Raw genomic sequence first — 49,941 nt, 5'->3', positions numbered from 1 at the left:
ACAGGCATCTCCCACCCAGCAAAATCAACCAACTTACCCCCCAACTCAACGTGCAAAGAATGCAATGGGGTGCGTTTGGGTGCGTCAGACATGGAAGAGACCTTTCCTAAGACCTTGGCAACATTGCCGCATGGATTGCAACGTTATCTCTGTATTGTCGCCAATTGACACCAAGGTTCCTAGGACTGTGCAGCGAGTCAACAGGCTTCGACTGCTGGCGGTCTTTTGGTCCCCCGAGGGCGGCGTTGCAGAGGCATGTATACGGCCGCATGCAGCGGCTTTGTATCCTATAGGAAACTTTTTTCCGTTAGGCAACATCGCATGCGACGTGCCATGGGCAAATTTCTGCGGCGAACAAAAGACAGCCGAGCCATCAAACTGGTTTTTAGCCGCTTTCTGCCAAAGGGCTCTGGCACCGCCCCTGATCCTGCCCTAAGACTTCGCGCAAGAGGGGACGCAATGGCACATATCACACTGGTGCGTCACGGGCAGGCCAACACCACCGCACGTGACGAAGTAAATTATGACAAGCTCAGCGAGCTGGGCCATCAGCAGGCACGTTGGCTGGGCGCGCATTTGCAGAACACACAAGCGTTCTACCCGCGCGTCTATTGCGGAACCCTGTCGCGACACGTGGAAACCGCTTCCAGCATGGGGCTGCCAGAACCCACCCGCGATCCGCGCCTAAATGAGATCGAATACTTCAACATTGCGAAACTGTATGAAGAGCAGCATGGCGTTTCGATTCCAACCGACCGTGAGGGGTTCGTCGAACATTTGCCGCGAACTTTTACCGCGTGGGCCAAGGGTGAGATCGAAGAGACCCCGGAAACCTTTGAGGAATTCGAAACACGTGTCTCGGACGCTTTGCGCGATATCGGAACCGAGGGTGGGCCCGCGATTGTTGTGACCTCAGGTGGGTTGATCTCGATGGTTGTGCGACAGGCCATGGGACTGGACATACCTGCGATGGCGCGGGTGGCTCTTGCCATCATGAACACCTCAATGCATCGTCTGCACCCGATAGGCGCGCAGCTGAGCCCGGTTCTGTTCAACGCAGTCCCGCATCTGGAAGCGCCCGACCGGCAGTTTGCCCAAACGCATCTGTAATCCAAGCCCGGAGGCACTCTGATGCAGCTTTATTATGCTCCCCGCACCATTTCGATCGCCGTTGCCATCGCCTTGGAGGAGGCCGGTCTGGACTATGAAGCGGTCCGTCTGGACTTCGCCGAAGGCGACCAGACCAAACCCGCTTACAAACAGATCAATCCAAAAGGCCGTGTGCCTGCATTGGCGGTTGATGGCGGCATCCTGACTGAAACCGGGGCGTTGCTGGAATATGTCGCTACGGTTGCGCCTGACGCAAATCTTATCCCCGCCGATCCTGTCATGGCGGCCCGTATGCGCGAAGTGATGTATTATCTGTCCTCGACCATGCATGTGAACCACGCACACAAGCTGCGCGGGGCCCGTTGGGCCGACAAGAAAGCCAGCTGGAAAGACATGACCGGCAAGGTCGCCCAGACCATGACGGCGTCCTGTGAGTACATCGTGTCGAATGGTCTGCGCGGGCCATTTGTGCTGGGCGATACGGTTTCACTGGCGGATGCGTATCTGTACGTGGTGTGCAGCTGGCTGGAAGGCGACGGTGTGGACGTGTCGGCCTTTCCCAAAATCCTCGCTTTCCGCGAGGCGATGGAGGCGCGCGCCTCGGTTCGGGCGGTGCGCGCCGCCGGGATGATTTGAGTAAAGGACGACGCATGACACATCTTTGGGTCCGGGCAGAGCAACGCCCGAATGAAGAACGGGTTGGATTGACCCCAGAAGGCGCGGCGACCCTGGTTGCGGCAGGCATCCGGGTGACCGTCGAGGAAAGCCATGCCCGCGCTATCCCGATAGATGGCTACAAAAACGCAGGCTGCGAGATTGCGCCCGAGAATTCCTGGCCCGATGCCCCCCTTGATGCCATCGTCTTTGGTTTGAAGGAATTGCCAGAGGACGGCACCCCCCTGCCCCATCGCCACATCATGTTCGGCCACGCCTATAAGGGTCAGCATTCTGGCCGCGCCCTACTGCAGCGGTTCAAGGCCGGGGGCGGAACGCTTTATGATCTGGAATACCTTGTGGACGAGAACGGCCGTCGCGTCGCGGCCTTCGGGTATTGGGCTGGTTATGCTGGCGCAGCTGTCACCCTGAAAGCATGGGCGGCGCAGCAACGGAATGAGGAATGCCCGCCCGTTGGTGTGTATTCGGGCAAGGACGCGCTGAATGCTGAATTACTGGCCGAGTTGAACGCCACAGGCGCCAATCGTCCCTGCGCCATCGTGATCGGCGCGCTGGGTCGCGTGGGTGCAGGCGCCGCCGACCTGTGCGAGGCCATGGGCGTCAGTGTCACCAAATGGGACATGGCTGAAACCGCCAGCGGCGGGCCTTTCCCCGAAATTCTGGAACATGACCTGTTTCTGAACTGCATTTTTGCCCGCCCGGGCACCCCGATCTTTGTTCCGCGAGAGTCGCTGACCAACCCGCGCAACCTGACCGCCATTGGTGATGTCGCCTGCGACCCGGACAGCGATTACAACCCGGTACCCGTTTACGACCGCGCCACCACGTGGGACGCCCCCGCCTTGCGCGTCGCGTCGGATCCGGTGATGGATGTCATGGCAATCGACAATCTGCCCTCGATGCTGCCAGTCGAAAGCTCGGAAGACTATGCCGCGCAATTGCTGACAACTCTGCTGACGTTGAAAGAGATCGAAAGCGGTGTTTGGGGTCGGGCACAGGACGAGTTTCGCAAACATGTCTGAGCCGGTGCACGCATGGAACACTTGATCGGCGGTGCAGCAGCGGTTCTTGGCACGATTTGCTGGCTACCCCAGACCCTGAAAACGTGGCGCAGTCGCGAAACCAAGGACCTGTCTCTGCCTGCAAACCTGCTGATCCTGACAACACTGACATTGTGGTTGGCCTACGGATTGATGATCGCTGCATGGCCTCTGATCCTGGGCAATGTGATATCGATCCTTCTTGTCGGTGCGATCGTGATCGCGAAACTGAAATTCGGCTGAACAGCCATATAGGAGCTTAAGCATGACCATCCATTGGTGTGGCACCGGCCTGTCGGCCATCCCCGGCCTGCGTCGCCTGATTGAAGGCGGGCACAAGGTCACCGTCTGGAACAGGACCATTGAAAAGGCCAAGGCCGAAATCGGAGACCTGACCGACGACATTCGTGCCTTTGACATCGACGCACTGGGCGCAGTGCTGGAAAAAGGTGACGTGATCGTCTCAATGCTGCCGGGCGATTGGCACGTGCCGCTGGCGGAATTGGCCATCTCGAAGGAGGCCAATTTTGTCTCATCCTCTTACATTGCGCCCGAAATGCGGGCGTTGGATGACAAGGCCCGCGAGGCCGGTGTGGCGCTGGTGAACGAGGTCGGGCTTGATCCGGGCATTGACCACCTGATGGCACACGCTCTGATCGCCGATTATCGCGCCTCGGACGCGTTTGATGCGAACAACCACCTGAGCTTTATCTCGTATTGCGGCGGCATTCCGAAGAACCCCAACCCGTTCCGCTACAAGTTCAGCTGGTCGCCTTTGGGTGTGCTCAAGGCCCTGCGTTCGCCGTCGAAATCGATCCGCGATTATGCGCCGCTGGACGTAGCCCGCCCGTGGGACGCGATCAGCAGCTATATCGCTCCGCTGCCCACACCTGAAAGCTTCGAGGTCTATCCGAACCGCGACTCTCTGCCTTTCATGGAAGAATATCAGTTCGAGGATCACTGGACCGTCAAGGAATTCGTCCGCGGCACCTTGCGCCTGAATGGCTGGGCCGATGCGTGGTCGGATGTGTTCAGCGAGATTGAAACCCTGTCCGGACCCGAAGGCGACGCGCGTCTGAAGGAAATGTCGGACCAGTTCTGGGACGAAAACGCCTATGACGAGGGCGAACCGGACCGCGTGGTTCTGTGCGTAGGACTGAACGCCGAGAAAGACGGAACATCCGTCTGGCACAAAACCTATGTCATGGACGCCTGGGGCGACGCGCGCGGCACGGCAATGGCGCGACTGGTGTCTATCCCGGTCTCGCTGGCGGTCGAAGCGATCCTGAATCGTGCGATCGCCGTCGGTGTACATGCGGCGCCCAGCGACCCAAAACTGGTGCAGGGTTGGATGGCCGAGATCGACAAGCTGGCGCAGCATTTGCAGGTCGTCGATCACACCGCCTAAATCCACATTCAAAAAGCCACTCCGACATACAGGAGTGGCTTTTATCTTCGTCTCTGTCGCCGGTATCAAACCTGGCTATCGCCACAGCTTCAGATGAACCGTTGGATCGTATCGTCAAGATCGCTGCGGTTTATGCCCAGCTCTGACAATTCCTGATCGGAAAAGCTGTTCAAGTACTGTGCGGCCCGCACGATATCGGCGCTGACCGCACGTAGTTGCATGGCGCGGTCGAACAATTGCAGGGCACTGGTCGTGGGCGGCAATTGCTTGCTTGGCGGGATGACATCAAACATTGGTACTACCTCATAACTGGTTACGCGGGTGCTATCTCCGGCACTTGATTACTGCCGATAAGGCGCGCCGTGATAAACGCTTTGATAGGCGCGTTGCTTGATTTCAGCCCGAGGGACGCCGATGTCGCTCAATTGGCGATCGTTCAACGCCTCTAGGTCGTGGACTGTGTTGGCGAAAATCCTGCGGCGGAAATGCTCGGTTCGGGCCTCAGCATAATCCGCGAACAGCGCAGAAAAAACGTTGCGGTTCGAGGTTATAGTCTGTGTCGCTTCCATGGTCTTCTCCTCCTGAATTTGGATTGCGGTTTTGGTCACAACTCAAATTAAGGAACCGGTTCTTAAGGAGAGAACACCGTTTCATTAAGCTCTGTTAACGAAGCTTTCTGGGTATGATTTGAGGCGGAGGTTTTTAGTTTGGAAAGCTTTGGCCCGTGATGAACGTAGGGCCGTTGGATGCGGAACAGGCGGTGTTCGGGCATCACCAAATTGGTTAGCGGTACAGCGCAAAGCATGGGCCGCTACGAACGCAGCGGCCCAGGGAAATTCTTAGACTTCGTCCGGGTTCGGAACGATCAGTGTCGGGATTTTCGACCGACGCAAGACACGTTTCGCCACCGTTCCGAGGAAGGTGTGCGAAAAGCCGTGGTCATGTGCGCCAAGCACGATCAGATCGCACCCCATCTCGACCGAGCGCCGCAGGATCACCTCGGCCGGGTGCCCGTCGGTGACCTCGATCGAGGACACCTGTTCACGGATCTTGGCGTCATCGCCTTCGAACTGTGCCCAGAACTTGGCTTGCCGTTCGGCCAGCACCTTGCGCACCATTTCATGGCGACGCTGGGCTGCGGTTTTACGCGTCTCTTCGTTCAGGATGAACATGTCCATCGTGATCTTCGCGTCGTCGGACAGGGGTTCGTTCACATGCAGGACGTGAATTTCTGCCCCTGTTGCCATTGCAATGCTGGCCGCATTGCGCATGGCGTGACCCGAGTTCTCCGACAAGTCGGTCGCGAACAGGATATTTGTCACCATTTGTTTCATAACATCATCCTTTCAGGTCAGTAGCCCAACAGCCTTGGCAGCCATAGCGACAGCTCAGGGAAGAACGCAATGATAAAGATCGCGATGGTATTAGCCGCCGCAAAGGGCAATGCGCGCAACGAGATCTGCTCGATCGTTATGTTCGAAATACCCGATGCGATGAACAGGTTTTCACCCAGCGGCGGCGTCTGGAAGCCGATACCCAGCGTACAGACCATAACCACACCAAAGTGGATCGGGTCGATACCCACCGAATAGGCCACCGGCAGCATCACCGGAACCAGGATCAGGATGGTGGCCAGTGTCTCCATAAACATGCCGACGAACAGCAGGAAGAAGATGATCAGCGCCCAGATCACATAAAGGTTGTCGGTAAAGCTGAGCATCGAGTCCGCGATGATCGCCGGGATCTGGTTTTCCACCAGAAGGCGGCCAAACACGGTCGCAGTGAACAGGATCAGCAGAACACGGCCCGTCAGCCACGTGGTGGCTTCAAGCGACTGGAACAGCGACTGCCATGTCAGTTCACGATAGATGACCACGCCAACGAACAGAGTGTAGAAGATCGCGACGATTGCAGCCTCGGTCGGGGTGAAGAAGCCGGTATAGATACCACCCAGGATCACCAGCGGCGCCATCAGCGACCAGAACCCGCGATACATCTCGCAGGCCACATGACGCAGCGACCAACCTTCGGCCACACCTTTGTACCCACGCTTTTTAGACATGAAGTAGTTAAGGATCAGCAAGCTGGTGGCGATCAGGAACGCCGGGACAAAGCCCGCGATGAACAGTTTCGAGATCGAAACCGACTGGAAGGTGCCGAACTTTTCAACTGCTTCCAGCGGAGGCGCCATACCGAGCGCGGCAATGCCGAAGATCACCATCGGGATGGAGGGAGGAATAATAATCCCGAGGCCGCCAGAAGAAGCGGTAATAGCAGAGGCATAGCCGCGCTCATAGCCACGGTCGATCATTGCTGGGATCATCAGCATCCCCACGGCCGCGGTTGTTGCCGGGCCCGAGCCCGAAATGGCGCCAAAGAACAGACAGGCCATAACCGTTGCAGCCGAAATACCGCCGGTGAATGGACCAGCCAGACTTTCAGCAACATTGATTAGGCGCTTTGAGATACCGGCGGCCTCCATAAGAGCCCCCGCCAGAATAAATGCAGGCAGAGCCATCAGTGGGAACGCACCCACCGAGGTAAATGCAATCTGCACGAATTTGATTGGGTTTTCGCCCAGGTAAAGGAACGAGAACAGCGATGCCACACCCAGCGCAACCGTGATCGGTGCGCCGATGAGCAGCAGTAGAAGAAACGATCCAAATAGGATTGTGACGATTTCGGATTCCATGGTTTTTCCTCCCTGCCTCAGTCGCGCTTGGCTGCTTCGGTGGCAGCTTTGATTTCATCAAGGTCGATCTGGTCAGGATCATGGATGTCTTCACCTTTGATCAGGCGGCGATAGTTCACCTGAATGATGCGCACGGTCATCAGCGCAAAGGCGAGAGGTAGAACCATGTAGACATACTTCATCTCGATACCCAGGGTCTGGGATTTCCAGAACTTGTTCATCTTGTTGAAGACAAAGTCCGTGGCCAGATACAGGAAGTAGACGTTGAAAAAGAGCCAGAAGAGATCAGCAAAAGCCTCGATATACTTGATGTAGCGTTCGGGCAGGAACTTGAACTGGAAGGTCACCCGGTTATGCGCACCTTTCAATGCCGCATAGCTGGCGCCAAAGTAGACAAACCAGACGAACATGTAGACTGACAGTTCTTCGATCCAGCTATACGAAAAGCCAAAGACTTCCCGCGCGATGATCTGTACAAACAGCAGACAGACGAAGCCGGATAACAGGATCCGGCAGATGATACTTTCGATATTGTCCAGAAATTTCCAGAACATTGCGGAATTCCCTCCTCCCTGAGATGAAAAGAGCGCCGAAGCGCTCTTTTCCTTTTCGCTCTTTGGCGATTATTGCTGGACGGGCTCGCGGCCGATGGCCTCGAGGACCGTGTTCAGTTTCTCGACGCCGCCGATGGACTCATAGAACTGAGGCCATACTGCACCGGTTGCCAGTTCGATGAACTCGGCCTCATCGTTCTCAGGATCGATGATTGCCATGCCTTTTTCGGTCAGCTCTTCTTTGATCGCAGCTTCAGAGTCGCGCAGGAACTGAGCGGAAATCTGAGTTGCTTCCTGACCGGCTTCCAGGATGATCTTCTGGTCTTCTTCGCTCAGACCCTGGAAAACAGATTCCGAAACGATCAGCGGTTCGATCGAGAAGATGTAACGCAGGTTGGTCACGTGGTTCTGGACTTCGTAGAACTTCATTGCGTTGATCGTCAGGTAAGGGTTGTCCTGACCGTCGACAACTTTGGTTTGCAGACCGGTGAAGGTCTCGGACCATGCCATCGGAGTCGGGCTGATACCCCAGGACTTGTAGGTTTCAATCATGATTTCGTTCTTGGGAACGCGGATGATCAGGTCCTGCAGGTCAGCAACCGAGCTGACAGGCTTTTTCGAGTTGGTCAGACGGCGGAAACCTGTGTAGGTCCAGCCGATGATGCGCACACCTGCGTCACGAATGGTGTTTTCCACCAGTTCCTGACCGATCGGGCCTTGGGTCAGCTTTTCAGCATCTTCCAGCGACAGGATCACATAAGGCAGAGTGAATACACCAACCGAAGGCGAGAACGGCGTGATGTTGTTGATCGCCAGCAGCGACATGTCCAGCGTGCCGATTGCGGCCTCGTTGACGGTGTCCTGCTCGGAACCCAGCTGACCGTTCAGGAACAGTGTAGCTGTGTGCGCGCCACCCGATTTTTCTTCGAGTGCCTTAACGAAAGCCAATCCGAGGGCTTCTTGTGCGCTGCCTGCACTATCGCCAACAGCAATCTTGAAGTTTTTCGCGTCGGCTGCGCCAGCAACCATTAGTGCCGCGACCGAAACGGCAGCAGTCATGGTGCCAAGCTTTTTGATGAATGACATAGATGTCCTCCCAGTTTTATCATGTTTCGAGGTGCGCGCTGACCTGGGGAGAGATGGCCAGTCCGATTCTACCTCGGCTTTTTCAGAGTAGCTTGTGAAATGTGTTTCTATGTTGCCATTCTTTGCGCGATAGGTTTCACATATATCGAACCTTACGAATTGGGTAGAAAATGGTTGCCTCACGCATCGGCGACAGCGACATCCGATTGCTGCGCGTTTTCAAGACGGTTGTGGAAAGTGGTGGTCTGTCCGCAGCCGAAGTTGAGCTGAATATCGGCAAATCCACCATTTCAAAGCATGTTACTGATTTGGAACTGCGATTGGGCTTAAAACTGTGCACGCGCGGTCCTGCGGGTTTCGCCCTGACAGAAGACGGCGCAAAAGTGCTGCAAGCAGCAGATCACTTGCTTGTGTCCGTGTCGCAATTTCGGAACGAGGTCAGCGAGATCAAGGAACAGTTGGGGGGAACGATCCGCATTTCGCTATTTGATCAATGTGCGTCAAACCCGGATTCCCGGCTTGCCCGCGCCATTCATCGGTTCAACGAAGCCGCCCCCTCGGTCCAGATCGAATTGTCTCTTGAGCCGCCAAACGTGATCGAGACCATGGTCATCAGTGGCCAGCTCGACATCGGAATTATTGCGCTGCATCGCCCTTCGACGAGTCTTAACTATGCTCCGTTATATGGCGAGAACATGTTCCTGTATTGCGGCCGAGAACACCCCCTGTTCGAAATACCAGACCGGGAACTCAGGACCAGTGACCTGCTCAGGTACAACTATGTTGGGCTCAGCGTGAACTCTCCGAACCTGATCGTCGGTCAGCAACTGGGTTTCAAACGGTCAGCAAAAGTTCAAAGCGAGCAGGCGCTGGCCATACTAATCCTGTCAGGGCGATACATAGGTTATTTGCCTGATCATCTTGCGCAGGATTTTGTGGACCAGGAAAAGATGCGGATGGTGTTGCCGGGCGAAACGCAATATCGAACCCGGTTTGCAGCAGTGACCAGAAAGCAACCTGAACCAACACGGGTGACAAACTTGTTTCTGGAAGTTTTGCAGAGCGAACATTCGAAACCCTGACAACTGCCGAGCTGGCACAACACGAGCCAACTGTGGTGAAAACGTGCTTCGACACATCCTGTAAAAGCCAGACGCGAAATCAGGTTCGCCTTTTTGGCGTTGCCAAAAGCTTGTGACTTTCCGCCACATCACTAGCTCTCGCCTTCATCTCACTTACATGCGCCTCACCAAAATGAGGCGGACAAATGATAGACGACGATCCCCAACCCGTAGGGTATTATAACGCGCACGATATATGGACCCTGGACCCAACGCCCGCGGACCAGTTGGTCTATGATGCCTTTGCCTCGGGCGTCGTCGATCTTCTGCAAGTGTTGGATGACAACAAGACCATGATGTCACGGGACGTTTACGCAAGACTGTTCGCCTCGCTGTTGGATCTTTCCCGAACTTTGGGAGAATACGAAGATGGATGGAAGCCGGACTAGGTGGCGATTACCAAGAACCCGCTGTTCCAATGCACGGTACAGGGTGGCGGTTCAGGCGCCGCCCCGTACCTAAAGACTAGTTAGCTTGCGGTTGAGTTCCCAAGCGCGTTCAACAGAGTGTTCAGATTGTGCTGGAACATCGCGAGATAGCTGGTGGCCGGACTACCCCGTTCCGACAAGGCGTCTGAGAACAGCCGCCCACCAATCACGATGCCGGTTTCATCCGAGATTTGCTGAATCAAAGTAGGGCTTGTGATGTTTTCAACAAACAGCGCAGCAGCGCCATCAGCCTTCAGTTGGTCAATCAGAACAGCAAGATCCTTGGCTGATGGCTCCGCCTCGGTGTCGATGCCAACCGGCGCAAGGAAAGTCAGGCCGTAGGCGTCTGCCAGATAACCAAATGCGTCATGTGCAGTCACAACCGTGCGGCGATTGGCAGGCAGGCCTGCCAGCTTTGTCTTGGTTTCTGCATCCAGCGCCTCAAGCTGCGCAATATAGGCCGCAGCATTGGCAGCGATTTCTTCGGCGTGCTCGGGCATCGCCTCTGTCATCACGTCGGCAACATTGGTCACGTAAATCATGCCATTCGACAGCGAGTTCCAGGCGTGGGGGTCGATTTTGCCCTCGACTGTGACAGGCGTGATACCGTCGGTGGCAACGTGCACGGTTGCGTCAGTGCCCGATTCAGCGATCAGGGTATCGGACCATGTCTCAAAGCCCAGACCGTTGACAAAGATGATATCCGCCTGGGCAACGGCCTTCGCGTCTGCAACCGAAGGCTGATACACATGCGCATCCGCGTCCGGGCCCACGATTGTCGTAACCGTGGCCAGATCGCCGACGACCTCTTCGACCATGTCGCCGAGGATCGAAAAGCTGGCGACGATCTTGACGTTGCCTTCTGCCGCAACGGTCGGCAATGCAGCCAAAGCAAACGACACAGAGGCGATGCCGGTGTAGAGTGACTTTACAAGAGTCATTGTGCTCTCTCTTCTTGTTGAATTTGGGCAATGGGGATGTCTTTGGAAACAGACGGTTTGCGCATCCGTCTGCCAAAACCAAGGGGACCGAAAATGGCCGAGAACAGAAAGAACCCACCGGCAACCAAAACGATCGCCGGGCCGGACGGTGTGTCCGGGAACAGGTAGGACAGGGTCAGGCCGATCCAGCAACTGGACAAGGCAAACAGAAAACCCAGGACCAGTTGCCCGGTGATCGTACTGGCCCAATAGCGCGCCGCAGTTGCGGGAAGGATCATCAAGCCAACGGCCATCAACGTTCCCAGTGTTTTGAACGCAGCCAGAAGGTTCAGAACCAACAGCAGCATAAAACCCTGATCTACCAACCACGGTCGGCGCGTCTGCGTTTCGAAGAAAACCGGGTCACAGGTGCTGACAATCAGCGGACGAAGCAGAACGGCGAATGCCAACAATGTGACTGTCGCCACCCCGCCGACAAGGACCATCGACGCGTCGTCGATCCCAAGGATTGATCCAAACAGGAAGCTTTTTAGTGGAACTGCGGACCCTGCTGCAGACAGGATAAAGATACCTACCGCCAATGCGATCAGATAGAGCGAGGCAAGGCTGGCATCGCTGCGCAGGATCGTCCGGCGTGCCAGAAAGGCGGTCAAAATGGCGACGCCAACACCCGCGATAAGCCCTCCGACCAATAGCGACATGACCGACAGGCCCGCGGTGACAAAGCCGATGACAATGCCAGGGGTAATCGCGTGGGCCATGGCCTCACCAGCCAGCGATAGGCGACGCAGAACAAGAAATGCCCCCACCGGCGCGACCGAGGCCGAGAGGACCGTGGTTGCCACAAAAGCGCGACGCATGAAGGCAAAGCTCCACATTTCGACGATCAGGTCATACATTGCCGTGCTCCGCTGTTGAATGGGTGCCACGGAACATCCAGGACGCCTGACTTTCCGAGAGGTATCCTTGTGCAACCAGACGGTCTGGTGTCAGAACGTCATTCACCGGTCCATGGGTCGCCTCTTGCCCGCCCAAAAGCAGCGCGTGGCTGCAATAATCCAGCACCGAGGAAAGATCGTGCACCACCAAAACCACCGCGCGCCCCTCATCGCGCCATCGGCGGATAATCGACAATAGATGTGCTTCGGTACTTTGGTCGACCGCGGCAAACGGTTCATCCAGCAGGATCAGCGGTGCGTCCTGCATGATAACTCGCGCGAACAGCGCGCGCTGCAGTTGCCCGCCCGATAGCATATGCAGAGGCCGGTCAGCGATATCCAGCACACCGGCCTCATCCAGCGCGGCGGCCATCCGGTCACGCGCGGCGGCGTCCAGTCCGGTACGATAACCAAACCCGCGCCAGGCCCCCATCGCGGCAAGATCCCTCACACGGATGGGAAATCGGCGGTCGAACTCGGTCATCTGCGCTAGGTACCCAATGTCACGAGGACGCCCTTGCGGCCAAGTCAAACTGCCCGAAAGCGGATCCATCAAGCCCAGCAGCATCTTTACAAATGTGCTCTTGCCCGATCCGTTCGCACCAAGAACGGCAAGGGTCGTTCCGGCCGCGATATCCATGGAGAGGCGGTGAAACAATGTCAGGTCGCGGTAGCCCAACGTCAGATCGCGGATTTGCAAAACGGCCGACATCAAATCACCGCGTAAATCGCGAGCCACAAGAGCGCCGACAGCGCCAGAGCGCCCGCGACCAGCACCGGAACGCTGAATTCTGTCAGACACTTACCCCTTTGGGTGTCAGCTTTTTGCAATGACAACGGCAACGCCTCCTGTGTTCGGACAGGGGCAAAGCGAGCGCAAAGTCGTGCACGGTACGGACCGCTTGAAACATTGTCATCTCCCTCTGGGACACCCCGCCCAGGTTCATAAATTTCGGATGGCAGGTCTCCTGACTTGCGGGTCAAAGCTATCCCGATCCTTCCCAGGCTATTGCCCAGTGGACGATCTCGGGTCGCTCGCCGCCTACAGTTGCGGGGGCAGTCACGGAATTGGCCTTTTTACAGAACCGCACCGTATTCCCTTTTATCCCTGACCGCAAAATACAGTCGGGAACCATCGCGAGGACAAAATACGAATTGATTTGATTCGACAAGAGCGCAAACCTGTGCGGGATGGCTATTCGTTCCAGTCATCGGTCGACTACGGAGGACGCAGTAGACATGAGGCAACGGTGGATACTACACGGGCCCCGCTTCTTGCAGCTTCAGACGCACGCCAACGGTCTTTTTGACTGAATTTATTCTGCCCGGACTTTTTTGTCTGCAGTGGGATGATTTGGGTCTTTGACATTGCAGGTTATTCGCCTGACGGGGTGCCGATGTTAAGCGATTGATCTATTTGATCGATTGCCGTCTGAGCGGGGTGTTTTGGATAGTCTGACGCCGGTTGCGGCAAGGTGCAACCGCGGTTGTCGAACTAAGTTAAAGTGTTTGGTTTGAGGAAGAAGCGGATTTTCGCAAAACAGTAGCCAAACTTCCGATAAGCGGGACAAAGCTGACTAATGCCGCGATGGCGCAAAGGTCTGCTTTCGGAAGCGATCAGATGCACCTGAACGGAGGCTACTGATTTACCGGTGCCAGATTCTGGAAGTTGTGATCCCACTCTGTGATTGACATGGATGAGCGACGTGTTCTGATCGGCTTGCCTGACGGAAGGTGCCAACTCGTCAGGGCAATCGCTCTAAGAAGCGTGCGCGTCAACACAGGGGCAGAGCTTTTGCGGATAACTCTCTGGGGCAACTCACGATCAATAAGCCTTGTCGTTTTGCCCATTATTAGTGGACTTTGGTTGGCGATAGGCGTGGGCATCATAAGTGCACTGACCCCCAACTATTCGCATATCGACCAATTCATGAGCGCACTCGGGGCTGTAGGGGCCCCCTTGGCGACGTGGACCAACTATGCCGTCTTCATACCGACAGAGATTTGGCTTCTGGCGTTCCTCGCAAGACTAAACAGTTGCCTCCCAGGCAGCAGGACAAAACGAATCTCGATATTGCTTCTATCCGCTTACGCCATTCTTTTGATACTTGCCGCCTTTCTGCCTTGTGATGCGGGGTGTGATAGTCGAGGCAGCGACGAGAACATGACAAGCACGTTGGTCCATATTGCTCATATGGCAATTGCGGTGACGGCTTATCCGCTTGCGTTGATCGGTTTGCTGATCCTCAGCCTGACTGCCCCACCAAATTCGCTTCTGCGGCGCTTGGCGCCGCCAGCTACAATCGTCGGCTTCTGTTTGTTTTTCACAATTTTCTTGATGCCAGTAACACAAGGCTTATTCCAACGCCTCCTCGAAGCATGGATCTACTTCCAATTTATATCGCTGGGACTATATGCTGCTTCAATTTTGCCTCAAAACTGACCTTCCTGCGGTGTGCAGCATTGGCCAAAGTGGGCTCAGAGCGATCGTTCTCTGCCCCCAATTTGGATGACAGCCATCAGCTCGAAGCGGTCATTCCTTACATCCTGCCTCGGAGATAGCAGTCGTTCCATCAAGGAACGGTGTTGGTAGAGCAGGCCACCTTCTGGACATTCGCTGTTTGCGCAGTGTTGGCGGCCACGAATGACAGCAATGCGCAGATGGTGAACCTTGCAAATTTTAGTGGGATGTCAGCACTGAGACCAAAGCGTCGGCGTAATTTCCATAACTCTGTCTGCCCTGCAAAATGGTTACAGCCAAGGCTTGTAGCGAAGACTCGTAATCCTTGATTTTACGCCGTTCCCTTCAAATAGTGTTGTTTTCATTGACACATTGCCTTGCATGCGATCCGCTAAACTACGTCATCTGTTTTAACGCAAGGATTTGATGTCATGCCAGAATCGCTCAACCTGCATAAATTTGAAAACCTAAGTCCTTTCCAAATCAAAGACGAACTTATTAAGTTGGCGCAAAAAGAGGCTCGGCAGATGTCTCTGCCATACCTCAATGCCGGTCGAGGGAACCCTAACTGGATCGCCACTAAAGCGCGGGAGGCGTTTTTCCTTTTAGGGCAGTTCGCTATGACAGAAGCTCAGCGCCATCGTAATGAGCCGCAGGTCGGTTTGGCCGGGATGCCGCAAGGGCCAGGCTGTTATGACCGGCTAAAAGCATATTGCGCCAAATCGGTTGAAGGAAACGGTCCTCCAGGTGCGGAAACTTTGGTGGCCGTAGTGGATTTTGCGATTGAGAAATTTGGTTTTACACCGGAGGATTTCGTGCTCGAGTTGACCGACGGTATTGTTGGCGACCACTACCCGATGCCCGACCGGTGCATGGAGCACAACGAGGCGATTGTCCACGAATACGTTATGTGGGCGATGTGCGCGGGGCACCGACCGGATGCGAAGTTCGATATCTACGCAGTTGAGGGTGGAACCGCTGCGATGTGTTATATTTTCAAGGCACTCAAGAACCAGCGGTTGCTGAATGCCGGCGACACCATTGCGTTGGGTACACCGATTTTCACGCCCTATCTGGAAATGCCGGTACTTGAAGACTATGGGCTGAACACAGTGGATGTATCTTCGAAAGAAGAGGACCACTTTCAACTGAACGACGATGATTTTGAAATCTTGTCCGACCCGAAAGTCAAAGCACTATTTCTGGTCAACCCGGGCAACCCGTCTTCAGTCGCTATCAGCCCCGAAGTCTCGACTCGGCTTGTCGAGTTCGTAAAGAACCGCCGCCCGGACCTGATCATTTTGACTGACGATGTTTACGGGACCTTCATTCCGAATTTTCAGTCTATCTTGGGGCATCTGCCTGAGAACACGATCGGGGTCTATTCGTACTCCAAGTATTTCGGTTGCACCGGGTGGCGTTTGGGCGCGATTTTGGTGGCCGAGAACAACATCTTCGACAAGATGATTGCGGAGGCTCCGGACGAAACCAAGGCGGTCGTCAACGCCCGGTACGAAACGTTGACGCCTGATCCATCCTCGTTCAAGTTCATCGACCGGATCGTCGCCGACAGCCGCGATGTTGCGCTGAACCACACCGCAGGTCTGTCACTGCCGCAGCAGGTGATGATGACTTTGTTTTCACTGGTCGAGCTTATGGACGAAGAGAAGGCCTATCAGAAATTCTGCTGGGGTATTCTGAAGCACCGCTTTGACGAGTTGGTCGAAGGGATGGGCATCGAAGTTCCAGATAACCCGCTGTTCGACAAATACTACGGTATCATCGACTTCGAATTCTGGCTCCGTAAATACGTGGGAGAGGAGGTGGTCGAGTGGATTAAAGAGAATGTCCACCCGCTAGATATATCCTTCAAACTGGCTCAGGATCACGGGATCGTTTTGCTGAATGGATCGGGCTTTGACGCGCCCAACTGGTCAGCGCGGGTATCGTTCGCCAATTTGGATGATAGTGCTTACCGCCAGATCGGAAGAGCGGTGCGCGCGGTGGCCACGGGTTACGTGCAGGCCTACCGTGCCTCGAAAGGACTGCCGTTGCACGGTTGAGATCTAGCAATAGCAAAGAGGAACGGATCAGCGTGATGGTTTGCACAAACGCTGATCCCACCCGTCCAGGTTAGGACCCCGGTTGTCGCGCCCATTTCCGGTTTGACTCACGGAACAAAAGCCACAACCAACGGTCCCCAGAGCGTTAGGAAGATGTTAGCCACGGCATAGGTCATGGTGAAAGCTGGTGTGGGAGTCGAGTTTCCGGCCTTTTCCAATAGTGTCGCAAAACCGGGATTGCCCGAGCGTGATCCGGTCACAACCGCACAGGCCTCAATCGGGTTTTTAATACGCAGGGCGAAATAGTTGATTGGGAACTGCACGATCATGGGCATCAATGTAACCACCACACCCAACAGCAACAGCGTGATCCCATATTCCTGAATCGCTTCTAGTGCGGGCTTGCCTGCATTGAGGCCAACGACACCAACAAACACAGCTAGTCCAAAGCTCTGAAGGAAATTCGCGGCCCCTCGGTTAATGCCGCCGATCTTGGGTCGCCGGATGCGCATGTAGCCGATGATCAACCCTGTAACTAGGCAACCGAGACCGGACCCCAAAGCCACTTTGGTTCCTGCGATGACAAAACTGATCTCTCCTATCAGAAAGCCGATGGCGACGCCGATCCCCAATGCAATGAAATTGGTTACCGAGGCCGAAGGCGGAACGTAGCCCGCAACTTTCGCAACTCGATTCAGATCGTCCTTGTGACCGACAATACTGACCTCGTCACCTGCGTGTATCTCGGTGTTGTGCAGGACAGGGACATCATGGCCCATGCGGGTGATCTTTGAGATGTGAACGCCGCGCCTTTGATCCGCTGTCAGAGCCTCGCTCAATTCTGCCAACGTTTTGCCGGTCAGTTTGCGGTTGGTGACCACTACGTTGCGACGTTCCTCTACAACCGTCAGTTCAGGAGGATACTCTCCGATTTCACCACTGGCGCTACCCTCGAACTGGGTCAAAGTCGCTACGAGGCCGGAGACGACCACAACGTCTCCGGCATTGACCACTGTTTCAGGATTCGGATCCACAGGAGCGCCATCGTGGAGTAACCGTTCGACGATCAGATCACCATCATAACCGCTTTCGATGTCTTTGACGGTTTTTCCGGCAATGGTTGCATCGGCATTTACCTGATAGGCTCGGGCGTCAAACCGGTTCATAGGAAGGAACTCACCTTCCTCTAGTTTGCGACCGCCGCCGCTGAGTTTCTGAGCCAGCTTAATCGCTTCTTGCCGCAGGTCGACACGCATGATGATTGGAATGACACTAACTGCCAATATTGGGCCGATCGAGCCGAAGATATAAGTAACCGAGTATCCTACGGCGATGTTGGTTTTTAGCTTTTCTGCCTCATCTGCGGCCAGCCCAAGCAGATCGATGGCATTTCCAGCGGTGCCGATGATTGCAGATTGTGTCAGGCCACCAGCGGCCAATCCAGCCGCCAACCCTTTGTCCAAGCCGGCCAACCGAGCCACAACAATAACAAAAAACAACCCCCAGAGGGTCATCATAAACGCGGCAAGTAACTTGGTCAGCGCAGTTCGGTTCAAGGCCGCAAAAAATTGCGGGCCGCCATTATAGCCAACCATAAAAATGAAGAGGGAAAAGAAAACATTCTGAACATCGGTACTGAGGTTGATACCGCCGATCTGGCCAATGAAGACCGCCACCAACAATGTACCAGCGATGCCCCCCAGTTCGAACTTGCCGACCCGAAACTTCCCTACGCCGTATCCCAGACCCAGACAAAGAAACAGTGCCATGATCGGGAAGGCGCGCAGTTGTTCTGTAATCAATTCCATTGTGAAATCTCCCGCGTCCCAACGGTGGTCCTTTCCGTTCAAGATACAGCGCCTTACTGTATTGAAAACAAAAAATTTAGACGATGGGCGTCGTGCGGGCTTTTCGAAAGTAATTGGAATAAACTTTTTGAAGAGCAGATTGCTTTCTGACCCGGTCTACAGGAATGAAGCCGCAAGTTTGAACCTTGGGCGACTGTGTACAGGACACCGTCTTCATACACGCAGTTAAGTCTTCAGTCTCTGCTCTCAGACAATTCCAGTTCCGAGAGTATGGCCGCGTTGTTGGCGTGAAACTTTTCTTGGGTCTATTGGAAGACAACCAACAAATTTACGCTGGAGAAAAGACGGTCATCCAGGCTGGCAGCTTTTTCCGCTGACCCGCCAAGTGCGCCTCAAATCCAATGTCCGCTTCGGGCTGCGACCGGTCAACCGTACACGCACCACCCAGACGGCCAAGCAATGGCGGCTCGGGGCCCAAAGCGGGCGTCTTCAGCATGCTTTCTTTGCTAAGACCTGTTTCTGAAAGCGATGGATTAGCGCTGTTCGAAACCGGACTTTGTCACACCATCCTTGCCAATGCAGCTTCTGGTTCATCACTGGACCGCATGGGTAAGAAAGGAGTCGATTCAGAGTACAACCACTTAGGGAGCTTTATTAAAAATCATTTATCTTGAGTGAACCATGCAAGTAAGTTGACGCAAGGTAAACCTTTGTAATGCTTAAGCAAATCATGAAATTTTAGTTTCAAAACAAATACTTCAAAACCGAGCGACCAAGGCCTAAGCCAACTAGAGCAGTTTAATTCCGCGCCAAGACGTCCAAATAGCCACCAGCCCTTGAACTTCAACCGTGCCTCCGCGGGCGTGAGTTTCGCCCGTGAGGTCCCTATTCAAACAGGATGGTCCCCATGAATTTTCTTCTGCGTGGTAGCCTGGTTACTCAAATCACCATCGGTCTTGCCGCCGGTGTTCTGCTTGCCACCCTTTGGCCTACTGCCGGGTCAGCGGTCGGCCTGCTTGGCGACTTCTTCGTCGATGCATTGAAAGCTGTTGCACCAGTTCTGGTGCTGATCCTGGTTTGCGCTGCGATCACAAACCACAAAAAAGGCAGCGAGGTGCGTATGGGCCCCGTGGTGCTTTTGTATATAGTCGGAACCTTCGCAGCTGCACTGGTTGCGGTTGCAGCCAGCTACATGTTTCCGGTTACTCTGCATTTGACAGGTACGCCCGAGCTTTTGGATGCTCCGGACGGTTTAGCTGAGGTGGTCAAAAATATCCTGCTGAAAATCGTGGACAATCCGGTGAATGCTTTAGCAACCGCTAACTATATCGGCATTCTCGCCTGGGCCGTTGGCCTGGGGCTTGTTTTCCGTCACGCCAGCGACTCGACCAAGACCTTGATGTCGGATCTGGACGGCGCGATTACCAAGATCGTCGCAGCGATAATCCGAGTGGCTCCAATCGGCATCTTTGGTATCGTGGCTTCGACAATTGCTGAGACCGGCATTGAAACACTTGCAAGCTATGGCCAACTGCTGGCGTTATTGCTTGGCTGCATGATTTTCATGGCGTTGGTTGTAAATCCGCTGATCGTGTTCCTGCGCATTCGCAAGAATCCATATCCGTTGGTTTTCACATGCCTGAAAGAGTCCGGGATTACCGCTTTCTTCATGCGCAGCTCGGCCGCCAATATTCCGGTAAACATGGAACTTTGCCGTCGTATGGATTTGGATGAAGAGACTTACTCGGTCACCATTCCAATCGGAGCGACAATCAATATGGCCGGTGCCGCCATAACCATCACAGTGATGACGTTGGCAACTGTTCATACAATGGGAATTCAAGTTGATTTCGTCTCAGCTGTTTTCCTGAGCATCATTGCTTCGATCGCTGCCACTGGGGCTTCGGGCGTAGCAGGAGGATCACTGTTACTGATCCCAATGGCCGCCAGCTTGTTTGGCATCGACAATGCGACGGCCATGCAAGTGGTCAGCATTGGCTTCATAATCGGCGTGCTGCAAGATTCTGCAGAAACCGGTTTGAACTCGTCGACCGACGTTCTGTTCACTGCGGCGGGATCGTTTCAACAAGGCGACCCTTACCCACGCAAATTGCCTGCGGCACAGCCCACGGCTTAGCCACTACGTAAAACACTTCAACCGGTGGCACTGGTCATCGGTTGAAGGACAGATTGGTCCGCATGTAAGGCATCCGAAACTGTTGCAGTGAACGAACGGTTCCGGTTTGGGCCAATTTCACGGTTTTCAATGTCCGGTTTCGGGAATTCACGCTGCACAGCGGCGACGGAACCGGCACTTTGCCGGTCTGTGGTGGCAAAATTCACCGCACCAGCATCAGGTGGCTTCGTCCCGCTCAGCTGCCTTAAGTCATAGGTATTTCCAATGTCCGGTATGGGCCGGAAGCGGACCAAAGCGAACGCGTCAGGCCAGCCACTGAGCAATGACCGCTAAAGGCTCATCCTGCCCGTCTATGCCGGCCCAGAGAATGGCCGCATCTAGCCCCTTGTTCCAGTAGATCTTTGGGTCCAGCAGTTCTTCAGCGCTCCAATTCAGCACGCAAAAATACTGGATGAACAGGAAGGGTAGGAACGCCCTGAATTGTCAGTTCCCTTTCTCCGCGCCAGATAGCGCAGACGACCGCGAGAACGTCAGCACCTTCCTGCACCGCAAGCTGATAAGCCTCAGTAACTGCACCACCCGTGGAAATGACATCCTCGATGAACGTTACCTTTTTCCCGGCGATGTCCTGGCCCTCTATTGCGCGACACGTTCCGTAGGTCTTTGCCGTCTTTCGAACGAATGCTGCTGGCAACCCGGTTTCAAGGGAAATCGCCGTGACCAAGGGGATACCTCCCAGCTCAAGCCCCGCAATAATTTCCGTATCCGAGGGTAAAAGGGAGCTCATCGCCTGCGCCAGTGGCTTCAGCAAGAGAGGATCACCTTCAAACCGATACTTGTCGAAATAGCGATGCGAGATCTGCCCAGAGCGCAGCAAAAATTCGCCCTCAAGCGTGGCAATGTCGGCCACGCGACGGGCGAGTTCAGATTTTGAAAGTGTATTTAGACTAATCATCGCATCCTCCGGCTTGAAAACGTCCCAGAAGTAGAAGAACGGCAAAACACTGTCAGCCCTTAGTTGTCGGGTTGACTGTAATGTCCCGCTCAACTGCCAATTATCACCTAGTTTTAATCGTCCTAAATGGTGGTAAACGGCCGGATAGGGCTCTAACCGGGCATTTGAAAGCTCACACATTGATTCCACGTGGTCGATCCGGCTTTAAGAGTGGATTCCACTTACTCGAGTTCTCAGGTAATACGTAACTATGGATATCGTCGTCATTACGACCATCATCACTTCTCTTTTTGTTGTAATCGGCGTGGCGGAACCGCTGGCCGCGCGAATGCGCCTGCCTTACAGCGTTATCCTCGCCGTTCTGGGGATAGTGATCGGGCTTGGCGCGACGTTCTTTCTCGACACCGACCTGACGGATGCATTGAATCCGGGGGCACAGGCAATTATCGATCTACCGATCCGGTCAGACGTCTTCCTCTATGTTTTCCTGCCCACGCTGCTCTTTCAGGCGACACTCGGCATGAACCTGCGCAGGATGCTGGATGACTGGATGCCCATCCTGATGATGGCCGTTGTGGCAGTAATTGTTGCGACACTTTCCATTGGCTATGCGCTCAGTTGGGCAAGTACGCTGCCGCTGGCCGCCTGTCTGTTGATCGGTGCTATTGTATCGACAACGGATCCCTCAGCGGTTGTCAGCATTTTCCGGTCGATTTCGGCACCGCGCAGGCTGTCGCGAATAATCGAGGGCGAAAGCCTGCTTAACGATGCTGCTGCGATTGCTCTTTTCGGGCTATTCATGAGCTTTGTTATGCTCGGGAGACCCAATCCACTGCTAAGTGAAGCCGTGGGGCAATTTCCGCTGTTGATCGCAGGTGGAGTTCTCACCGGTTGGCTTATGGCGCGCATGGCGGTTTGGCTGATGGCTTTCGTAGGCCGCTGGGAAATGGCGCAGATTTCAATATCCGTGTCTTTGCCGTATCTCGCCTATATCGTTGCAGAACAAAGCGTCGGAGCTTCGGGTGTCATCGCGGTGGTGGCTGCAGGTCTTACGCTCAACCTCACAGGCCCCGGTCGTCTGTCACCGGCCACCTGGACAAATCTGCAAGAAGTTTGGGACCTACTGGCACATTGGGCAGGCGCGCTGATCTTTATTCTTGCAGCCTTGCTGATACCACGATTGCTGGAAGAGGTGCGGCCGTCCGACTTTGGCCTGCTGGTTGTGGTGGTTCTGGCCGCCATGTTCGCACGGGCGGCAATTCTGTTCGGGTTGCTGCCATTGCTTACGGCAATCGGTTTGTCACCTGCTGTCGAACGCCCCTATCGCACCGCAATACTGTGGGGTGGGTTGCGTGGTGCCGTGACGCTGGCTCTGGCTCTGGCAGTCACCGAAAGCACGCACATCCCGCTTGAGACGAAGCGCCTGGTCGGCATTCTGGCCACTGGCTTTACGCTGTTTACACTGATTGTTCAGGGTACAACCTTGCGCATGGTGATCACAAAACTGGGGCTCGACAGGCTTTCTCCGCTTGATACCGCCCTGTCGCGTCAGGTGGTCGCCGTCGCCTTGCAATCGGTTCGCGAGGACATGTCCCGCACAGCAGAAAACTATAACCTGACGCACGATATCGTCAGGAACGAAGCCAAACAGTTTAGTGAACGCCTGGACGAGGCCGTAAAGGCCGCCGAAGACAGTGCGCAGATCCTGGATCGTGACCGGGTCACGCTTGGTCTTATTGCGCTGGCCGGTGCAGAGCGGGACTCTGTATTGGCCAGGATGCGAGAACGCACCATGTCATCGGTTCTGAGTGAGAAGATTTTGTCCGATGCGGATCGGCTCATTGAAGGCGCACGGACTGGCGGGCGGATCGGCTATCAGCGCGCATCAAATCGGTCGGTCGTTTACGGCAGATCTTTTCGGATCGCCGTGTTTCTGCACAACCGGCTTCGAATTTCGTTCCCACTCACGCGTATCACAACGGATAGGTTCGAAAGATTGCTCATGCAACGTCTGATCCTGCAGGACCTCGATGGGTTCGTCCGCGGCCGCATCCGCCGGATCCATGGCCGCCGGGTTGCGGAATTGCTGGATGAAGTGTTGGCGCGTCGATCCGAGGCGGTTGAGACGGCGCTTGATGGTCTGAGACTGCAATTTCCCGGTTACGCCGAAAAGTTAGAGCGACGATTCATCCAGCGAACCGCGCTGCGCCTTGAAGAACGTGAATATGCGGTCATGCGCGAAGACGGCCTTGTGGGCGAAGAACTCTATTCCGTGTTGATGCAGGAAGTGGCGACGCGACGTACGTTATCTGAAGGACGTCCAAAGTTGGACATCACTCTTAAAGGACGGGATCTGGTCCGGCAGTTCCCACTGTTTTCCGATCTCGACAAGTCTTCGCTTAGGAAACTCAGCCGGGCGCTGCGTACTCGATATGCCAACGCGGGTGATACCATCATTTCCAAAGACGAATTCGCCCAGAGTGTATTCTTCATTGCTTCCGGAGCTGTTGAAGTGGAACTCGGCCGGCACACCTCGCGGCTGGGTCGTGGTGAAATGTTCGGGCAATTGGCCATGTTATTGAAACGGCCCCGTCGCGTAAACGTGCGGGCATTGGCACCGTCGACGCTGCTTATGCTCGACGAGGCAAGTTTCCGGCGCTTGCTGCGGCGAAGCAAGGCCATGCGAAACTCTGTCAAGATGAGCGCTGACAAGCGCATGATCGACCCCGCGGTGTTGGATCTGGATGAGGCCGAGGTATCCCCTGAAAAAGGGACCAAATCTTGAGAGGCTCTCAATTGGAAAGGAGCCGCGAAATCAAAAGTGCTGGTTCACGGACACCAATCGGGTTCTGTTTTGTTGAGTGTCTACACTTTTCAGAGACTTGTTCACTCGAAAAAACCGATACTACCCTCAACAATTCGTACATTCAGCGGCAGGTTGCAGCCCGGAACGGAAGTTGGCAACGACCAATCACCGAAGACATAGAAAATGGGCGTCGCCTACTCTGCCAATCCAGCTTGGCGCAGACCAGAGGCAATATGTTCCCAATCTGACAGATTGCGCCACATCGGTTGAAAGCCACCGGCCAGAGCAATCAACGTGTTTTCCGGAACTGCCATCCCGCGGCTTGAAAACTCCTGACGGCGGTGGCGGACAAAGGCTTGCAACGAGGACTCCGCCTCTTTTTGTCGGCCCGAGTGCGCGTATGCTGCCACTAGAAACGCAGCGGCCAATGAGTTCAGCCGTGCTTCGCCAATCAGCTTGCTGACAGCGTCATCATATCGACCCAGAAAGAAATATACCTGTCCGATAATCCAATCGAGAGAAGGCGGGTGCAGCGGGTCAAGTCGCATAGCCTCGACAACTATTCCATGGGCCTTTTCATGCTGCCCCAACAACAGAAACCCATATCCGCACCAGGCCATGGATTCCGCTTCATTTTTAATCAATGACAGTGTTTTTTGAAACTGCGTATCGGCCTGATCCCAGAGGCCCGCGCATAGGTACGCATATCCAAGTTGGTCCTGAATATAGACGTCCTTGTTGTCCAAAGCCGCGCCCTGACGCGCGATTTCCAATGCCTGGGAGGGGGCATCGGCATCGGCAAGACCGAGCCAAAGGTCGACGACATACGTATCGGCCAGATACATATAGATCCGCGCGTAATTGGGATCGATTGCCAGCGCTTTTTCAAAATATCCCTTGGCTGTGGCGTTGTCGGCGGCGTTCAACCCGTCTCGGAGTGCTTTCCCTCGCAGCAAGAGTTCATATGCCTTCATCTTGTCTGTAGGCTTGTTCAAGACATTGTTGGCCACGTCGCTTTGAACCCGACCTGGAAGAACCGCGACGACGCTTTGGGTCACCTCATCCTGAACCGCAAAGATGTCTTCCAGTTCGCGGTCATAACGCTCAGCCCAGATATGTTTTCCAGAGTCAGCCGCGATCAGTTGAGCCGAAATGCGCACTCTGTTTCCGACTTTTCGAACACTGCCTTCGACAAGGTATTGTACCCCCAACTTTGCCGCGATTTCACCAAGCTCCAGATCTGAGTCCCGGAACCGAAACGACGAATTGCGCGCGACCACAAACAAGGTCCGAAAGCGGGACAGTCCGGTAATGATGTCTTCGGAAATGCCGTCGCTGAAAAACTGCTGCTCAGCATTGCCGCTTACGTTTGAAAACGGCAAAACCGCGACTGAGGGCTTATCCCGTCCGGTTAGGTTTGGCTCGTATTTTTCAGAACGTTCATGTGACAAATGGTATATTTTGACGGGCTTTGTTATGTTTTTGAGGTGCTGGGCACCGCCATCTTCAAAGGTTTCTTCAATCAGGTTTCCCAGACTTTCATAAACTATGGAAGAGATGCAAACCCCGCCGACTTTTGCTGCGGCTTCCAGGCGCGACGCCAGATTGACACCGTGCCCGTAGACATCGCCCTCATCAACAATCACGTCGCCCAGATGCACTCCGATGCGCAGTTTTATAGCTGAGTTTTGAACCGCCAGTTCATTCTGGATCTCGATGGCACACCGAACAGCATCCACGACAGAGGGAAACTCAACCAATGTGCCATCCCCAATCAACTTGATCACCCGGCCTTTGTATTGGCTGACTTTGGGATCAAAAACACATTCGCGATGAGTCTTGAGGTGCATCAAAGTGGCATCTTCGTCTTCGATCATCATCGAAGAGTATGCAACAACGTCAGCGGCGAGTATGGCGGCGAGTTTGCGTTCCAAAAATGACACCTCTGATTAGGAGGTCATATTCAACTTTGGGAAAGATCATCACAACACCTTTTTGGGAACACCGCACAAATACAAATTGCCGAAGGTTTTACCGGCGTTGCCTCCGAACGTTCCGGGATTACGGCAGAAGTTCGTTGTTTCAGAAAGAGTGCCCGCTTCTCAGAAGGCAACCTGGTTTGCAACGGTCGCTATCTGCGCTTCACTGACATCGCTGCCCTTGACGAAATTGAGCGAACCGAAGGCCTATCTGCACTTGTGATTTAAAAAACATTGAGCCGTGTGTGGATACGGACATTTACGCGCTACTCAAGTGTAGTCGAAAGCTGGATGGAGGCAGCGTTTATTAAACGTGGCCAAGGAGTGATCGAGCACTTCTATTATACTCGCTGCTGATTACGGCACACTGAAGAAGGGAAGTATGCGATTGAGTTGGTTGGGGAACTGTTGGGATTGCTGGCGCTAGGGGCGCCCCAGAACGACGAAAGCCGCCCGGAGGCGGCTTGTTCGACAGTGCTGGTTGCGGGAGCAGGATTTCCGCAAGACCCTACCTTCCTTATTAGGCGACAAGTTTGAAAAACTTACGATGTATTTGGCGTTTACAAATGGAATGGCGATTTCCGTTGCGAAAGTCAAAAACTCACAGCAAACTGCGAGGTGCAGTTGTGAGATTTACTCGCGGCATCGCAGCAAGATTTCCACAAAGCGGTCGTTTAGCGACGCGAAAACTCCAAAATCCCAAACCGGTTATTCGCCGCGCCTGCGTCGGAAGTCTGAGTTGCGGACAAAACAGAAATCCTAAAACATATACTTTTGGATAGCGAGCGAGACCTTTCATCTCTTGATGCCAGCGTTGCATTGCGGGTAGGCTTTTTGATATTTTGCTGATGCAGCGTTTTGGGAGATCATGATGTTCAGACTAATTTCGCTAGCCCTTCTGGCAGTTACCATTTCTCCGAGCTTTGCTATTAGTCAGGATATTGGACCCGCGGAAGAAGACGTTTCGGGGCCACCACAAAACTATTCCCCGTTCATCGAACGCACAGTTAAAAATCGTGGCCTCGCAGAGGGCCTTTATTGGGGCGACACCCACCTGCATACGATGTTTTCGACAGATGCAGGAATGATTGGAAATACACTCACGCCGGTTGATGCCTATCGGTTTGCAATGGGTGAAGAAGTGATCACTTCGTCAGGTCAGAGACTGCGTATTGACCGCCCTCTCGATTTTCTAGTGGTGTCTGATCATGCTGAAAACCTCGGCTTGCCAGTGATGCTAGCGGAGGCAAATAGAGATCTGCTCGCGACTGAATACGGACAGCGGTTGTATGACCTCGTCCAAGCCGGTGAAGGCTATGCGGCTTTCCAACTTTGGGGCAATGATGGTGTGGCGCAGAACCGCGACATTATCGACAATCCTAAACTCGACCGTACTATTTGGGACCGGCAGATCGAACTCGCGGATCAGTATAACGACCCGGGGAATTTCACTGCGTTCATTGGGTTTGAGTGGACGTCTATCAATAATCTGGAAAAGCCATCCAACCTTCATCGTGTGGTGCTCTTCAAAGAGGACGGCCGCAAAGCCAGCCAAGTGACGCCGTTTTCCGCGTATGACAGCCCCGATCCGGAAGATTTGTGGGCCTACATGCAAGGTTACGAAGACCTGACAGGAGGCTCCGTCATGGCGATCCCGCACAATGGCAACCTGTCCAACGGTCTTATGTTTGCTACTGAGCGTTTAAACGGAGAACCGATTGACGCGGAGTATGCAGAAACGCGTATGCGGTGGGAGCCTATCATCGAAGTGACCCAAATCAAAGGCGATGGAGAGGCTCACCCTGCATTGTCACCGGATGATGAGTTCGCCGACTACGGGACCTGGGACAAAGGCGATATCGGCGGATTTAATCCAAAAATGCCTGAGATGCTGCCTTATGAGTATGCACGGTCAGCGTTGCAGGTCGGCATGCAACAAGAACAGAAACTTGGCATCAATCCATTCAAATTTGGCCAGATTGGAGCTACCGACGCGCATACCGCAGTGTCCACGACACGGGATGATAACTTCTGGGGGAAGATGCCATCGTCTGAACCTTCACCCGATCGGTGGAAGCATTATGTGATCCAATCTTTTAATGGTGACGAAACGCTGTCTACATTCGAATATGAGGCTCTCGCTTCCGGTCTCGCTGGGGTTTGGGCGCGGGAGAATACGCGTTCGGCCATCTTTGATGCCATGCAGGCAAAGGAAGTATATGCAACTACAGGCACCCGGATAGCAGTCCGTTTCTTTGGGGGATGGGATTTCGAAGGCGCAGACGTATTCCGTCCAAATGTCGTCGACATCGGTTATTCCCGCGGCGTTCCCATGGGAGGAGATCTTCCGCCGCAGGGTGAGGCAACCGCTCCGGTGTTCATGCTCGGCGCATTAAAGGATGTGAGCGCGGCCAATCTCGATCGCGTGCAGATCATCAAGGGCTGGATCGACGCGGAAGGGGCAAGGCAAGAACGCATCTATGATGTTGCCGTCTCGGATGGACGCGAAATTGGTGAGGACGGGCGCGCTCGGCAACCTGTTGGGTCTACAGTGGACGAGGTAAACGCGACCTATACGAACGCCATCGGAGCCGCCGAACTGCGAGGTGTGTGGACTGACCCCGACTTTGATCCTGCTCTTCCAGCGTATTACTACGCACGCGTTCTCGAAATACCAACGCCAACTTGGCAGGCACATGACGAGAAGTTCTATGGGATGAAGATGGACGCTGATGTTCCGCGTTCGCATCAGGAGCGGGCATATACGTCACCTATCTGGTACACACCAGAGCAGTAGGAAGACGAAAATGACTGACCGTACACTGCTACTCCTTGCAGCACTTGGCCTGGTGCCGATAGCACTATCATACGGGCTCTTACCGTCAGTGACTGTATCATACTTGCTCGGCTTCCCAGTGGAAGGAACGAACCAAGCGCATGTTTTCCGAGCCATCATGGGGCTGTATCTGGCAAACGCCGTTTTTTGGCTGATGGCAGCAGGAAAACCGGAGTTGCAGCGGCCCGCGCTCTGGGTGCTTTTTCTGTTTATGGTGGGCCTTGCTGCCGGGCGCGCGCTGAGCATTATAGTGGATGGCATGCCAGGGCTCGTTTTATTGTTCTATCTTGTGGCCGAATTGGTATTCGGCGTGTTGGCCTTTGTTGCGTTGCGAAGAAATGATGAAGTTAATTGAGGTTGTTATGACTGTAGTTCGAACCGCGCATCGTTCGTTTGCGGGAATATCTCTAATATTTGCTACCGCAATGATGGCGCAGGCGTCATCCGTGCAAGAAGCGGTGGACGAAAATCTTACGTCGGTTGAGGTCGCCATCGAGGAGGCTGGATTAGCTTCCATCGCCTCGATTGACCACGCTCGGCTCGCGGCTGCCGAGGGTGTAGAGATGCCGCCCTCGCGTGTTCAGATTTTTTCGGACCCTGAAATCAACACATCCATTCTGAAAGAAAACATACGAGCGGGGCTCGACTTACCATTCCGTGTTCTGTCTTACGCACAAGATGGTACTGCTAAAGTTGTTCATACAGGTTCGGATTTTCTTGAAGTCCGCCATGGGCTCAGCGACAAGCCCGCACTCGATATGTTCTCGCAAAGACTAGCAGACGTAACGCGAGCCGCCGACGGCGATGCAGCACCAATAGATGGGCTCAGTAACGACTATGGTGTCATCGAGTTGACCTCCGCACTAAGTGTTGCCGAGGCGGTTGAAAACCTCACCAACATCGTGATGGCGCAAGACGATACTGTCTGGTTCGGTGAAATTGACTTTGCAGAAGAAGCTGCAACGCAGGGTGTGGAACTGCCCGAAGCAGTACTTTTGCTCTTCGGCGGACCTGGGCCTGGTGGTATGGCGATGGCCAAGTTCCCAGCAATCGGCCTTGATGCATTTTGCCAAAAGTTGCTGGTTTATGCGGGCGATGACGGTGGCTCTGTCGTGATTTTCAATGATATTGCTGCCTTTGCCGAGCTTCATTATGGCTCATCAGCCAAACCGCACCACGCGCTGAATGAAAGGCTTACAGCCACTTTTGAGAAAGCCCTTCAATAAAGCAGAACGCGCTTCACAAAGCCGATGTGATTGCAGCAGTGCTGAACTGGTATTTCTTTCAAAACTGAGGTCCGATTTGGGCTCGAAGCAGCCGTCCGCCGCACTCTGCTTGAACGACTGCTCTGCGGACAAAGACGCCGTTCGCCGCCAGGCGGCATCTAGCGCTGAAAAAAGATCTGCGCAAGTCGATCGATTTAGCTACTTGACTAGTAATCTTCGGAGACGCCGGCAGATCGAAGCGCATCAGCCAATCTGTCCCAATCGCTATCATTTTTGAAACGCCACCGGGTTTTGTAAATGTGAATGCGCTCTCCAAGCCTCCAGATTTCCCGCATCTCAGCCTCAACGGAACGACCAAGCATGGAAAGAGTTGCGACATTGAACATCAGCGCATCCCGCGAAGAAGGTTCTCTCGAACGCGCTACCTCCAAGACAGGCGCTGCTTCCTCATAGCGCTCAAGAGAAAACAGAATGCCGCCTTTTAACGTCAGGTAGTACGTCGGGTAAATTCGGTTCGCAGCGATGGCTTTCTCAATGTCTGTAAGTGCCGCATTCGTTTCACCATTGAGCAGGCGGGCCAAAGCGCGTGTGTATAGAGCGTCAGCTGAGTTCGGTTCAACCTCCAAGGCGTTGACGGCTTGCTGAAACATTTCATTGGTTTTGCCGTCGACACGCATAATTTGCGCCGTCACCAGGTAAGCGAGTGCGGTAGGGTTTTGTTTCGCTAACTTGAGTGTCTCTTCCGAAGACCTTTTGAGAAACCGGCGCTCCAGTTCGGTTTGGTATCCAAATTCTGCGTGCCAGTAGTTTTGCCAAGCTTCAAAGTAAATCAGAGCCAGAAGCGCATATGCTCGCCCGTAGTCGGGATCAAGTTTCGTAGCGACCTCAAGATAAGGTACAGCCTCAGCGAAACTCTGCGCTGTGCCAGTGTCGTATAGATGCAGAGCTTGAAGGTATGCATCAAAAGCAAGAGGGTTTTGGGTGCCACCAATTTCGCTTCTGGCAACTTGCTGGACGTCGAGCTCCACCGGCAGAGAAGACACTACTCGATTGACGACCCGATCCTGAAAAGCGAGAACATTTTCTGTTTCGCCATCAAACCTTTCTGCCCATATTTCCCCTCCTGTCGTGCCATCCACCAGCGTCAGGTTAATGCGGATCGTGTCTTCGACTTTCCTTACGTTTCCGGACAAAATGTAGCGTACGCCCAAATCTTGGCTGATTTGCATGGGCTCAGCGCTCGTAGATTTGTAACTGTAGGCGCTCGCGCGTGACATAACGAACAACTCTGGAAGTTGGGATAGATCGGTCGTGATGTCATGCGTCAGTCCGTCAGCAAAATAGTCTTGTCCCTGGAGCGACCCGGTGTCACTGAACGGCATCACGACAATCGACGTGCGACCATTGTACAAATCGTTTTCAGTTTGACGGCTCGGAAAGCTTGTAACCGCGAACCATGTCCCGACCAAAAGCAGACCCAAACCGAGCGCATACACACCAAGCCTCAGGCGCCTGCTTGGCTTGCCCAATGGCTCGACGGCTACGTTTGCGTCTCCAAAACCGTCAACGCTGATATGATAGATCTCTACCGGCTCAAGTATGTTTTTTAGCTGCTTTTTGCCTCCCGAGACGAAGCGGACGGGCAGTTGTTTCTGCAATAGTTTGCAAGCAACATCAGATACAACGATGCCTCCCGGAGCGGCGAACGCTTCAAGACGGGAAACAACGTTCATACCATCTCCAAACAAGTCACCTTCGTCAGCAACGACATCACCAATATGCACAGCCATCCGGTAGCTGATTTGGTCTCCTTCCGCAATTTCGGCCTGCGAGTTGAGGATCGTCCTTTGCAGTTCAATCGCGCAATTCGCCGCGGCAAACACTGAAGGAAATTCAGCGAGAAAGCCGTCACCTGTCGTCTTTATTATCCTTCCGTGATGCAGATCGAGCGCGGGCTTGATTATTGACTTCGTGATTGTCTTTTGTCGATGTAGAACACCGACCTCGTCGCGTTCGATCAAGCGACTGAACCCGACTATATCTGCGGCCATAATTGCGGTTATGCGTCTTTCCATCGCCCGTCCCTGGGAACTTCCGCGTCACATCATGGTCTGTGTTGAACGACACTTGGTCAAGCATTTAGGTTTTGCTGGTTCTTCGAAGATCAGTGACCGCTTCGGGCTCAGTGCAGTCGTTCGCTGCACTCTGTCTGAACGACCGCTGAGCGGACTTAGCGGACGGTCGCCCGGATATTTCTGTGATGGAACGCTTTAGCTTTAGGCACTTGGTTTCAGCTTATCTAACACCCAGCGAAAGTCAGGCGGCAGGACCGGTGGCTTTGTGGTCATCATCGGGTTCTGTGACAGCTTTTTCGCAGCGTTTAGGCTTGACTCACCCTGTTCAGGAAGTCGCATTTCGGTCAACGCCATCGCTCGGAGTTTCAGATGACCAGCTTCATTTGGGCGTAAGTCATAGGCGGCTGACGCGTCCTGAGCTGCCCCTTCATAGTTTCCGCCGCAGTACCTCGCGACACCACGCATAAACAGCCGATATGGTTGCAGCGGATCCTGCTCCCCACGCTCCACGAGGCGCGAAAAAGCGAGATCCGCCCCCGCGAAGTCAGACTCTCGCAGTAAAATCTGGCCCTCAAGTTCGTGGTTCTCTAAATAGGCAGGGTTCAACTGCCTACTGCGTTTCAGGTCAGCGCGGGCACCGAAGACATCCTCTTGCGCCGCAAGACGGAAATTTCCGCGAACCCAAATGACGTAGTCGCTCTTGGGTATTTGCATTACGGCAGTGCTTAAGTCCTCCGCACATCTTTTCTGAATGTCCTCAGGCATAGTCTCGTACCGCGCGCCATACAGCATGAGTTGTGCTTCCACGCGCATGCAAAGCGACATTCCATCCAGCGGATTGAGCGAGATCGCACGTTGCATCAGTGAAAGCCCTTCTTCCCAGCTTTCTATCGTGACCTTATAAAACTCGTTTGCTGCACGTGCGCGAAGCTCGGATATACTTAGGTCCTCGACAGGGATGCCGACAAGTCGATCACCATCGAAAGCATTGGTTTGCAGGCGCAAATCGCCCTCAGCCTGTTCCAGAACATTGTCGCAGAATGCGAATACATCATCCGTCAGAGCCTCATATGTCTGCGACCAGACAGGCCTTGCGTCGGTACGTGAGATCAGCGTGACGGTTAGCCTACCGCGCTCTCCCGCGATCCTAACTCGCCCGCGCAAATCATAGGTCGCTTCGTCTACTGTCTTTGCAGATGCATCAAAAACAGAAACACCTTTCCTCCGTGATATCCGCACGAGCAACTGGTCTCGAAGATCACCCGCAAGCGCTTCGGTCTCAGCATCAAGCGGCGCATATTCAAAGGCTTGGACAGCGATAGAGGGCACATCACCCGACTTACCTTTCGCACCCGGTGCAGGTCGCCATTGGAAAAGCCGCACAGGCAGCGAGATATTCTTTAGGTTAAATGCGCCGGCGTCGCTAAGTACCGCAGCCTTTTCAGTCGATAGCTGGCGGCAAAAATCTTCAGACACCATCACGCCACCGGGCGGCGCTTCCGTCTGGATACGTTGCGTGATGTTTACACCAGTGCCATAAAAGTCGTCGTCATCTTCGATAATTTCACCCAGATGGCACCCAATCCTTAGCTTTATGGTGGGGTGGTTATAAAGATTGGTTTGTACTTTAACGGCACTGTCCAAGGCAGCACTGATCGAGGAAAAAGAGACAATCCAGCCGTCGCCCATGCGTTTGAGAATTTCTCCGCCAAAGTCCGAAAGCACCGGCTCTAGTTGGTGATGCTTGAGTTCACGCACCGCGTCTATTGCAGCTTCCTGATTGGCGTTCATCATGGATGAGTACCCGACCATGTCGACGATCATCAGGGTTGTTATTCGCGAACGCATCGTAGCCCTCCAGTGTTGAGCTTAACGAAACGGCTCGAACCAACAAGCGATTAACAACGGGCATTAGTCAAACACGGTCTGAAAGCACTGATTTTCTGCTGTCGCAACAATGTCAAGAATGGGCTCGGCGCCGTCGTTCCGGGCCCTGTAGTCTAACAACCGCTTCGAACAGCCGAATGTCCGAGCATCGGGCCGCACCGCTGAAAGCGTTGCATTTTCTGTGTTTCGGGAATGGCTGCTTCCCGACCGAGGTTCAAGCTCGGCCCGCTGCGCTGCCGCAAGACCGCTTCGAGCCCAAAGCGTCGATTGCCGCGTTCTGTACGAACGGCGGCTTGCAAGTTGCGCGACTTAATTTTTGCTTTGCGATATCTGCCGTTTTTGCCGTAGTGCTTTGAAGATCGGCCACAGGATCACAAGCACGGTTGCAATCGCCAGGACTGCGGAGATCGGGCGTGTCACCAGTTCGGTTGCATCACCCCGACTGATCAACAGAGCCCGTCGCACGCTTTGTTCGGCCATCGGGCCAAGGATCATGCCGAGGATAATAGGGGCAAGAGGGACGTTGACCTTTTCGAGGAAATACCCGGCAATACCCGCCAGCAGCATGATCCACAGATCCACCGGGCGCCCATTGATCACATAGACGCCCACGCACATCAGGATCAGGATCGAGGGCACCAGCAGAACGCCTGGCAGGCGCTGAAACTGGGCAAAGACGCGGGTAGCCAGTGCGCCACCGAGGCAGAGGATCAGAAGCGAGGTCAGCAACATCTCCATCATGAAGCCGCCGACCAGAACAGGGCTTTGCTGGAACAGTTGCGGACCCGGTTGCAGCCCGTGGATCACCAGTGCACTTAGCACCAGCGCCGCCACGACATTTCCAGGGATGCCCAGAGCCAGAGCCGGGATCATCGACGCTGCGTTGTCGGCATTGTTGCCGCATTCGGCGGCGGCGACGCCCTTTGGATTGCCTTTGCCAAAGCTGTCGGGGTCCTTATCGGCATTTTTGGCGGTATTGTAGCTTAGGAACGCCGCGATGTTGCCGCCTGCGCCGGGCAGGATGCCTACAGAGATACCGATGCCCGAAGCCCGGATCCAAGTCGGGATCAGGCCCTGCAGTTCACCCTTTTTGAAGGGCACGGCCTGCAGCTTGAGCGCAGCGGCTGACAGGCCTTTGAAGTCGCTTTTCTCGGCCAGTTGCAGCACCGGTGGCAGGGCGTAGAGCCCCACCAGCACCACGATCAAAGGCATTCCGCCCAAAAGCCAGGTTTGGTCAAAGGTATACCGCGCCTGACCCGACAGATTGTCCAAGCCGATAGCCCCGATCCAAAGTCCCAACAAGGCCGCCATCAAGCCCTTAATCGGATCAGAGCCGACCATGACACCCACGGACGCCATGCCGAAAACCGCAATCCAGAAATACTCCGCCGGACCAAACAGCAGTGTCACCTTCGCCAAAAGCGGGCCGATTGTCATCAGGGCAACCGCAGATACGATGCCGCCAATGGCCGAAGAATAGCAGGCAACTTTCAACGCTTTCGCGGCCTCGCCCTTTTCGGCCATGGGAAAGCCGTCAAATGTTGTAGCGATTGATGCGGGCGTGCCCGGAATGCGCAACAGGATCGACGGGATCGCCCCGCCATACATCGAGCCGTTATAGATACCTGCCACCATGCCAAGGGCGACCAGCGGGTCCATCGAATAGGTCAACGGCAAAAGCAGTGCGATGGCCATCACCGGGTTCAGGCCGGGGAGAGCACCGATAAAAACACCAAGTATGGTCGCGCCGATCATGGCAACGATTGGGCCGAAGGTCAGAACTCCGGTCAGAGCATTTATGTAGAAATCCACTTCAGCCTCCCGTGCCAAACAGGCTTAAAATCGCCTCGCGCGGAAGAGGCCGTTCCAGAAAGACCGAGAACACGAGGTAAACGATCGCGGTAAAGATCGCACCCACCAAGAGCGCGTAGACATGGCGGCGGAAACCCAGAGCAAAGGGCAGAGCCAGCATCAGAAGAAAGGAAGACGTAAAAAATCCAAGTGGCACCACCAATGCGACGTAGATCACTCCAACGCCGATGGCGGTGAAAAGTTTGGCGGGCGCGTCGACAAGGACGCGCTCGGCCGTGTCATTTGACCGTATCGCTTTGAATGCAACAAGCGCACCGGTCAGCGCCAGCAAGAGACCCAGAACCAGAGGGTAGTTGCCACTTGCGCCGGTATAGGCCATGGCGCCCCAGGCGGCGGCCAGACCAAAAGCGACAAAGATGGCTCCCAGTGCTATGTCCTGCTGACGCTCCATGGATCAGAGCCCCAGCGCTTTGGAAACTTCGGCGAGCCCGTCATATTCATCCTGCAGACGCTTGCCGAGATCATCGCCTTTCACGACGTTTGGAATCTCGCCTTTGGTGGCCAGAAACTCGATATAGCCCGGATCATTGACAGCAGCTTCGATGACGTCGGCAAGTTGCGCAACAATGGCAGGGTCCATACCCTTGGGGCCAAGGATCGCGCGCCACAACAGGGTTTCCTTATCCGCCATGCCCAATGAGGCAAGCCCTGAGGCGCCGGGCAGCGCAGCCACGTCAGCAGCAGAGGTTACGATCGGGCATACTGCCGTCCCAGCCTCGACATGAGGCAATATGGTCGAGATCGATCCGCCGTAGATATCCACGTGCCCGCCAAGGAAGTTCTGCATCGATTCCTTGGCGCCGCCAAAGGGAATGGCAACAGCGTCGATGTCTTTGGCCTGAAATATCCGTTCCGCAGCAAGCTGCATGGTCCCGCCGATGCCGTCATTGGCATAGGTGTATTTGCCGGGGTTCGCGGCCAGTTCTTCTAAAAACGCCTCGCCGGTCGTGCCGGGGAAGTCCGCCTTAACGCAAAGCGTATAAGCCGTTTCTGATGTCGACGCGATCGGCGTGAAGCTGTCCAGCGAATAGGCTACATTCTGCACCTGAGGCACTGTGGTTAGCGGGCTGTTCCAGGTCGCAAACAAAGAGTAGCCATCGGGCTTGGCCTGCATGAACTGCGTCGCGCCAACCGCGCCACCGCTACCCGAAACATTCAGTACCGCAATGGATTGACCCAGTGCCTCTTCCAGCAGGATGGCCAGTTTGCGGGCGCTGGTATCGGTGCCGCCGCCAGCACCTGCCGGGATAGTCAGCTCAAGTGCCCGTTCCGGGTATTCAGCCAGTACCGGCGTCGCCAGTGCGGTGCATGCGGCCAGACCGACCAGAGTCATTTTGATGTTCATGATGTTCCTCCCAGGATCAATGGATTTACGAGATTTCACTGCGGTACCGAAACCGCTCGGCGTTGCCATGGGCGATGCGCCATTCGACGGGTTTGCCTTCGATGTCGAAAGCTGTGCGCCGGATTATGGCCAACGGATCGTCTTCGTTCAGTCTTAGCTGCGCTGCCACCGCAGCCGTCGCCCTGCCAAAGCCAAGCTCATCGGTCGCGCGTTTCACAAGTACGCCGAAGCGCTCGAAGTAAAGCGGATAGAGCAGCGGGCCAAAGTCTGACTCAGATAGCTCTTCAAACCCGGCGAATGTCTGCGTCGGGATAAATATCTCTTCAAACAGTACTGGTTCATCCGACAGGCTGCGCAAACGGACAATCTTGATGACATCACGGGTCCCAAGCGCCTCGGTGGCTTCGTCCGGGGCCTGAACGCGGCTGCGCAGGATCAGGTGACTGGATGGGATGGAGAGTTGTGATCCATCAATCTGGCGCAACTGAAAAAACCGGAACAGCGTCGCGTCAAACGAGGGCGCGCGCACGAAGGTGCCCGATCCCTGACGACGCTCCAGAAGGCCCTCTTGTACCAACCCGTCAACGCCCTTTCGCACGGTGCCGACAGACAGGCCATATTCCTTGGCCAGCTTCGCCTCGGATGGAAGGGCTTGATCAGACGTCCATTCGCCATTGGCGATGCGTGCCGCAAGTGTGTCCCGTAACCGCGCATAGGCCGGAAGCCGATCATCCGTTGATGCAAAACCAGTTGCCATAACATTCCTCCCGCGCTTAGGGTAAGCCGGAATAATACATTCAGTCAACCAGTCATATATATGACTTGAAGGAGCCCTGTGTGATTCACTTCGACTGTCATGCACATGTGTACGAAAAGATGTCCGCAATACCCGGTGCGCGCTATGTGCCGGAAAAGCCGGCGCCCCTTGCAACCTGGAAAAAACACCTTGAGAGTCATGGTCTTATGGGTGGCGTGATTGTTCAGGTCAGTTTTCTTGGTACGGACAATTCAGAACTTTGCGCGGCGCTTGGCAAGCTCGACCGGAGTCGCTTCGCAGGTGTCGGAGTTGTGGCGCCTAGCGTTGATGACGACGAACTCGACCGATTGGTCTCAGCGGGAATCAGGGGGATTCGCTGGAACTTAGTGCGCGGTGCGGAGATCCCGGATCTGACCTCGCCGCTCATACAAGCGCTCTTTCAAAAAATGCGCCAAAGGAACCTGCATCTGGAGGTCCATCTTGAAGGACCGCGCTTGGCACCACATCTGGAGGGGCTGTGCGATCAGGGCATAAACCTGGTCATAGATCACTTTGGTCTTCCCTCTGAACCCGCGCCTGAAGATGATCCGCTGATAGGCGCGGTAAACGCGCTGAGCGATCGCAGTCGACTGTATTTCAAATTCTCTGCGCATTACCGAACGACATTTGATCTAAGGCCACATGCGGATGCACTGTTGGATGTTCTGCAGGACAACCATGTCGTCTGGGGAAGTGATTGGCCTCACACCCAGCATGAGGCGCATATTCAATATGCACAAAACTACGGTGCCGTTATTCCGGCAGAAAGGGTTTCGGACACTGCAGCAGCTAAAGCCCTGTACAGCATCGTTGCGATTTAGTTGACCAAGCAATTGCACGAAAGCGGGCGTTCTTCCTATCGGGGCGAATGGGCGCTTTGTCCGCGTAGCAGTCGTTCATGCCGAGTGCGGCGAATGACTGATCCGAGCCCAAACTTACCAATGCTGCATGTGTCCTTAAGGTCAGCTCCTCGCAGGAAGAGGACTTTGAAAAGTCTGCCAAACTGTCAATTCTGGCCCGCTCCTACCGTTCATTGGGACACTCGAACGCTGTATTGCGGCCCGCCAAACCAGACTTTCGTTGCGCGCGCGTAGTCCGAGTTTTTTAGAGAGGCAGAGGTTGTGCAAAAAATGGGTTATCCTTTTCTACCAACCAAACAACTGTCTCGTCGTGAATCTGTCCTGCCAGATTAGGATGTTAGACAGTGCCGCAGTTATTTGTAGCATTGTATTACAAGCAACACTGTCAAAACGGAAAAGGAAATAACGGGGTCGTTTTTGATCTGCCACACACAAAAGCACTTCATGCATTTGCAGTAGCAGACCAACAGTCACCACGTGATACGGATCGGCGACATCGCCCAGACCATTGTGGCTTCTTTCTCAGTCTTGTTGCGAAAGCGGTGGGCGATCATGGATGGATAGGAAAAGCTGTCTCCTTCACGCAATGAAATGACCTCGCTGCCGAGACGTAGCTCAACTTCGCCGCTAAGGACGATGGCGTGTTGTTCACCTTCAAATGAATACCCTTCCAGTGGCTCGGGTGGTTCTCCTGCGCCGGGGCGGAACCGTGATAGGATCAAGTAACAATGGCCGGACAAGGAGCTTGAAAGCAATTCGTCCTCAAAGCCTAATTCATCAGTTGAGCGCGTATACATCGCGGACAGCGCCCTACGGTTCTCGCGGCGCACGACGTGCTTTCGCTCCAGCGGTCCGTCGCCCTCCTGTTTGGGAAAGAACCAGCCCGGGTCAACCGCAAGCGCATCGCTGATTTCGCCAAGCAGGTCGTCCGACACCTTAGCTGTCCCAAGCTCAATCCGGCTGAGATAGGCTTTGGAACACAACACCACTTCGGACAAGTGCTGTAGGGTCAGCCCACGTGCTTTGCGCACTTCGCGAATTTCACTTCCGAGCCTTTGGGCGTCGGTCTGAGACACGTCATTTTTCATGACTTCAGAATAAATGATTTCAGTTGACTTTTCGAGCGTAAATCAACTTAGTTGAAAATGAGATGAAAAATCAACTGATCTTCTACCGGCCGGGAGAACGTTATGCGCTATGATTTGATTGCCAATTTTAGCCCTGGTGAGACGATTCCCTGGGCGCGCACGCTGGAAATGATCCTCGAACAGTGTTCGCTGGCCGAGCAGGCAGGTTTCACAACTGCTTGGTTCACCGAGCATCATTTTGCCCATAACGGTTACATGAATGCGCCGCCCAACCCGATCCAGATGGGGACTCACGTAGCTGCGCATTGCAAAAAACTCCGGGTCGGAACAGCCCCCATCATCCTGTCCGATTGGCACCCCCTGCGCGTGGCTGAAGATGCCGCGATGCTTGATAACATGACCCAAGGCCGGTTTGATTTCGGCGTGGCCAAGGGCATCAATGAACGCTCAACCATCCAGTTCAACGCAGATGCGGATCGGCGCGACAATGCCAAGGTGATGCGGCTGTATCAGGAGAGTCTTGAGATCATCCTGAAAGCCTGGACCAATGAGGCCTTCACCCATTACGGCGAATTCTATCAGTTCCCTGTGCCCGGCTGGAAAGAGACCAACCGGTTCTTTGACCCTCTGGACCCGCGTTATCACGATGAAGATGGCGAATACAAAGCGATGTATGTGCATCCGCGCCCCTATTCCAATCCTCATCCGCCGGTCTGGCTGATGTCGAACGCACCACCCACGTTCAAATTGGCGGGGGAGCGCGGTTGGGGTGTGATCTCGATGGCAGCTGGCCCCAAGGCGACGCTGGCCTGTTGGGAACCCTATCGCCAAGCCCTGTCGCAACGCGAAGGGCGTGAGGTGAAGCTTGGCGAAGGTGTTGGTGTCTGCACGGCTTTTTATGTTGGTGAAAGCATGGAAGAAGCGGTGAACACGATCCGTGGCCCGATCAATGCCTATTACGAATTCCTCGGCGGGTCGCGTCCCAAGGGGGAATGGACCAAGCACGGCTATCTGGATGTCGGCGAAGAAATGTCTTCCGAAGATGAGGACATGGATTGGTTCGATTTCCTCAACAAACGCGGGATCATCGTGGTGGGCGACGCCGAATATGTCGCGGATCGGTTTGCAGAGCGGCAGGAAACCATCGGCCTAGATCACCTTATGCTGATGCAGCAATATACCGGCGTACCATATGAGAAAATCCTGGCCAGTTGGCATCGTCTGTTCGAGCATGTTGTGCCCCGGTTCGGCACGCAGTCCATCGCCCAGAAAAGGATGCTGGAGCATGCTTGAGATTTGGGGGCGCCCCTATTCATCGAACGTCATTCCCGTGATTTGGACGGCGAATGAGCTGGGGCTGGACTACACGCTGCAACTGGCCGGGGGCAGCTTTGGCAAGCTCGACACCGAGATGTATTTGCAGATCAATCCCAACAGAATGATCCCAGCGATCCGCGACGGGGATTTTGCGCTGTGGGAAAGCCTTGCCATCGTGCGCTACCTCTGTGACCGGTACGGCGCAGGAACGCTCAGCCCATCCGACATTCAGACCCGAGCGATAGCGGATCAATGGATGGAGTGGTCGGCCAGCCGCGCCTTTGGGCCTGTCATCTACCTGTTCTTTGCAACCGTGCGCACTCAACCTGATCAGCGTGACCCGGAAAAGATCGCCAAGCTGCGCGATGAAGCGCATGAAGCCCTGACCATTCTGAATCAGCACCTCGCGGATAAGGCCTATGTCTGCGGCGACAGCTTTACCATGGCGGATATTCCCCTGGGGTGCGTGGCCTATCGCTATTTCAACGTCGAGGTCGCCCGCCCGCCCTTGCCGAACGTCGAGGCCTGGTATCAGCGGCTGGCGGAACGTCCCGCCTATCAAGATCACGTCATGCGTCATTTCGGGACCAACCCCGATGAATGGGCTGCGCTGGAAAAAGCCTGCTCCAGCGAAGGGGCTCTATGATGGACGTCCGGGACTATCGCCGTGCCCTTGGCGCCTTTCCGACGGGTGTTACCATCGTCGCCACCTATGACGCGGACGGTGAACCGTGGGGCCTGACCGCCAATTCGTTCACCTCGGTCTCGTTAGAGCCGCCGGTGATTTCGGTTTGTGTTGCAAAGTCAGGCCGGGTCTTCCCAACGCTGTCGCAATCGGATCATTTCGCGGTCAATATCCTATCGGCCGAACAGAAGGACCTTGCGATGCATTTCGCCAGCGACGTCGAAAACCGCTTTACCGATACTGAATGGACCCCGGGAACCGCGACCCCCTTGATCCCCGGCGCCACAGCGCAATTAGAGTGCACGGTTCATAGCAGGGTCGACGCAGACGATCATGAGATTCTCTTGGGCCGCGTCATCAACTACGCCCACGTGCCCGTTCCGCCACTTGTCTTTTGCCGCGGCACGTTCTTCTCCGCGCCCCAACCCGAGGCTTCGTCATGAGCGATCACCTGACCTATCACACCCGCTTCAGCGCTGATGAATTCGACGCACAATACAACCTGCGGGCCGGACGACCGGACTATGAAGTCACTGTCATTCCGAGTTGGAGCAGCAACAGCGAGTCGGCGCGCGCCTCTACCGATTGCAGTCTCGATATCCGTTATGGAGAAGGCGAAAAACAAAAGCTGGATGTCTTCCGTTGTCAGGATGCGGATGCGCCGACGCTGGTTTATGTGCATGGCGGCTACTGGCAGCGCGGCGACAAATCGGTTTACAGCTTCATTGCACCGCCCTTTGTCGCGTCGGGTATCAATACTGTTGTCATTGGCTATGACCTGTGCCCATCGGTAACCATCACGCGAATTTCCGAAGAAATCCGCGAAGCGATGGCCTTTATCTGGCGCAACGCGCGCGATTTTGGCATCAATCCAGACCGTATCACCGTGATGGGCCACTCGGCTGGCGGCCATATCACCCAGATGATGCTGGCGACCAATTGGCCTGCTTTCAGAGCGGATCTTCCAGCAGACCTGATCAAATCCGGCATCCCGGTTTCACCGCTCAGCTACCTCGAACCGGTGCGTCTGACTGAGGCGCTCAATTCCGGCATCCGGTTGACTCCGGAAGAGGCCGAGGCCGAAAGCCCGATGACCAACCATCCTCCGGTTACAAATGCACCGCAGCTGGTCGTTGTTGGTGGCGCGGAAACGGATGAATTCCACCGACAGGCACGGATGTATGTCGAAAAATTTGGGACGGCAGACCGCAAGGTCGGCCTCTACATCGTCCCGGACGCCGATCACTTTGACGAATTGAACGTGCTTGTCGACCAGGCAAGCCCGTTCTTCAAACACACTTGCGATATGCTTCATGGAAAAGGACCGCAATCATGACCGCTTTGACCCGAGCCCTCGTCGACGCTGTCGGCGACGCGTTTAACGCTAACGACATCGATGCAGTGATGAAGCATTTCGCAGACGACGCCACATTTGACCACGCCGTCGGCCCGGACGAACATGGCATGCGGCTGGAAGGCGCCGAAAAGATCCGCGGTGCATTTTCTGCGCTGTTCGAAAAAGTCGAAAACGTGCATTGGGAAACCCTGGACTGCGCGATCTCGGGCAATAAAGCCTACTGCGAATACCGCCGCACCGCGACGCATAAGGATGGCTCGAAAGAAGAGTTTCTGAGCGCCGACATCCTGACCTACCGTGATGGGCTGATAGTCCACAAGGACACCTATTACAAGCAACGGACAAGTTGATCGCTTATCCCCTGATGCGGCCAGACCTTCGACAGGCTTGTTGGTGGGGCGCGTCGTCGCTTAGGTAAGCCCGACCACGGGTGACACTTTCGTAGCCTGCGCAACCAATGCGCGCTTTGGGCCTGTTCATTGTCGTGCGGCATCAGTTGTTTCGGCCTCTGAACCTATTTCAGGGGGCCGTGCAGTAATATTGCAATCAGCAAGCCAGACGCCTGTCAATCACGATTCGTATCGTTCGTCCCTTTCACGGCGACGCGCACTTCCCGCCAATTCTGTTCTTCTTCAACAAGCACGCTCCTTGTTCAAATTTTCCAATGTACGCTTTGAGGAATGCCAGAGTTTTTTCCCGCAAAGCAGCGAATTCACACTTTTCGCCCTTCCGCTTTTTGCCGCGGAAGCGATGCGCGCAAAACGGTCTTTCGTTGTAAAATTGCGAATGGCTGCTCAGTCCGCAACTCGGACATCGGCGTCTAAAAACTCGCTGCGCTTTTCATCAACGGCAGCTTTTCTTTCTGCACTGCGGCTAAGGGTTGCGGGTGATCGTTTGGCTGCACCAGTCCACATCCGGATTTTACTCTAACGACTTTGACTTCAATTCCGTTGTCTAACTGATTTTGAAATGACCTCAGTATTTCAGGCACTCATCACTGCAGACGCTCCATCACCGCTCCAAACGACATACACAACCTATAATTGCAAATTATCCGACACATCCGTGAATTAACCATTTAGAGAAAACTTTCTGCTATTGTTCATTCGCGGACTACGTTGGCCGCAATCTCAGATCGAGTTGCTTGCGCATGCCGCGCGAGTTATTCCTCGTCGCTGAGGTTCATTTAATCAACCAGCCGCGTCGGCTGGGCCGTAGGGAGCACCTTTCCGGAGCACTCGCTGGCGTTGAACGGGACCGGACAACCGGTTTCTCGTCTGTTGTGGAGCTGAAGCCCGCAGCATGGCAGTTGTTCATCGTCACGAGCGGTTCTTCGAGAAGGATCGGCATGGTGACCTGTGCTCCTAATCAATCCGGGTGCAAGACACCCGAACTCCCCATTCACCACGAATTGGTTACTCTAGTTCGTCTCTTGGCGCGGGAAGCGGCACGAGCGAATTTTGCGGCGCGTGACGCTGCGGAGACTGACCATGCCTGATCTGCATTTCAAACCTACGCCATCCCACAACCTCAAGGAGATATAGAAATGAAAGCACCAATTTCGACGAGACGTGCCCGTCTATGGACTATTGCCGAGACTGCGGAGTTTTTAGGAGTCTGCGAAAAGACTGTTCGCCGCAGAATCACTGCCGGAGACCTGCGTGCCAGCAAGGTTGGAGTGCAGTGGCGCATCCGCCCTGAGGACATTGAAGCCTACTTAGTGAGCGCGGGAAACCTGATGTCCATTCGTGTCCATTAATGACCTGTTATGTATCAGCTTTTTTAAATTTCGTGAAACCGTACCCAACCATTTTACCGAGGAATGGTATGCTACAGTTTCCCGAAAGTCCGGCCCTGACCACCATTGTCCAAGGGTGGTTTGTCGGGACCGACCCGACGGTCCCGAATATCACGAAAGGAGTTACCTGATGAACCAGCATACCGAGATTGCTGCACCGGCGTTGACCTTTACTGAGGTCCTGCAAGCAGTCGAGAGCGCTACGGGCCTTAGTGACACACGGCGGCGCGATCTGCTTTCCGACGTCGCAACGGTCGCGCGCTGGCTCGACCGGTCTCCTGCCTCCGTCAACACCGACGCCGCAAGTCTCCGTCCTCTTCTTGCAGGCTTGCAGCATGTTCAGATCGGCGTCTCAGCCAAACGCCTGCGGAATGCGATCTCGAACCTCACGGCCGCAATCAAGATAGCAACCATGGCTCCGAGCGCCCGTCGCCGGACACCGTTTCGTACGCCCGCGTGGAAGGCCCGGCTGGCATCCTGCGCGAAAGACTGGGACAGCCACCGCCTCGCCGGGCTGGCCACGTTTTGTTCAGAACGCGGCATTGAGGAGGGCGACGTCAACGACGCCGTCGTCTTGGCCTACCGCGACCATCTCGACCAGGAGAACCTGCGCAAAGACCCTGACAAGGCGTGCAAAATGACCGTTCAGACCTGGAACAGGCTCATCGACCAGGGAACGGCACCGCTCCTTCATCGGCTCACCCCATCTCGCTCGGACAAGAATTGGTCGATCCCTCTCTCGGAGTTCCCTGAAGCGCTTCAGGCCGACCTTGAGCGATGGCTCGAGCGACTGGCGACCGTCGACCTGCTCTCTGAGGGCGGCCCGCCGAAGGCGTTGCGCCCGCAATCGATCAGCAACGTGCGGGTGCAGGTCCGCCACGCGGCATCGGCACTTGTCCTGAGCGGACTGCCCAAAGAAGACATCCAGTCCCTTTCCGTTCTCGCCGAACTGCAACACTTCCGGACGATCCTCCGTTTCTTCCTCGATCGCAATGGCGGCGAGCCGACCACCTGGCTGCACGGCTTGGTGAGCAAACTGGTCGCGATCGCACGTTATCATGTCAAGCTTCCCACCGAAGAGCTTGACCCGCTAGTGGCAATGAAAGCGCGTATGAAGGTTTCCCGAGATGGCCTCACCGAAAAAAACAAGGCCCGCCTCGGTCAGTTTGAGGACCTGCGAAACGTGGAGCTCCTCGTGCAACTCCCGCCGTCCGTCGCCGCGCGGGCCCAAGGTCGGGCCGAACCGTCGCGATGGGACGCACTCGATGTAATGTACGCCCTTGCGGTGGACATCCTACTCGCCGTTCCTATGCGCCGGAGCAACCTGGCGGCCATAGATGTCGACCGTCACATCGTGTGGCGTGGACACGGCGCCGGACGGTACGCTGCGCTTATGATCCCTGGGAACGAGGTCAAAAACGGCGTGGCGATCGAGGGCGACCTTCCGAAAGAAACGAGCCGCCTCCTTCGGATCTACCTGGATCGCTATCGCCACCTCGTCAGTGGTAATCCTGGTTATTGGTTGTTCCCCAAAGCCTCGGGCAGCGGGTGTCGTGCATCGGGCGGGTTGGCGACACAGGTGTCACAGTTCATCCGGCGGGAAATTGGCCTGGAGATGAACGCGCATCTTTTTCGTCACCTCGCTGGCATGCTCTACCTGATGCGTTACCCCGGCCAATACGAAGTCGTCCGGCGCATGCTCGGCCACAAGTCCGTGGATACCACCATTAGTTTCTACACCAGCATGGAGAGCAAGTGGGCGCTCAAACGATACGATGAAACAGTCCTGTCTCATTGGAGAAATAACGATGACCCTCGCTAGAAGCAGCCCGATGGAACTCAAGCAACCGGAGTGGCCGTCGGGGGATCAGAAAGCCTGGGAAGTGCTTTTTACCAAAGGAGACATTCTCGACGGCCATGGGCCACTGTCACATTGGCGGCAAACGACGCGTCGCAAGTGCGCGCAAAGCTACGGCTATTGGTTGGCCTTTCTGGCGCAAGAAGGACATCTCGTAGATACAACGTGCCCGGCAAATCGGACCACACCCGAAGCGGTTGAAGCGTTTGTCGAAACGACCCTGTGCCGGTGCTCGGTAGAGACAACCCATATGCGGCTGGCTGAACTCACCAAGATCGTGCGGGCGATGTCGCCAATGACCGATTGGTCTTGGCTCGAGAACGCCGAAAGAAACCTGCGCCAGAGGTGCCGCCACGGCGAGCTCAAACGACGAGCAGTTGTTACTGCCCGGGAACTGTATGACTGGGGGCTCAGGCGGATACGGGCAGTCGACGCTGACGTGACCCTGTCGGTGAAAGAACGCGCAGTGGGATACCGCCAGGGTCTTGTCGTCGCACTGCTCATCGCCAGACCGCTCAGGTTGAGAACGTTCCTCAATCTTCGTCTTGACCACAATCTCGTGGAGACCGGCGGCCAATTCACCCTGTCACTCGCAGCGGAAGACATGAAGGACAACAAGGCGCGGGATTTTCCTTTGCCTCCAGGACTGGACCGTGCGATGGCCCGCTACCTGTCGCATTACCGCCAAATCCTGCTTGACGGGGCGCAGTCCGACGCCCTTTGGATCACCAAGGATGGTCGGGCGTTTTCGTCGCCCGGGTTCGTTGGGTGCCTAGCCAAGCTTACTCTGCGGGAATTCGGAGAGACGCTGCGACCCCACGCATTCCGTCACATCGCCGCAACTTCAGTCGCCATTGACGATCCGGAACACGTTGCCATCATAGCCACCATTCTGGGTCATTCGACGCTCAACACGTCGGAAGCCTACTACAACCGCGCCCGGTCCATCGAAGCGACAAGTGCTTATCAGGGCGTCGTGCGGGACCTCCGCAAGTCCCAGGCCAGGCAAATACGCCGACCGGGATCGCGACGGCCCCGATTGAATACGGAGCAGACATCATGACCCGAGCCGCAATCTATGCACGTTACTCTTCGGACTTGCAGAAGGAGGCATCGATCGGGGACCAAGTACAGCTATGCCGCTCTCATGCCGAGGCCGGTGGGATCGATGTCGTGGAAGTTTTCACCGACCACGCAATAAGTGGTGGTCACCTGAAGACCCGCTCCGGCGCAATGTCGCTGATGGACCGAGCCCGAGAAGGTGCTTTTGATGTGGTTCTGGTCGAAAGCCTCGACCGACTTAGCCGTGATCAGGAGGACATAGCCGCCATCTTCAAACGCCTCACCCATGCCGGTGTCGCCATCCGCACGGTCACTGAAGGGGAGATCAATGAGCTTCACATCGGCCTCAAAGGGACCATGAATGCGCTCTTTCTGAAGGACCTTGCCGTTAAGACTAGGCGGGGACAAGCGGGCCAGGTTTTGGCCGGAAAAATCCCGGGAGGGAACTCCTACGGGTACCGCATTGTACGCGAACTGAAATCCGACGGAACCGTGACGACGGGGGACCGGGCGATCGACGAAACCCAGGCGCAGATCGTTCGTCGGATTTTTACTGCCTACGCGTCAGGTCAACCCCCCAGACGCATCGCAGCCGAACTCAACAGGGAGGGCGTCCTGGGACCGCGCGGCGGTCCATGGAACGCGTCGACAATCAATGGTAGCCGCCAGCGCCGTAACGGGATACTCAACAACGAACTCTATCTTGGCCGCATCGTCTATAATCGCCAACGCTTCGCGAAAGATCCTGAGTCGGGCAAACGCGTCTCGCGTCCCAACCCCGAACAGGAATGGCTGCGCAAAGATGTCCCGCATCTCCGGATCATTGACGACGCAACATGGGAGCGGGTGCAGTCCATCAAGGCACGCTACGCGTCCCAGGCGGGCAACAAGCGCCAGACGAAAAAGCGGCTTCTCTCGGGGCTTGTGCGGTGTGGCAGCTGCGGTGGATCGATGACCATCGTCAATCGTGAGCGATATTCTTGCTCGGCCCGACGCGAGCGGGGGACCTGCACCAGCCCCGCCGGTATCGCCGCCACTGCCCTTGAGGACCGGGTCCTTAACGGGTTGCGTTCGATCCTGATCGGAAATGCCGCGCTCATCGACGAATTTGCCAAGGCGTTTCGCGCCGAACTCGACCGTCTCCGCAAGACCCGTGGCAGCCGAGGAGCCGAGTTGCAAAGCGAACTCGCGAAGGTTGAGCGCGGCATCCAGCGCTGTCTCGACTTCATCGTGGAAGGTGAAGGGGACCCGCGTTCGGTGGCCACGACGCTGAAAGACCTCGAGGCCCGAAAGACGGTGCTCGATGCCGACTTGAGGAAAGTTGCCGATAACACCAATGTCGATATCCACCCGAATGTGGGCGAACTGTATCGCCGCAAGGTCGGAGAACTTCAGGCGTTTCTTGCAGACGAGACCACGCGGGCCGAGGCGATGGAAGGGATTCGCGAGTTGATCGAACGTATTGAAGTTCATCCGGGCGTTAAGCGGGGGCAACCTGAGGTCATTCTGGTCGGCGCATTGGCGTCGCTGCTCGATTTTGCCTGCGCAGAAACGACAACCGCCGCCAACGGAGGCTCCGTTGACGGCGGTAGGGTCTTAATGGTTGCGGGAGTAGGATTTGAACCTACGACCTTCAGGTTATGAGCCTGACGAGCTACCGGGCTGCTCCATCCCGCG

At 55.2% G+C, this 49,941-nt stretch carries 46 protein-coding genes, 1 tRNA gene and 1 riboswitch; of the genes, 25 read left to right on the top strand and 22 right to left on the bottom strand.

Going from position 1 to position 49,941, the window contains the following annotated elements; genetic code table 11:
- Positions 1-459 precede the first annotated feature (459 nt).
- The 5 genes from AC2FD9_RS22620 to AC2FD9_RS22600 are packed head-to-tail and all read left to right on the top strand — an operon-like array spanning position 460 to position 4,233.
- On the top strand, positions 460-1,110 hold the full coding sequence (locus AC2FD9_RS22620; protein WP_496838889.1) for a histidine phosphatase family protein: 651 nt from the start codon (positions 460-462) through the stop codon (positions 1,108-1,110).
- 21 nt (positions 1,111-1,131) lie between these two features.
- Positions 1,132-1,746: a glutathione S-transferase family protein gene (locus AC2FD9_RS22615; RefSeq protein WP_496838888.1), complete on the top strand. Its 615-nt coding sequence runs from the start codon at positions 1,132-1,134 to the stop codon at positions 1,744-1,746.
- A 14-nt stretch (positions 1,747-1,760) separates the two neighbouring features.
- The gene (locus AC2FD9_RS22610; protein WP_496838887.1) at positions 1,761-2,807 is read left to right on the top strand and encodes a saccharopine dehydrogenase; all 1,047 of its coding nucleotides are present in this window, start codon (positions 1,761-1,763) and stop codon (positions 2,805-2,807) included.
- A 12-nt stretch (positions 2,808-2,819) separates the two neighbouring features.
- On the top strand, positions 2,820-3,068 hold the full coding sequence (locus tag AC2FD9_RS22605) for a SemiSWEET family sugar transporter (RefSeq protein WP_058273753.1): 249 nt from the start codon (positions 2,820-2,822) through the stop codon (positions 3,066-3,068).
- Positions 3,069-3,090: 22 nt separating this feature from the next.
- Complete coding sequence (locus AC2FD9_RS22600; protein WP_496838706.1) at positions 3,091-4,233, top strand: saccharopine dehydrogenase family protein; 1,143 nt, start codon at positions 3,091-3,093, stop codon at positions 4,231-4,233.
- A gap of 89 nt (positions 4,234-4,322) precedes the next feature.
- Here AC2FD9_RS22600 and AC2FD9_RS22595 read toward each other — a convergent pair whose 3' ends face one another.
- From AC2FD9_RS22595 to AC2FD9_RS22570, 6 genes are all read right to left on the bottom strand, one after another.
- Positions 4,323-4,526, bottom strand: a complete 204-nt coding sequence (locus tag AC2FD9_RS22595) for a DUF1127 domain-containing protein (RefSeq protein ID WP_058277394.1) — start codon at positions 4,524-4,526, stop codon at positions 4,323-4,325.
- 48 nt (positions 4,527-4,574) lie between these two features.
- Positions 4,575-4,802 carry a YjiS-like domain-containing protein gene (locus AC2FD9_RS22590; RefSeq protein WP_109310857.1) on the bottom strand — a complete coding sequence of 76 codons (228 nt, stop codon included), beginning with the start codon at positions 4,800-4,802 and terminating at the stop codon, positions 4,575-4,577.
- A 270-nt stretch (positions 4,803-5,072) separates the two neighbouring features.
- Positions 5,073-5,567, bottom strand: a complete 495-nt coding sequence (locus AC2FD9_RS22585; protein ID WP_058277392.1) for a universal stress protein — start codon at positions 5,565-5,567, stop codon at positions 5,073-5,075.
- A gap of 17 nt (positions 5,568-5,584) precedes the next feature.
- A complete protein-coding gene (locus AC2FD9_RS22580) occupies positions 5,585-6,925 on the bottom strand; it encodes a TRAP transporter large permease (protein ID WP_058273758.1) in 1,341 nt (446 codons plus the stop codon).
- A gap of 17 nt (positions 6,926-6,942) precedes the next feature.
- Positions 6,943-7,479, bottom strand: coding sequence for a TRAP transporter small permease (locus AC2FD9_RS22575; protein WP_058273759.1), 537 nt, complete (start codon positions 7,477-7,479; stop codon positions 6,943-6,945).
- 69 nt (positions 7,480-7,548) lie between these two features.
- Entirely contained in the window at positions 7,549-8,565 is a 1,017-nt protein-coding gene (locus tag AC2FD9_RS22570) for a TRAP transporter substrate-binding protein (RefSeq protein ID WP_058273760.1), read from the bottom strand.
- Positions 8,566-8,735: 170 nt separating this feature from the next.
- On the opposite strand from AC2FD9_RS22570, the gene AC2FD9_RS22565 reads away from it, so the two are divergent.
- Positions 8,736-9,647: a LysR family transcriptional regulator gene (locus AC2FD9_RS22565; RefSeq protein WP_108861888.1), complete on the top strand. Its 912-nt coding sequence runs from the start codon at positions 8,736-8,738 to the stop codon at positions 9,645-9,647.
- A 185-nt stretch (positions 9,648-9,832) separates the two neighbouring features.
- Positions 9,833-10,075, top strand: coding sequence for a hypothetical protein (locus AC2FD9_RS22560; protein WP_109310855.1), 243 nt, complete (start codon positions 9,833-9,835; stop codon positions 10,073-10,075).
- An 80-nt stretch (positions 10,076-10,155) separates the two neighbouring features.
- Here the strand turns inward: AC2FD9_RS22560 and AC2FD9_RS22555 are convergent, their stop codons facing one another.
- The 3 genes from AC2FD9_RS22555 to AC2FD9_RS22545 are packed head-to-tail and all read right to left on the bottom strand — an operon-like array spanning position 10,156 to position 12,795.
- A complete protein-coding gene (locus tag AC2FD9_RS22555) occupies positions 10,156-11,055 on the bottom strand; it encodes a metal ABC transporter solute-binding protein, Zn/Mn family (RefSeq protein ID WP_496838886.1) in 900 nt (299 codons plus the stop codon).
- Positions 11,052-11,954 carry a metal ABC transporter permease gene (locus AC2FD9_RS22550; RefSeq protein ID WP_282121289.1) on the bottom strand — a complete coding sequence of 301 codons (903 nt, stop codon included), beginning with the start codon at positions 11,952-11,954 and terminating at the stop codon, positions 11,052-11,054. Before AC2FD9_RS22550 ends, AC2FD9_RS22555 begins: the two co-directional genes overlap by 4 nt.
- Positions 11,947-12,795, bottom strand: a complete 849-nt coding sequence (locus AC2FD9_RS22545; RefSeq protein WP_496838885.1) for a metal ABC transporter ATP-binding protein — start codon at positions 12,793-12,795, stop codon at positions 11,947-11,949. The genes AC2FD9_RS22550 and AC2FD9_RS22545 overlap by 8 nt, the downstream gene beginning before the upstream one ends.
- A gap of 139 nt (positions 12,796-12,934) precedes the next feature.
- Positions 12,935-13,145: riboswitch (cobalamin riboswitch) on the bottom strand.
- Positions 13,146-13,686: 541 nt separating this feature from the next.
- Between AC2FD9_RS22545 and AC2FD9_RS22540 the strand changes: the two genes are divergently transcribed.
- Positions 13,687-14,436 (top strand): DUF998 domain-containing protein, encoded by a 750-nt coding sequence (locus tag AC2FD9_RS22540; protein WP_496838884.1) that lies wholly within the window; start codon positions 13,687-13,689, stop codon positions 14,434-14,436.
- 449 nt (positions 14,437-14,885) lie between these two features.
- Positions 14,886-16,517, top strand: a complete 1,632-nt coding sequence (locus AC2FD9_RS22535; protein WP_496838883.1) for a bifunctional aspartate transaminase/aspartate 4-decarboxylase — start codon at positions 14,886-14,888, stop codon at positions 16,515-16,517.
- Positions 16,518-16,624: 107 nt separating this feature from the next.
- On the opposite strand, the gene aspT is transcribed toward AC2FD9_RS22535, so the two are convergent.
- Together aspT and AC2FD9_RS22525 are read right to left on the bottom strand one after the other, a co-directional pair.
- Positions 16,625-18,325, bottom strand: coding sequence for an aspartate-alanine antiporter (gene aspT, locus AC2FD9_RS22530; protein ID WP_496779710.1), 1,701 nt, complete (start codon positions 18,323-18,325; stop codon positions 16,625-16,627).
- A gap of 328 nt (positions 18,326-18,653) precedes the next feature.
- The gene (locus AC2FD9_RS22525) at positions 18,654-18,821 is read right to left on the bottom strand and encodes a hypothetical protein (RefSeq protein WP_496838882.1); all 168 of its coding nucleotides are present in this window, start codon (positions 18,819-18,821) and stop codon (positions 18,654-18,656) included.
- On the opposite strand from AC2FD9_RS22525, the gene AC2FD9_RS22520 reads away from it, so the two are divergent.
- Positions 18,820-18,999 (top strand): hypothetical protein, encoded by a 180-nt coding sequence (locus tag AC2FD9_RS22520; RefSeq protein ID WP_282171139.1) that lies wholly within the window; start codon positions 18,820-18,822, stop codon positions 18,997-18,999. The two genes, AC2FD9_RS22525 and AC2FD9_RS22520, sit on opposite strands and share 2 nt — an antisense overlap.
- Before the next feature lie 233 nt (positions 19,000-19,232).
- Positions 19,233-20,462 carry a serine/threonine transporter SstT gene (gene sstT / locus AC2FD9_RS22515; RefSeq protein ID WP_496838881.1) on the top strand — a complete coding sequence of 410 codons (1,230 nt, stop codon included), beginning with the start codon at positions 19,233-19,235 and terminating at the stop codon, positions 20,460-20,462.
- 303 nt (positions 20,463-20,765) lie between these two features.
- On the opposite strand, the gene AC2FD9_RS22510 is transcribed toward sstT, so the two are convergent.
- Positions 20,766-20,900: a hypothetical protein gene (locus tag AC2FD9_RS22510; RefSeq protein ID WP_496838880.1), complete on the bottom strand. Its 135-nt coding sequence runs from the start codon at positions 20,898-20,900 to the stop codon at positions 20,766-20,768.
- The gene (gene pyrE, locus AC2FD9_RS22505; RefSeq protein ID WP_496838879.1) at positions 20,881-21,597 is read right to left on the bottom strand and encodes an orotate phosphoribosyltransferase; all 717 of its coding nucleotides are present in this window, start codon (positions 21,595-21,597) and stop codon (positions 20,881-20,883) included. The genes AC2FD9_RS22510 and pyrE overlap by 20 nt, the downstream gene beginning before the upstream one ends.
- 70 nt (positions 21,598-21,667) lie before the next feature.
- Here pyrE and AC2FD9_RS22500 point away from each other — a divergent pair, with 70 nt between their 5' ends.
- Positions 21,668-24,202, top strand: a complete 2,535-nt coding sequence (locus tag AC2FD9_RS22500; protein WP_058278357.1) for a cation:proton antiporter — start codon at positions 21,668-21,670, stop codon at positions 24,200-24,202.
- A gap of 215 nt (positions 24,203-24,417) precedes the next feature.
- Here the strand turns inward: AC2FD9_RS22500 and AC2FD9_RS22495 are convergent, their stop codons facing one another.
- Positions 24,418-26,157, bottom strand: coding sequence for an adenylate/guanylate cyclase domain-containing protein (locus tag AC2FD9_RS22495; RefSeq protein WP_496838878.1), 1,740 nt, complete (start codon positions 26,155-26,157; stop codon positions 24,418-24,420).
- A 916-nt stretch (positions 26,158-27,073) separates the two neighbouring features.
- Here AC2FD9_RS22495 and AC2FD9_RS22490 point away from each other — a divergent pair.
- The 3 genes from AC2FD9_RS22490 to AC2FD9_RS22480 are packed head-to-tail and all read left to right on the top strand — an operon-like array spanning position 27,074 to position 30,264.
- Positions 27,074-28,999 carry a DUF3604 domain-containing protein gene (locus tag AC2FD9_RS22490; protein WP_282121253.1) on the top strand — a complete coding sequence of 642 codons (1,926 nt, stop codon included), beginning with the start codon at positions 27,074-27,076 and terminating at the stop codon, positions 28,997-28,999.
- A gap of 10 nt (positions 29,000-29,009) precedes the next feature.
- Complete coding sequence (locus tag AC2FD9_RS22485; protein WP_282121252.1) at positions 29,010-29,393, top strand: DUF4345 domain-containing protein; 384 nt, start codon at positions 29,010-29,012, stop codon at positions 29,391-29,393.
- Complete coding sequence (locus tag AC2FD9_RS22480) at positions 29,380-30,264, top strand: DUF302 domain-containing protein (RefSeq protein WP_496838877.1); 885 nt, start codon at positions 29,380-29,382, stop codon at positions 30,262-30,264. Before AC2FD9_RS22485 ends, AC2FD9_RS22480 begins: the two co-directional genes overlap by 14 nt.
- Positions 30,265-30,470: 206 nt before the next feature.
- On the opposite strand, the gene AC2FD9_RS22475 is transcribed toward AC2FD9_RS22480, so the two are convergent.
- The 6 genes from AC2FD9_RS22475 to AC2FD9_RS22450 all read right to left on the bottom strand — a co-directional run bounded on the left by AC2FD9_RS22475 (position 30,471) and on the right by AC2FD9_RS22450 (position 38,200).
- Entirely contained in the window at positions 30,471-32,315 is a 1,845-nt protein-coding gene (locus tag AC2FD9_RS22475) for an adenylate/guanylate cyclase domain-containing protein (RefSeq protein ID WP_496726985.1), read from the bottom strand.
- 225 nt (positions 32,316-32,540) lie between these two features.
- A complete protein-coding gene (locus AC2FD9_RS22470; protein WP_496838876.1) occupies positions 32,541-34,187 on the bottom strand; it encodes an adenylate/guanylate cyclase domain-containing protein in 1,647 nt (548 codons plus the stop codon).
- 348 nt (positions 34,188-34,535) lie between these two features.
- Positions 34,536-36,038, bottom strand: coding sequence for a tripartite tricarboxylate transporter permease (locus AC2FD9_RS22465; RefSeq protein ID WP_496838875.1), 1,503 nt, complete (start codon positions 36,036-36,038; stop codon positions 34,536-34,538).
- Between the two features lies 1 nt (position 36,039).
- Positions 36,040-36,489: a tripartite tricarboxylate transporter TctB family protein gene (locus tag AC2FD9_RS22460; protein WP_496838874.1), complete on the bottom strand. Its 450-nt coding sequence runs from the start codon at positions 36,487-36,489 to the stop codon at positions 36,040-36,042.
- 3 nt (positions 36,490-36,492) lie between these two features.
- Positions 36,493-37,443: a tripartite tricarboxylate transporter substrate binding protein gene (locus AC2FD9_RS22455; protein ID WP_496838873.1), complete on the bottom strand. Its 951-nt coding sequence runs from the start codon at positions 37,441-37,443 to the stop codon at positions 36,493-36,495.
- 25 nt (positions 37,444-37,468) lie between these two features.
- On the bottom strand, positions 37,469-38,200 hold the full coding sequence (locus AC2FD9_RS22450) for a GntR family transcriptional regulator (RefSeq protein ID WP_496838872.1): 732 nt from the start codon (positions 38,198-38,200) through the stop codon (positions 37,469-37,471).
- A gap of 80 nt (positions 38,201-38,280) precedes the next feature.
- Between AC2FD9_RS22450 and AC2FD9_RS22445 the strand changes: the two genes are divergently transcribed.
- On the top strand, positions 38,281-39,060 hold the full coding sequence (locus AC2FD9_RS22445) for an amidohydrolase family protein (protein ID WP_496838871.1): 780 nt from the start codon (positions 38,281-38,283) through the stop codon (positions 39,058-39,060).
- Between the two features lie 509 nt (positions 39,061-39,569).
- Here the strand turns inward: AC2FD9_RS22445 and AC2FD9_RS22440 are convergent.
- Complete coding sequence (locus tag AC2FD9_RS22440; RefSeq protein ID WP_233493339.1) at positions 39,570-40,187, bottom strand: helix-turn-helix domain-containing protein; 618 nt, start codon at positions 40,185-40,187, stop codon at positions 39,570-39,572.
- A gap of 102 nt (positions 40,188-40,289) precedes the next feature.
- On the opposite strand from AC2FD9_RS22440, the gene AC2FD9_RS22435 reads away from it, so the two are divergent.
- The 9 genes from AC2FD9_RS22435 (at position 40,290) to AC2FD9_RS22395 (ending at position 49,908) form a co-directional block, all read left to right on the top strand.
- Positions 40,290-41,480, top strand: coding sequence for an LLM class flavin-dependent oxidoreductase (locus AC2FD9_RS22435; RefSeq protein WP_282119689.1), 1,191 nt, complete (start codon positions 40,290-40,292; stop codon positions 41,478-41,480).
- The gene (locus AC2FD9_RS22430) at positions 41,473-42,150 is read left to right on the top strand and encodes a glutathione S-transferase family protein (RefSeq protein WP_058271313.1); all 678 of its coding nucleotides are present in this window, start codon (positions 41,473-41,475) and stop codon (positions 42,148-42,150) included. Before AC2FD9_RS22435 ends, AC2FD9_RS22430 begins: the two co-directional genes overlap by 8 nt.
- Positions 42,150-42,632, top strand: a complete 483-nt coding sequence (locus AC2FD9_RS22425; protein ID WP_496838870.1) for a flavin reductase family protein — start codon at positions 42,150-42,152, stop codon at positions 42,630-42,632. The genes AC2FD9_RS22430 and AC2FD9_RS22425 overlap by 1 nt, the downstream gene beginning before the upstream one ends.
- Positions 42,629-43,525 carry an alpha/beta hydrolase gene (locus AC2FD9_RS22420; RefSeq protein WP_282119690.1) on the top strand — a complete coding sequence of 299 codons (897 nt, stop codon included), beginning with the start codon at positions 42,629-42,631 and terminating at the stop codon, positions 43,523-43,525. Before AC2FD9_RS22425 ends, AC2FD9_RS22420 begins: the two co-directional genes overlap by 4 nt.
- Positions 43,522-43,896, top strand: coding sequence for a nuclear transport factor 2 family protein (locus tag AC2FD9_RS22415; RefSeq protein WP_496838869.1), 375 nt, complete (start codon positions 43,522-43,524; stop codon positions 43,894-43,896). The genes AC2FD9_RS22420 and AC2FD9_RS22415 overlap by 4 nt, the downstream gene beginning before the upstream one ends.
- 1,196 nt (positions 43,897-45,092) lie before the next feature.
- A complete protein-coding gene (locus AC2FD9_RS22410) occupies positions 45,093-45,305 on the top strand; it encodes a helix-turn-helix domain-containing protein (protein WP_282121522.1) in 213 nt (70 codons plus the stop codon).
- 169 nt (positions 45,306-45,474) lie between these two features.
- On the top strand, positions 45,475-47,166 hold the full coding sequence (locus AC2FD9_RS22405; RefSeq protein WP_496838868.1) for a tyrosine-type recombinase/integrase: 1,692 nt from the start codon (positions 45,475-45,477) through the stop codon (positions 47,164-47,166).
- Positions 47,153-48,265 (top strand): tyrosine-type recombinase/integrase, encoded by a 1,113-nt coding sequence (locus AC2FD9_RS22400; RefSeq protein ID WP_496838867.1) that lies wholly within the window; start codon positions 47,153-47,155, stop codon positions 48,263-48,265. The genes AC2FD9_RS22405 and AC2FD9_RS22400 overlap by 14 nt, the downstream gene beginning before the upstream one ends.
- The gene (locus AC2FD9_RS22395; RefSeq protein ID WP_282121525.1) at positions 48,262-49,908 is read left to right on the top strand and encodes a recombinase family protein; all 1,647 of its coding nucleotides are present in this window, start codon (positions 48,262-48,264) and stop codon (positions 49,906-49,908) included. Before AC2FD9_RS22400 ends, AC2FD9_RS22395 begins: the two co-directional genes overlap by 4 nt.
- Here AC2FD9_RS22395 and AC2FD9_RS22390 read toward each other — a convergent pair.
- Positions 49,865-49,941 (bottom strand) — tRNA-Met (locus AC2FD9_RS22390). The two genes, AC2FD9_RS22395 and AC2FD9_RS22390, sit on opposite strands and share 44 nt — an antisense overlap.

It is taken from the genome of Ruegeria sp. YTSC230 (genome assembly GCF_059609665.1).
The sequence above is the reverse complement of the archived record's forward strand: the minus strand, read 5'-3'. Positions and strand labels throughout refer to the sequence as shown.

Bases quoted from the DNA above. Each gene is read 5' to 3' on its own strand.
- aspT (WP_496779710.1), bottom strand. From the start codon at position 18,325: ATGGAATTGATTACAGAACAACTGCGCGCCTTCCCGATCATGGCACTG.
- pyrE (WP_496838879.1), bottom strand. From the start codon at position 21,597: ATGTGTGAGCTTTCAAATGCCCGGTTAGAGCCCTATCCGGCCGTTTAC.
- AC2FD9_RS22415 (WP_496838869.1), top strand. From the start codon at position 43,522: ATGACCGCTTTGACCCGAGCCCTCGTCGACGCTGTCGGCGACGCGTTT.
- AC2FD9_RS22435 (WP_282119689.1), top strand. From the start codon at position 40,290: ATGCGCTATGATTTGATTGCCAATTTTAGCCCTGGTGAGACGATTCCC.
- AC2FD9_RS22405 (WP_496838868.1), top strand. From the start codon at position 45,475: ATGAACCAGCATACCGAGATTGCTGCACCGGCGTTGACCTTTACTGAG.
- AC2FD9_RS22535 (WP_496838883.1), top strand. From the start codon at position 14,886: ATGCCAGAATCGCTCAACCTGCATAAATTTGAAAACCTAAGTCCTTTC.
- AC2FD9_RS22555 (WP_496838886.1), bottom strand. From the start codon at position 11,055: ATGACTCTTGTAAAGTCACTCTACACCGGCATCGCCTCTGTGTCGTTT.
- AC2FD9_RS22570 (WP_058273760.1), bottom strand. From the start codon at position 8,565: ATGTCATTCATCAAAAAGCTTGGCACCATGACTGCTGCCGTTTCGGTC.
- AC2FD9_RS22605 (WP_058273753.1), top strand. From the start codon at position 2,820: ATGGAACACTTGATCGGCGGTGCAGCAGCGGTTCTTGGCACGATTTGC.
- AC2FD9_RS22440 (WP_233493339.1), bottom strand. From the start codon at position 40,187: ATGAAAAATGACGTGTCTCAGACCGACGCCCAAAGGCTCGGAAGTGAA.
- AC2FD9_RS22615 (WP_496838888.1), top strand. From the start codon at position 1,132: ATGCAGCTTTATTATGCTCCCCGCACCATTTCGATCGCCGTTGCCATC.
- AC2FD9_RS22410 (WP_282121522.1), top strand. From the start codon at position 45,093: ATGAAAGCACCAATTTCGACGAGACGTGCCCGTCTATGGACTATTGCC.
- AC2FD9_RS22470 (WP_496838876.1), bottom strand. From the start codon at position 34,187: ATGCGTTCGCGAATAACAACCCTGATGATCGTCGACATGGTCGGGTAC.
- AC2FD9_RS22450 (WP_496838872.1), bottom strand. From the start codon at position 38,200: ATGGCAACTGGTTTTGCATCAACGGATGATCGGCTTCCGGCCTATGCG.
- AC2FD9_RS22525 (WP_496838882.1), bottom strand. From the start codon at position 18,821: ATGCTGAAGACGCCCGCTTTGGGCCCCGAGCCGCCATTGCTTGGCCGT.
- AC2FD9_RS22595 (WP_058277394.1), bottom strand. From the start codon at position 4,526: ATGTTTGATGTCATCCCGCCAAGCAAGCAATTGCCGCCCACGACCAGT.
- AC2FD9_RS22500 (WP_058278357.1), top strand. From the start codon at position 21,668: ATGGATATCGTCGTCATTACGACCATCATCACTTCTCTTTTTGTTGTA.
- AC2FD9_RS22485 (WP_282121252.1), top strand. From the start codon at position 29,010: ATGACTGACCGTACACTGCTACTCCTTGCAGCACTTGGCCTGGTGCCG.
- AC2FD9_RS22395 (WP_282121525.1), top strand. From the start codon at position 48,262: ATGACCCGAGCCGCAATCTATGCACGTTACTCTTCGGACTTGCAGAAG.
- AC2FD9_RS22455 (WP_496838873.1), bottom strand. From the start codon at position 37,443: ATGAACATCAAAATGACTCTGGTCGGTCTGGCCGCATGCACCGCACTG.
- AC2FD9_RS22550 (WP_282121289.1), bottom strand. From the start codon at position 11,954: ATGTATGACCTGATCGTCGAAATGTGGAGCTTTGCCTTCATGCGTCGC.
- AC2FD9_RS22520 (WP_282171139.1), top strand. From the start codon at position 18,820: ATGCTTTCTTTGCTAAGACCTGTTTCTGAAAGCGATGGATTAGCGCTG.
- AC2FD9_RS22590 (WP_109310857.1), bottom strand. From the start codon at position 4,802: ATGGAAGCGACACAGACTATAACCTCGAACCGCAACGTTTTTTCTGCG.
- AC2FD9_RS22560 (WP_109310855.1), top strand. From the start codon at position 9,833: ATGATAGACGACGATCCCCAACCCGTAGGGTATTATAACGCGCACGAT.
- AC2FD9_RS22585 (WP_058277392.1), bottom strand. From the start codon at position 5,567: ATGAAACAAATGGTGACAAATATCCTGTTCGCGACCGACTTGTCGGAG.
- AC2FD9_RS22565 (WP_108861888.1), top strand. From the start codon at position 8,736: ATGGTTGCCTCACGCATCGGCGACAGCGACATCCGATTGCTGCGCGTT.
- AC2FD9_RS22430 (WP_058271313.1), top strand. From the start codon at position 41,473: ATGCTTGAGATTTGGGGGCGCCCCTATTCATCGAACGTCATTCCCGTG.
- AC2FD9_RS22600 (WP_496838706.1), top strand. From the start codon at position 3,091: ATGACCATCCATTGGTGTGGCACCGGCCTGTCGGCCATCCCCGGCCTG.
- AC2FD9_RS22475 (WP_496726985.1), bottom strand. From the start codon at position 32,315: ATGGCCGCAGATATAGTCGGGTTCAGTCGCTTGATCGAACGCGACGAG.
- AC2FD9_RS22425 (WP_496838870.1), top strand. From the start codon at position 42,150: ATGGACGTCCGGGACTATCGCCGTGCCCTTGGCGCCTTTCCGACGGGT.
- AC2FD9_RS22480 (WP_496838877.1), top strand. From the start codon at position 29,380: ATGAAGTTAATTGAGGTTGTTATGACTGTAGTTCGAACCGCGCATCGT.
- AC2FD9_RS22610 (WP_496838887.1), top strand. From the start codon at position 1,761: ATGACACATCTTTGGGTCCGGGCAGAGCAACGCCCGAATGAAGAACGG.
- sstT (WP_496838881.1), top strand. From the start codon at position 19,233: ATGAATTTTCTTCTGCGTGGTAGCCTGGTTACTCAAATCACCATCGGT.
- AC2FD9_RS22400 (WP_496838867.1), top strand. From the start codon at position 47,153: ATGACCCTCGCTAGAAGCAGCCCGATGGAACTCAAGCAACCGGAGTGG.
- AC2FD9_RS22575 (WP_058273759.1), bottom strand. From the start codon at position 7,479: ATGTTCTGGAAATTTCTGGACAATATCGAAAGTATCATCTGCCGGATC.
- AC2FD9_RS22490 (WP_282121253.1), top strand. From the start codon at position 27,074: ATGTTCAGACTAATTTCGCTAGCCCTTCTGGCAGTTACCATTTCTCCG.
- AC2FD9_RS22540 (WP_496838884.1), top strand. From the start codon at position 13,687: ATGGATGAGCGACGTGTTCTGATCGGCTTGCCTGACGGAAGGTGCCAA.
- AC2FD9_RS22460 (WP_496838874.1), bottom strand. From the start codon at position 36,489: ATGGAGCGTCAGCAGGACATAGCACTGGGAGCCATCTTTGTCGCTTTT.
- AC2FD9_RS22420 (WP_282119690.1), top strand. From the start codon at position 42,629: ATGAGCGATCACCTGACCTATCACACCCGCTTCAGCGCTGATGAATTC.
- AC2FD9_RS22580 (WP_058273758.1), bottom strand. From the start codon at position 6,925: ATGGAATCCGAAATCGTCACAATCCTATTTGGATCGTTTCTTCTACTG.
- AC2FD9_RS22620 (WP_496838889.1), top strand. From the start codon at position 460: ATGGCACATATCACACTGGTGCGTCACGGGCAGGCCAACACCACCGCA.